Source organism: Leucobacter komagatae (assembly GCF_000834055.1).
Lineage (GTDB): Bacteria > Actinomycetota > Actinomycetes > Actinomycetales > Microbacteriaceae > Leucobacter > Leucobacter komagatae_A.
The window spans coordinates 1-56298 of sequence record NZ_JXSQ01000009.1; the positions used below are offsets into that span (position 1 = coordinate 1).

The window sequence follows — 56298 nt, forward strand, 5'->3', positions numbered from 1 at the left end:
GTGGAACGTCCGCTCGGTGGGCGTCGAAGTGGATCGGGAGGTGCGCGGAGATCGCCGTTCCCTCCCCGGGCGAACTCTCGACGTCCAGGCCACCGCCGAGCTCGCGGAGGCGATCGCGCATGAAGCGCAGGCCGTAACTCGATGAGGCTGGTTGCCTGTTCCGCTCCCACGAGGAAGCGTCGAAGCCGGTGCCGTCGTCGATGATGTCAAGACGCACCGAGTCGCCCGCATCGATCAGGCTGAGCACGACCCGGGTCGCGGCCGCGTGGAGCCGCACGTTCGCGAGCGCGGACTGGGCGGATCGCAGCAACCCAACCTCGATCTCGGTTGGCAGCAGCGGGATGCTCTCGTCGACGTGGAGTTCGACCTGCAGCCCGGTCTCCTCGCCAGCGCGGTCGAGCATGCGCTGTAGCGCCGCGGCGAGCGCCCCGTGTTCGAGTTCCGCGGGAACGAGCTCGGCGACGATCCGCCGCACGTCAGCGAGGCTGTCGCCAGCGAGCGACTCGATCTGGGTGAGGGTGAGCTCGGCCGCTGGATCAGCAGTGCGGCTGCCGCCAGCGTGGGCGAGGAGGCGGATCGACGACAGCGCCTGCGCGATCGTGTCGTGGATGTCGCGCGAGATGCGGGTGCGCTCGGCGATAGCGCCAGCCTCCCGCTGCGCGGCGGCGAGCTCGTCTTGCAGCTCGGCAAGTTCGGCGTGCGCCTGGGTGAGCGAGGCGACGAGCCGCTCGCGTTTGTCGGCCTCGCGAAGCAGCTGGAGGTAGCCGCGGGAGATCCCGTACGCGAAGACCCCGCCGATGAGCGGGCCGAACACGTTCGCGTAGCTCGTGCCGCCGTGGTGCAGGATGGGCGCGACAACGACGACCGCGAACACGGCACCCGAGAACACGAGACCCCACCCGAGCGGCAACAGGTGACCCGCGAGCAGCCAGAGCAGAAACGCGAGCCAGACGAACTCGGGCGAGACGGCGACGGCGGCGATCCACACCGCGGCGAAGCCGACAAGCCACCAGGTGACGCTGCTTGCTTGGGCGCTCGCCGCGGTCGTAGCGCGGGCGCTCGCCGCAGCGGCCCGGCGGGGGATGAGCGCCCCTGCCGTGTGCCAGGCGAGGATCGCTACGCCGGCGATGATTGCAGCGGGGGCCGCGACGCCGTCGCCGAGCGCGCGGATGACGCCGATCACCGTGAGCGCGACCGCGATGAGGTGCTGGCCGATCGCCATCGCGCGAACTGTCGGCTCCGAGGGGCGCGCGGCGGAGACGTCAGCGCGCGCCAGCGGCGCATCTACGAGGCTCATGGGTTAATTCTCTCTCTTCGCTGGCACTCGGGTGAGCTTTCCCGGCAACCAGATGCCGTCGCCGACCAAGCTGAAGATCGCGGGGACGATCACGGTGCGCACGACGAGCGTGTCAACGAGCACGCCGATGCCGACGATGAGGCCAAGCTGGCCGAGCGTCACGAGCGGCAATACCCCGAGGGCCGCGAACACGGCGGCGAGCACGATGCCCGCGCTCGTGATGACGCTGCCTGTGTGCGCGACGGCCTCGACCATTCCGGCGCGGGTGCCGAGCTTCCGAGCCTCAGACCGCGCCCGGTGCACGAGGAAGATCGTGTAGTCGATGCCGAGGGCGACGAGGAACAGGAAGGCGAGCAGCGGCACCTGCAGGTCGAGCGCGTGCTGGCCAAACAGCACCCGGCTGAGCCAGGCGCCGGCGCCGATCGCCGCGACCGCGCTCGCGAGGTTCACGAGCAGCAGCAGCGCCGGCGCGACGAGGGAGCGGAGCAGGAGCATGAGCACGAGGAAGCTGATTGCGAGCACGAGCGGCGCAATGAGCAAGAGATCCTGCTGGTTGCCGTCGCGCGCGTCGAGGTCAGTCGCTGTCGCGCCGCCGACGTGGGCTTTGTCGAGCTCCGGGCCACCCGGCACGGCGTGCACTGCGTCCCGTAGCGCGGAAATCTGCTCAAGGCTCGCTGTGGTGCTCGGCGCGTATTCGCTCGTCACCATGATCTTCGTGAGCGTGCCGTCTGCGGTCTCGCCGACGGGGTGGGCGCGCACGACGCCCTCGACGTCTTTCGCTGCAGCGACGACGTCGCCCGCGCTCCCGCTCGCCGACACGATGAAGATCGGTTGGGCCTCGCCGGGCGGGAAGTGCTCCGAGAGCACCTCGAGGCCGGCGGCAGACTCGGACTCGCCGCGGAACTTCTCGACCTGGTCGAGCCCGACGGAGGTGCCGATGAGACCCGTCGCCATCACGGCGAGCAGCGCGAGGCCGGCCGTGAGGCTGACTGCGGGGCGGTGCGAGACGCGGGTGGCGATCGACCGCCAGACGCCGCCGGTGCTGGTGCTGGTGCTGGTGCTGGCCTCGGTCGTGCCGCTGCCAGCGCCTGCCGGGCGGGGAATGAACGGCCAGAACACGCCGCGGCCGCACACGGCGAGGAACGGCGGCAGCGCGAACAGCACGGCGGCGAGCGCGATGACGAGCCCGATCGCCGAGGAGACGCCGAGGCCGTGCGTGCCGGGGATCGCAGCGAGCGCGAGCGTGAGCAGGGCAGCGACGACGGTGACGTTCGACGCGAGGATCGCGGGGAGCGTCTTGCGCCAGGCGGTGCTGAGCGCGGCCCGGTGATCCTCGGTGCGGAGGAGCTCTTCGCGGTAGCGGGAGATGAGCAGCAGCGCGTAGTTCGTGCCCGCGCCGAAGACGAGCACGCTGATGATGCCAGCGTCGAACTGGAGGTCCCATGCCGCACCGGCCGCCGCGGTCACACGCCCAGCGAGGCCGTCGGCGAGGGCGACGACGATGAGCGGAACGATCCACAGCACGGGGGAGCGATACGTGACGATGAGCAGCACCGCAACGATGAGGATCGTCACAAGCAGCAGCGTGAAGTCGGCGCCCTCGAAGGCCCCTGCGATGTCGGCGCCGAACGCGGGCCCGCCCGTCACCTGGAGGGAGAGGCCGGCGGGTGCGTGCCCGGCGATGTCTGCGCGGAGCCCCTTCACGATTTCTGCGGTGTCGGTGTTCGTGTCACCGACCTTGATCGGGGTGACGAGCAGCGCTGCCCTCCCGTCGTCGCTGACCATCGGGCCGCTCGAATCGGTGTCCGCGTGCGCGTCGAGCACGGGGAGCAGCTGCTCGAGCGCCGCGGTGTCGTTCGTGGTGAGTTCGCCGCCGTCGTCGCGGGAGGCAACGACGAGCACGGACTGGCGGTCGGCGTTCGGGAACTGCGCGAGGAGCTCGCTCGTGAGGGCCGACTCCGATGTCGCAGGCGCCTGGGCGTTGCGCGCAGGCGCCTGCGCTGACCCGAAAACGCCGAACAGCGCGACGAGCGCGATGAGTACGACGCCGAGGGAGATCCAGGCGCCGCGGCGGGACGTGAGCGCGTCGGAAAGATGTCTGCGTGAGGAGGAATCGGCCATGACATCAACTTCACCAGCGCGCGCCAGTTGCGGCATCGGGGGCGATGCTGAACTTCTCGTCATCCAAAAGGATGACGAGAAGTTGCGGGGGAATCGACCTGGCCGGGGGACCGGCACCACGGCAAACGCCAAGGTTTCGCGGGTACGTTCTGCCGCATGCGCATTTCGGTGCTGTTCGGTGGCGAGACGGAGGAGCGCGACGTCTCGGTAGCGAGCGCCGCCCAAATCATTCCCGCACTGCGGTCGCGCGGGCACCGGGTGCTCGCGGTCGACACCGTCTTCGGTGCCGTGCGCGAGGCCGATGAGCCTGAGATTCTCTCGGTCGGCGTTGGGCACGCGCCCCCTTCACCAGCGAGGCTCGCCCCGGCAAGGCGGGCGGGGGCCGCACTGCGGATCCCGCAGGCGGTGCGACAGAGCGACCTCGTGTTTCTCGCGCTGCACGGCGGGTCGGGGGAAGACGGCAGGCTGCAGGCGCTGCTCGACCTCGCAGGCGTCCCCTACACGGGCTCCGGGCCGCTCGGCAGCGGACTCGCAATGGACAAGGATGTGAGTAAGGCGCTGCTGCGGGCCGGAGGCCTTGCGACGCCTGACTGGCTCATCGCTCCCGTCGCGCCAGGGATCGTCGAAGCGCAGCTCGGCTTTCCCGTGGTCGTGAAGCCGACCGCGCAGGGGTCAACTGTCGGGTTATCGCTCGTGCGCAACGCCACAGAGCTGCCGGCGGCGGTCGAACGCGCGGCCGAACACGGCAGCGTGATGATCGAGCGCTTCGTTGCTGGCCGTGAGCTCACGGTCGGGGTGTTGGCCGGGGAGCCGCTCGCTGTTGGTGAGATTCACCTCGGCGAGCTCGGCGTGTTTGGCTACGCAGAGAAGTACCAGGCGGGCGCGGTGACCGAGGAATTCCCCGCTGCGCTGCCAAGGTCCGTGAGCGCGGGCGTGCGGTCCGCTGCCGCCGCTGCCCACCGGATCCACCGGCTCGACGGCTACAGTCGGTCGGACTTTCGGCTCGACGCGGCCGGCCAGGCGTGGATCATCGAAACGAACAGCCTGCCTGGCATGACGGCAACGAGCCTGCTGCCGCAGTCGGCTGCCGCTGCCGGGATCGACTATGCGGAGCTGTGTGAACGGATCTGCCAGGAGGCGCTCAAGCGACAGGGCTGAGAGCAGCGCGGCTGAGCGCAGCAGGGCTGAGCGCGGCGCGCGGGGTCGGAACTGCTGCGGAGACAGGTCTGCCCCGAATGTACACAACTGGAATCGCCTAACCGTACACTCGGGGCAGAACGCGCGTGGGGAGGCCCGCGCCAGGCTCGCCGCCCGCTAGATGGCGAGCGCCAGGTCGTCGAGGTCGTGCACCGAGCGGCCCTCAGCGAGCGCGATCTCGTATGCGGCGACGCGCTTCTCGTCGATCTGCGTGTTCGTCGTGCCGCGCTTCCAATAGCCGAAGACGGCGACGTCGTCCTTCGCGAGGCCGTTGTCGTTGCGGAAGAACGAGCGGATCGCCCGCATCTCGTCGCGCTCGCCGGCACCCCAGACGACCACGGAGGCTGGCTCCTGCAGTGTCGCGAGCTGCTCGGTGAAGCCCGTGCCAGGCGCGATGCGGGTGAGCGTGAGGCCAGGAAGCACGGGCAGCTCGGCGAACGCGCCCTCGTCGTTTGTCGCGACCCAGCCGCGGCCCGCGAGCTGCGGGTCGGCCTGCTCGAGGATCGCGTAGAGCGCGGGGAGCGACGTCGCATCCGCGAAGATCACCGCGTCGCGCCCGCCAGTCTCGGGGATATCGAAGTGGGGTCTTGGCCCGCCGAACTTGACGGTGTCACCGACCTGCAGCGTGTCGATCCACTGCATCATCGGGCTCGTCTCGCCGTGCTTGACCACGTCGACCTCGATCGTCTCGGCGGCCGCATCCGCTGAGCGCACCGTGTAGACGCGGGTCGAGGTGTCGAAGCGCTCGTCGAGGTAGAAGCGGATCGCGACGTTCGGCACCAGCCAGTTCGGCTCCGTAGCGAGATCCGGGATCCGCAGCACGACGCGGGCGAGCTGCGGGGTCACGTCGCGGAAGGAGACGACGGTCGCGCGGCCGAGCTGGAGCCCGCGGTTGTGGTCGTCGGACTGCGTCGCCTTCGGGGTGCCCTGCTGAATCGGCTCCGGGGCCTGTTCGCCGGTGGTGTTCGTCATGCTGACTCCTGTTCTGCCACGAGCTGTGACTCGCTGGCGGTTGGGGTGAGGGGTGGATCGGGGAGCGCGCTCGGCTGCGCGCTCGGTCGCGCGCTCGGCCGCGTGTCGCGCGGCACGATGAGGGGGCGGCCGGTCTCGGGATCGGGGAGCACGAGCGCCTCGAGGTCGAAGACCTCGCGAAGCAGCTCGACGGTGATGAGCGTCTCGGGCGGACCCTGCGCGACGATCGCACCGTCGCGCATCGCGACGATGTGGGTCGCGTAGCGGGCCGCGAGGTTGAGATCGTGGAGCACCGCGACGAGTGTCCTGCCGCCGTTGTGGAGCCGCGAGCACAGGTCGAGCACGTCGATCTGGTGGGAAATATCGAGGTAGGTTGTCGGCTCGTCGAGGAGCAAGATCGGGGTCTCTTGGGCGAGCGCCATGGCGATCCACGCGCGCTGCCGCTGCCCGCCGCTGAGTTCCTCGACGAGGCGCTCGCGGTGCGCGGTCATCTCGACCTCGGCGAGCGCCGAGACGACCGCGGCCTCGTCGGCCGCGCTCCACTGCTGCAGCAGGCTCTGATACGGATTCCGCCCGCGCGCGACGAGATCAGCGACGGAGATCGCCGTCGGCGTCGCCGGTGCCTGCGCGAGCGTGCTGATGCGCCGCGCGACCTGTTTGGTGCGGATACCAGCAAGATCCTTACCGTCGAGCGTGACAGCGCCCGTGCTCGGCTTGAGCATCCGCGAGAGCGCACGCAGCAGCGTCGACTTGCCGCAGCCGTTCGGGCCGATGATGACGGTGAAGCCGCCTGCCGGAACGGCGAGATCAAGGCCCTCGACGATGGTGCGCGCACCGTAGCCGAGTGACAGCGACTGCGCGGCGAGGCCTGCGCTGGCGGCGTTCGATGCTGCGGGTGTGCCGAGAAGCTGTGGTGCCCGTGGCCGTGGTGTTCGTGGCTGTGGTGTTTGCGATAGCGGCATGTGTGTTCCGTTCAGATGCGGCGGGCGAGAAGCCAGAGCAGGTAGACGCCGCCGAGCAGGCTTGTGACGAGGCCGACGGGGGTGCGCATGCCAACGTCGAGGTTCTGGGCGAGGAGGTCGGCGCCCGCGAGCAGCACGGCACCGACGATTGCGGACAGGCCGACGAGCACTCCTGGCACTGGCGCGAGGTGGCGGGCGATGTGGCCCGAGGCGAACGCGATGAACGCGATGGGGCCGGCGACCGCGGTCGCGGCGGCCGCCGCCGTCACACCGACGAGCATCGCGATGAAGCGGGTGCGTTCGACGCGCACGCCGACGCTGTATGCGGCATCGTCTCCCATCTCCATGAGCGCGAGCTTGCGGCCAAGGACGAGCATTAGCGGGGTGACGATGACGAGGGCTGCGAGCGTGAGCCACGCGTGCGTCCAGCCGCGGCCGAGCAGCGATCCCGACCCCCAGAGCTGAGCGACCATCGCGTCGTTGATGTCGGCGCGCGTGATGAGGAGCGCCGAAAACGCGCTCACCACTGCGCCGACCCCGATGCCGACGAGCACGAGCCTGAGCCCGCCAGTGACGCCGTCGCGCCGGGCGAGGAAGTACACGGCGAGGGCTGTGACCATTCCGCCGATGATTGCGGCGAGGGCCGTCGCGAGCATGCCGCCGCCGAACACGATGATCTGGAACACCGCCGCCGTCGCGGCGCCCGAGGTGAAGCCGATGATGTCGGGGGAGCCGAGCGGGTTTCGCGAGATCGACTGGAAGACGGCGCCACTCATGCCGAGGAGCGCGCCAACGAACGCTGCGGTGAGGGCGCGCGGCAGCCGCCTGCCGAGCACGCTGCGCTCGAGCGACGGCTTCGCGTCGCCGGCGAACACGGCCGCGAGGTCGCCGAAGCCGAGGCTGACGGTGCCAACCATGAGCGACGCGACGATCGCGGCGGCGAGCACGAGGAGCGCGATCGCGCCGACAACGATGAGCCGTGGGCGAATGCGGATCGAGGTGCCAGCGATGCGCAGCACCGGCGTCGAGATCGCGGTCACAGTGCGGCAACCTTTCGTGAGCGGACAAGGGCGACGAAGAGTGGCCCACCGAAGAGCGCCGCGGCGACGCCGGTCTGAAGCTCCGCCGGTGCGACGGCGATGCGGCCGAGGGTATCGGCGACGACGAGCAGCGTCGCGCCGAGCAGCACGGACGCTGGGATGAGGCGGCGGTGCTCATTGCCGGTGAAGAAACGGGCGATGTGCGCGGCGCCCAGGCCGATAAACCCGATGGGTCCGGCCGCCGCGGTCGCGGCTCCGGCGAGCAGCACGACGGCGAACGCGACGCCGATGCGCGCGGCAGTCGTGTTCGTGCCGAGCCCGGTTGCCACGTCGTCGCCGAGCGTGATCGCGTTGAGCGGGGCGACGAGGGCGAGGCTCGCGAGAATGCCGACGGCGATGAACGGCAGCACCGTGAGGATCACATCGAAGTCCCGGCCCTGGAGCGAGCCGATCGCCCAGAACCTGAAGGCGTTGAAGGCCGGCTCGTTGCTCAGCAGCACCATCTGTGTGAGCGCGCCGATGACGATGCTCACGGCCGTGCCGGCGAGCGCGATCCGCACCGGCGTGCCAGCGTTGCCGCGCGCGCTCCCGAGTAGGTAGACGAGGGCGGCGGCGGCACCCGCACCGACGAAGGCGAACCAGATGTACCCGCTGACGCTCTGCACGCCGAGGAACGCGATCGCGATGACGACGGCGAGCGAGGCGCCAGCGTTGACGCCGAGGATGCCAGGGTCGGCGAGCGGGTTGCGGGTGACCGACTGCATGAGCGTGCCAGCGAGGCCGAGGGCCGCGCCGACGACGACGCCGAGGAGAATTCGCGGTACGCGCGACAGCACGACGACGAGGTGGGCGTTGTTCATCGGGTCGTAGGCGAAGACCGCCTCGACGACGGTGGCCGGGTGGATCGGGTTCGAGCCCAAACCGATGCCGATCACGGCGGTGACCGCGAGCAGCGTCGCTGACCCCACCATGAGCAGGGCGGTGCGGCGCGCGGCGGAGCGCCGGGGGCGTGGTGCCCCGGCGCTCCGCGTGACCGCGGAGTGAGCGGTGTCAGCCGTGTCGGCGGTATCAAGCACTCGTTAGCCCGAGAAGGTGTCCACGAGCAGCTCGACGGTCAGCTTTGCGCTGTAGTAGTCGAGGCGGAAGGACTGCGGTCCCATGGTGAACACCCGATCGCTCGTGATGGCGGGGAGATTTGCGAGCAGCGGATCCTTCGAGAACTCGGCAACCGGGTCGCCGCCGAGCATCGCGACAATCATGATCGTCTCGGCGTCGGCGAGCCCGTCCGGCGCGTTCTCGCTCGTGAGGATGCCGACGCGGCCGCCCTGGCCCTCGGTGAGAAACTCGTCCTTCGGCGGCTGGTAGTCGAAGCCGAGCGAGCTGAGCAGCATCGCCTGCGGGCTGTCGGGTGCGAACGGCCACGACCCCTCCGCGCCCATGTAGATGAGGGCGGTCGTCGGCTGCGGCGGCAGCGTGAGCTTCTTCGCCTCGCCGGCGACCCACGCGTCGTAGTCGGCGAGCACCTCGGTGGCGGTATCCTCCAGGCCCGTGATCTCGGCGAGTTGGGTGGTGAGCTCCTGCCAGGTTGCGTCACCGTAGTCGAGGAGCACCGTTGGGGCGATCTCAGAGAGCTGCTCGTATGCGTCCAACGCGTTGTCGCCGCCGTTCGCTGAGCCGATGATGAGGTCGGGCTCGAACTGGTCGACGGCGTCGATGTCGAGCTCGAGATCCTTGTAGGCAACCTCGACGCCGCGTTCGACCGCGACGTCGGCCCACTGCGTGAAGAAGCCGTTTTCGTCGGAGAGCGGTGTGACGGGGGCCGCGCCCGTCGCGACGAGCGGCGCCTCGATGGAGAGCAGCCCGCCGGTGACGGAGGGCGCGACCGACACGATCCGCAGCGGCTGCTCGTCGATCGTTGTGGATCCGGCGGCGTGCTCGATCGTGCGCGGCCAGTCGCCGCCCGATTCGCTCGCGGTGTCTGCGGCCGCTTGCTCTGGGGCGGTCGAACTGCAACCGGCGAGCAGCAGTGCTGCCGCGGCTGCGGCGGCGACGAGAGTGGGCAGGCGTCTAGCCATGCGGAGGACCTCCGGGGTGTCTAAAGTTGAGTGACGGCACAGCGGTGCGCGCTATCCTCAAAGTTAGCCAAGCCTTACTTTCATCTGTTGATTGGAAACGACACCGTGTTACCAGCCGTCACGCTGCCGCCCGTTCGCCTCTCCGAGGCCATGCTCTACGCCGTGCTCAGGGGATCGGCCGCCGTGACAGTTGGCGGATCGGCGCACACCGTCAGCGCAGGATCGGGGCTGTGGGTGCCGGCAGGCGAGCTCGTCGGGGTGACGCCGGCCAGCGGCGCGATCGTGCTGCCCGTTCCCGCAGGTGGCTCAGGCCAGACCCTACCTGCCCTCGTGCGCGTCCCCGAGCACGGGAACGCGGGGCTGCTGCACGCCTTCGCGCACGCGCTCGGACACCTCGACGGGATCCGCAGCCCGACGCAGCTCGAGGTACGGGGCGCGAGCCCCGAGCCGTTGCCCGCTCCGCCACCGCCCCGCGATGAAGCGCTCCGCGCCATCGTGGAGCTGCTCGCGAGCGCCCCAGGGCTCGGCCTCGCGGCGGCCGTTGAGGCCGCGGCGCCCGGGTGGAGCCCGCGCACGGTGCAGCGCCGGTTCCAAGCGGAGACCGGGTGGACGCTCACCGCCTGGGCGCGGCGGCAACGGATCCGCATCGGCGCGGAGCTCATCTCCGACGGCCGCGACCTCGAGTGGGTCGCAAACCGCGTCGGCTACGAGAGCCTCGCGGCCTTCACCCGCGCGTTTGCGGAGGCCACCGGGCTGACACCAGGGCAGGGGCGCGCAGGTTCGAGCGCCGCCTGCATGTACGAGACCCTGGCAGAACTCGGGCGGCAGCCGGGCCAGGCTGACGGGGCGCGACGCACCTGGACCCGGGTGAACGGCGCGCACGTCGCCGTGTGGTCGGCGATCGGCTGCGCCGAGCTCGTCGTCGGAGGCCGCACGCTTGCGCTGGGCGCGGGCGAGGCCGTCGTGATCCCAGCTGGGACGCCGAACGAGTTCCGCATTCCCGTTGGCACGCTGCTCATGCCGCTCGGCTACCGCTCGGCCATGACCGGTCCCGTCGGCGCGCCGCTCAGGCCCGCCCGCATCGGCGGCGTCGAGCAGCCGGGCATGCTCGAGGCGATCCTCGCGACCTACACGCGCATTGGGGTCGTCGACGTGGATCCCGATCGCGGATTCGCCGCGGTGCTCGCGGGCTCGGAGCGCGCGGCCGTCACCCCCGAAAGCGAGCTCCTCGGCCGCGCGGCGAACCGCTTCGCGCGCGAGCCCGAGCTCGGCCTGCCAGCCGCGGCCGCACGCCTCGGCACGAGCGAGCGTGAGCTCTGCGCCGCCGTCGCCTCGCAGACGGGGGAGCAGTTCGCGGCCTGGCTCAGGCTGCTGCGCATGACGCGGGCCCGTAACCAGCTCGGCGACGGCGAGACGCCCACCGAAATCTCGCGCGAGCTCGGCTACGCGCACCTACCCGCGTTCTCGCGCGCCTTCCGCGCGGTGCACGGGGCCGGCCCGACCGTGCTCGGGGTGCCAAACCTGCGACCCACCCGCGCGGCGTGGGGGCGCGAGATGCGGGTGCCGGCCTCCGCGCTCTGAGCGCTCGGGCGGTTCACTTCAATCGCAGCAGCGTCTCCGTGTCAGTAACTTCGATGACGTAGTCACTGTTTTCAGGCCAGCCAGGGGATCGGTCGGTGACCGACGTATGCGGCGCCATATCCGCGCTGCACATCCGCTCCGAGTCTGGGATGTCGCTCGGCTTGGTGCCGAGGACGATGGTGGAAGGGGGCGGCCCTCGTAGCTCCGTGATCACTGCGGGGCAGGAAGAGCTGCCCCATGTTGTCACCTCGATCCTCCCGTCCGCCAGCCAGGACACCCCGAGCTCGCCCGGAAGCAGTCCGCCCTCTCGCAGCAGCGGGACGGGCTCTGCTTGGGGTGGATCCGTGGTGTCCTCGAGTGCGGGTGGTGGGCCGGCTCCGGTGAGGGAGCTGCAGCCGGAGACGGCAGCCGAGAGGAGCGCTGCCGCAGTGCACGCGACCAGCGCGTAGCGAGAGTGCACCATGCGTTTCATGAGAGCTGATCCCCGTACGTGACCGGTGTGTCAAGGTTGGACCGCCAGGGTAGCCCGCGTTACTGAGTGTGCCGTGAGACACGGGTGGGTATCGAGGGCGGGCCTGTCGAGAACAGGCCCGCCCTCGCCGCTAGGCCTCCGGCTTCTCTGGCGCCGGCTTCTGCGCGTGGGGGAGCGTGCCGTAGATCTTGCCGAGCACGAGCCGCTCGCACAGCGTCCACGTTGTCGTCGTGGCGAGGTAGAGGGCCGCTGCGAGCGGCACGATCGCCGCGATGAATACTGTGATGAACGGCACGAAGCTCATCATCTTCGTCATTCCCGAGAGGTCGGGCATGCCCTCCGGAAGGTTGGCGGGCTTGGGCGCGGGTGCCTGTGTCGGCGGGGTGAGGAGCCTGCGGGAGACCTGGGTGACGACCCCGATGAGCACCATGATCGCGACGCCAACGAGGGCGTGGGTGAGCGAGATGGTGCCGCCGAACAGCTGCGGGGCGAGCCCTGCATCGAGGGGGATCCCGAGGAACGACTTCGTGAGTAGCTCGTTCGGGTGGCCGTCGACGTCGGGCAGGATGAACAGGCCGTACACGGCCATGAGCACCGGCATCTGTGCGAGCACAGGCAGGCAGCCGGCGAACGGCGATGCCTTCTCAGTCTGGTAGAGCTCCATCGTCTTGCGCTGGAGCACCTCGGGGTTCTTGTACTTCCGCTGCAGCTCGGCGAGCTTCGGCGCGATCCGCTGCCGCGCGAGCGTCGCCTTCACCTGCGAGCGGCCGACGGGAATGAGGAGCAGTCGCACGGCGAGCGTGAGCAAAATGATCGCGACGGCCGCGCTCTGCGCGCCGGCGACGGGTTCGATGAGATCGCTGAGCGTCGTCACGAGCCAGTAGGCCCCGCGGATGAGCAGTTTGATGGGGAGGAACTCGTAGATGTTCATCGCGCACCTCCCTGTGCGTCTGCTGCTGCTGGCGTCGCTGACGACCCGAAGGCCGACTCCCGCCTGGAATGGGTGTGCATGATTCGTCTCGTTTCGTTCGCTGGTTCGGCGGCGTTGGTGCCTCGGGCGAACGAATTTCCGCGCGCTCGTGTGAGCTGGCCTGCGCGCGTAGGCGCCGGCGGGAATGCGCGGTCGGTCGCTCAGCCGAGGGCTGAGCGAGCGTGGCTGGGTGCGCGCGGCAGCGCGGCACCGGCGGTGCCGGGATCCTGCGGGAGGCTGAACGAGCGGAAGATGGCCGAACGCTGTCGGCGGAAACACTGGGGGAGGGCGAGCACAAAGACTCGTCTGCGCGCGCACACGAAGGCCGTGAGGGCGGGAGCGAGCGCAAGCACCCCGACGGCGCCGAGAAGGATCGCCTGAACGGGCGACTGCGGCTGCGAGGTGCCGAATACGACGAGGAGCGTGAGCAGCACGAACTGGGTCATCATCCAGAGCGATAGCAGCATGCGCAGCACCTCCGATCAGTTCGATCCGCGCGATCCGTGTGTTCCGGATCTAAGCCTACCCGCCAGGGGTGGCAGATGGCGCGCAGGCTGCCAACACAGGGCGGCCGGCCCACGCTCGTGAACCGGCCGCCCCGCGCTCTCACGCGGCTGAACTAGCTGCCGAGGTCGCCGCTCTGGCGGCGGCGGCCGTAGAGCAGGAGGCCCGCGGCGACGAGGAGGATCGATCCACCGGCGACCGCGATCGGCCAGCCGAAGTCGAGGCCCGAGTCGGCGAGCGGGCCGCCTTCCCCAGGCTTCACAACGGGTGGCGCGGTGGTGTGCTTCGTGTAGTGGTAGCGCACGGTCGATACGCCCGAAGTGAATTCGCCCGTGGTCGCGCCGTCGACCCGCACGAAGTCATAGCCATCGAAGGCGAGCTTCTCGGTCGTGTAGGGGTCTCCGATCTTGCCCTTCAGCGAGATCGGAGCGCGGAGCTGAGCCCCGTGCTCGTCGACGTACTCGACCTTCACCGTGCCCGTCTCGACGGGCGCTGCCTGCTTCTTGTAGTAGTAGCGCACCGTCGTCGGTTCCGCGGTGATCGTGCCGCTCGTCGATCCCTCAACCCGCACGTAGTCGTAGCCGTCGAAGGTGAGCTGTTGCGTCGTATAGTCGGTGCCAACGTCGCCCGTCGTGACCACGGGGTCGCGGAGCGGATCACCGTTCTCGTCGAGGTACTCAGCGGTGACCGTGCCGGTCTCGACTGCTGGCGCCTCCCAGATCGCGTAGAGCCGCAGGTTGCCAGCGGGAATCGTGATCGTGCCTGCCGGGTAGCTGTCCCCGCTGCCGTCGGCCTTCGTGTTCCATTCGACGAACGTCTTCCCCGTTGGTGGCGTCGTTGGTACTGGCTCGGTTGTCGTCTCCGATCCGACGGTACCGACGGTCCACACCATGGCGGCGTCAGGGCGCTGCACGATCCGCTCGCCGTCGAAGGGCGACGCGGTGTAGTCGGCCCAGTCGCCGCCGTTGGGGTCGTAACGAACGAATGCCTGCTGCAGTGCGCCTGCGTCGGCTGGGTCGTCCACCGGGAACTTGCGCTGGTCGGTCGTGACCGTCGACGTGCCGTCGCCAACGTTGTCGGCGAGGCCGGTGAGGAAGCCGTCGTCGGCCGGGTGGAACAGGAAGGTGCCAGGGGTCTGAGCTGTTCCCGTGCGCGAGTCTCCTGCGACCACGCCGCTGCCGTTCGCCGCTGGCACCGCATCGTCGGCACCGAGAATCGCCGCGCGGTTGATCACGCTGGGGTCGATCGCTGTTCCGTTGTCGACGCCGACGTTGGTCGCGTGCACGTCGTAGGTGAACGGCATGAAGTCCCCTTCGTCGCCGTCCGCCGGGAGCTGCGCGCGGTCGGCGAACAGCGGCAAGAGGTCCGCGCGCGTGAGGGCGGGGGCGCCAGGCGAATCGTCGATGGCCGACACCGTGTCCTCTTCGGCAGGGAGCGTCTCGATGCCACCGCGCGCGGAGACCTGCCTGTAGGCGCTCGACGGTGCGGGCGAGCCGTCATCAAGCCCGACGTCGTTGCCGACGAACAGGTTGTGCGAGAGCGTGAGCGGCTGTGCTTGGAGGAAGGCCGTGTCGCCGGTCGCCGAAACGGCCCCGCCTCGCTGGTGGCCGAAGAGCGAAGTGCCCTTGTGGGCAAAGTTGTTCACGAAGGTGTTGTGTTCAAGCGTGAGCGGTGTACCAAACGCCTCGATCGCTCCTCCGCCGCTCGTGTCGTCGTACGTTGCCTGCTTCCCCTCGGCACGGTTCGCGTAGAACGTGCTGTTCTGGATCGTGGCCTCTGAGCCGTTGCCCGACTGGATGAGCAGCGCGCCGCCCTCGTCCCCGGCCACGTTGTTGCTGAACGTGGTCCCCGTGATGAGGGTCTTGCCTGACTGCTGGCCCTCGATGGGCATCTCATTGACCGCGATCGCGCCACCGTCGTTCAGCGTGCTGTTGTTCGCCGCGATGGGTACCCGGTTTTCGGAAAACACGCTGTCGTGAACGGTGAGGGATCCCTCCATCTGGTGGAAGGCGATCGCGCCGCCGCGAGTGAGGGAGACGTTCCCGGTAAAGACGGAGCGTTCGATCGTGAGGTTCGTCTTCCGCTGCGGGCGGAGGGCGCCACCGGAGAAGCCCGACTGTGTGCCCCAGTTCTTGTGCATCGTCGTATCGGTGATCGTGGCGTTGATGCCGTTGGGCAGCTCGATGGCTGCGCCGGCCGCGGAACGGTTACCCATGAAGCTCGAGTTGCTGACGGTAAGCGTTGCGACACCACCGAGCGCGAGCCCGGAGGAACCGTCGATTCCGGCGAACGTGGACTTGCTCACGTCGACCGAGGTGACCTCGCGAATGCCAACGCCGCCGCCGGGGGTTCCCCCGGCCTGGCCTGCCGGGTCGTCGGAGTTGTGGCCCTTGAACGTGAGCCCCGTGACAGTGACGGTTTGCGACTTGTTGCCGACGAGGTCGATGTGTCGCCCGTCTGCGCCGGCCTCCTTGGTGACGGTTGTGCCCTCGCCCGTGCCTGCGAGGGTGAGGTCGACCCCGGCCGGGATCGTGATGGTCGGAGACGCTCCGACGGGCGCGAAGTCCGCCGCGAACGTGATCGTCGAGGGACCGGCCGCAAGGGCCTCGACGGCTGTCTTGAGCTCGCCAACGGAAGAGACCGTGGAATCCGCGGCAAGAGCGGGGCTGCTCGTGCCGAGCATTCCGGCGATCAGTGCCGCGGCGATCCCGCCTGCAAACAGTGTTCTTGAGGGTTTACGCTCCACGGTGACTCCAATGCCCCTACTCACTCGATGAGCGTCACTGCCTTTTACCCCAACGCAGGTGACGCGCACACTTCATGTGGCCGAGCGCGCGTGAGAGATTGCCCTCGGACTATGCCAACTATCTGACGAAATCAGCTATCAGTCAAGCTTGTGCATCGGAATGAGTTTCACTGGGTTAGCTATGTGCTTGAGATCGAGGGGGAATTAGACGATGCTGCGGAGGGCCCGCTTCACGATACGTGCGGTTTCAGGTGTCGGGCTCTCGCCGATCCACCGCGCGCACAGTTGCCGCGCCCACTCCGGCGCTGACTTCGACGCGTCGTTGATCCAGTTCGCGACGGAATCCTGCACGTAGCGCGAGGAGTCGGAGCGGAGCGGCTCGAGCAGTGACTCACCGAGGTGAGGATTGCTCTTGAACTCAGCGATGTGGGAGGCCCAGACACCGCGCGGCCTGAGCGACTCGCTCGCGAAGCGGCGCACGTTCGCCGAGGGGTCAGCAGTCCACGGGGCGAGCAACGTGATTGCGCCTGGAAGGTCCGCAACGAGGCGCGGCCGCGCCGCCATCCAGACCCACTCGCGCACCGTGAATCGCTCGTCGTCGGCGAGCGGTTTGAGCGCGTTGAGCAGTTCCGCCGCGGCCTGCGAGGTGTTCGCCGCGGCCGCGAAGCACCACCAGCCGCGAACGGTGTCTGACGGGTGGCACGCGAGGGTCACAAGCTCCTCGGGGGAGAGACGCCGCGAGAGGGCTGCGCCGATAGCCGCCATGCGCTTCAGGATCCCCAGCTCCTGCGCGCTCGCGACCGCCGCAGTCAGCTCAGGCGATGCCGACGGCACGGCAGCCACGAGGAGCACCCGGTGATCGATCGCGAGCGCCTCGGCGAGGGTTTTCGCCTGCGCGGTTCCCGCGTTGAGCGCCGCAAGGTGATCGCGCGCGATGTCGCTCATCCGGCTCGCGCCAGGAGCCGGTTTGGCGCTAGCCATGCGCTTGCCCGCTGTCTTGGAGGTTGCGCTGGATCACCGCGAGGGCATCAGCCGCCTCACCCGCTGCGGCGGGGGAGAGCCCGCTCGCTAGCTGCCTCAGCCACGAGCCGTAGACGGGACCGATGCGGACGAGCGCATCGTGACCTGCCGGAGTGAGGGTGATCGCGCTGGATCTCCGGTCGCCCGGTATCGTCCGCCGTGCAACGAGCGCCTGACGTTCGAGGCCGTCGAGGAGCCCGGTCACTGCGGCGCGGGAAACACTGAGCTGATCGGCGATTGCCGCGGGCGTCGCACCGGGCTCGCTCGCGACGACGAGGAGTACGCTGAGCCGCCCCTCGGTGAGGTCGAACTCATTGAGCTCTGCCGCGCACGCACGGTCAATGAGCGCGGCGGTGCGCAGCAGCGCCATGACGAGGGCGGGGCCGGCCTCGGGGATTGCGTCGGGCGGCGTCTGCTCAGGGTCGCCGGAAAGCCCAGCGTGAGCGAGCAGCAGCGCGTGCTTGTGGTCCATTAACGATTTCATTAATGGCCATACTATTCACCGGTTAACTACATCTCGCTGTGAGTTGCTTGCGCGCGGCGCGCGACGAACTCGAGCACCATCGAGGCGACCGGCTCAGGGCTCTTGATGATCGCCTCGTGGCCGCGATCGGGGATCTCCTGGTACTCGGAGTCGGGGAGCGCGTCAGCGACCTCCTGAACCCAGTCGCGGGGGCACACGTGATCCGTCTCGCCGCGCAACACGAGCGTCGGCGTCGTGACGTCCGGGCACACGTCCTCGATCCGGTGATCAAGCATGAGGCGCAGCTTGTTCGCGAACCACAGGGGGCTCGTCTTCGTGTACTCGAGGACACCCTCGAACAGGACCTTCGGCGACTCGCCGTAGAGATCCTGCACCATGCGGGCAGCCTGCTTGGTTGCACTGCGCTCGTGCCGGTTAATCGTCGGCGCAATGAGCACGAGCGTGTCGATGAGCTCCGGATGCAGCTTCGCGAGCTCCGCAACGATCTGCGTGCCCATGGAATGCCCAACGAGCGTGACCTGCCCGGTCGCATCCTCGGTGATGAACGCTCGGATGAGCTCTGCGCTCTCCTCGATCGTCGCAGCCGTCCCCGGTTCGGGTGAGTCACCGAAGCCCGGCAGGTCTGGCACGAGCACCCGGCCACGCAGCGAGAGCACCTGCGCGACCTCCTCGAAAACGATCCGCCCCATGCCAATGCCGTGGATGAGTACAAAGGTGCGGTCAGCTGGGCCAGCGAACTCCGAGTACGTCATCGTGTAGTCGCCGCGCTCGTACGTGCGATCTGCGTGTTCCATGCTCATACGCTACCGTCGAACCGGTCGCCCGCGTCGGATCCGCGCCCCCGAGCCTCGTCGCCCCGGGTTCCTTCCCCCAGCGCCACTCCCACGTCTTAGCGTCAGTTTGCGCCACGTTGTGGGCCGAAAGTGACCGATTCGCGGCGCAAAGTGACCCCAACTCGCTAGATCCTGCCTACCTGTCTCCCTTCCTGGCTTCTCGCCTGCGGGCGCGCGGGGCCCTTGCGAGCTCATGTCAGCTGGTGTGGAGTAGGGGACATGAACAACGAGCAGCACACTCCGCACTCGCCCTCGGCTGCAACCCAGGCCCCGAACGTCGGGGCAGAAGCGAGCCCCGGGTTTCGTGCCCCGGCTGAGCCCCCGAGGCTGAGCGCCGGCACCGGTAATCCCGCCCAGCACGCGGCATGGCGCGAGGTCGACGGCTACTTCAACGACGCGTTCCTTTCGGAGGACGCCGCACTCGTCGAGGCTCGGCGATCCGGAACGAACACGACAATGCCGGGCGCGGAAATCGCGCGCAACCAGGGCGCCTTCCTCAGCATGCTCACGCAGATTTCAGGGGCCCGACGAGTGCTCGAGTTCGGCACACTTGCCGGCTATTCGACCATTTGCTTTGCACGCGCGGTCGGCGAGCGCGGTGCCGTGACAACGCTCGAACTCTCGCCGGAGAACGCCGAGGTAGCACGCGCCAACTTCGTGCGCGCCGGAGTTGAGGCGCGGGTGCGGGTACTTCTTGGGCCTGCCGCCGAATCCGCGCAGCACCTCATTGACCAGGCGGTCGAGCCCTTCGACCTCGTCTTTATTGACGCGGACAAGCCGAACAACCCCAAGTACCTGGCGGCAGCGCTCGAGCTCACGCGGCCTGGGGCTGTCATCGTGATTGACAACGTCGTCCGCGGCGGAGCCGTAATCGAGCCAGGCAGCGTCGATCCGGCAGTGCTGGGCGTGCGGCAGGTCGTGAGCGATATCGCCGACGATGATCGGCTCGAGGCGGTCGCGCTGCAGGCCGTTGGGGAGAAAGGCTGGGACGGGCTTGTCGTAGCGCGCCGGCGCTGACGCGACACCCGGTTCTTCGTCGCCCCGGGTCGGCGCCGGGGCCGGGGCCGGGGCCGCGAGTCGGCTGCAACCCTGTCGCAGGCGACGGTGGTCCCCGTAGGGTGGGGGTATGGGGGATTACGTACCACAGGGGCTTTTCTGGTTTTCGCTCGCGCTCATTAACGCCGGACTCGCGGAGCAGAAGAACCGCTCCCGATTCTCGTGGTTTCTCCTGAGCCTCGTGTTGGGGCCGTTCGCGACGTTCTACGTTGTCGCAACCGCGGCCCCCGCGGCACCCGCCGGGTCGCCTGCTCCCACAGCTTCTGCTGCGGCCGCGGTGCCGGGGGCAGGAAACGCTGCAGGCTCCGGCGGCGAGGTCAACTAGCTGCCGCTACTTGGGGGCCTGCCCTTCGAACTGTCCGAGCGCGCCGCTTTGGTCATCAGGCTCCGGGGTGGGGGATGCGCGCGCCCCGCAAATTCTGCTGAGAGCAGAGGTGCAGCTCGGGCGGCTTACTGCGGGGTTACGATCAGGTATGGCTGAGCAAACACACGGTGACGCGCGCCCGGGCCCTCTGAGATCTCCGAGTTCTACGGGATCTCCGAGTTCCAGGCACTCCCCGGGTTCCGCAGTTCCCGAGGCCTCGAGTGACGCCTCGCCCGTGGGCGACGGTGAGACCGGGCAGCAGGGCTCGCGACGTCCGCTTCCACTATGGCGGCACATGCTCGGAGCGGAACTCCGTCGGCTCCGACACAAGCGGGGCGACACTCTCGGAGAAATCGCGTCGCGCGCAGGCCTCTCCCCGCAGTACCTCTCCGAGATGGAGCGAGGCGTGAAGGATCCCTCGAGCGAGATGGTCGAAGCCGTCGCGGGGGCGCTCGGCGTCACGCTCGTGGACCTCGCGCGCGCGGTCGCAGATGAACTCAGCGGCGCGCAAGCGCGGGACGTGCGCGCTTCGACCATACGATCCAGCGCCGCCGCTCATCCTCGCGCTGTTGGTACTGACGCTGTTGGTGCTCGCGCTATTGGTGCTCGCGCTATGGGATCGCCGGCCGTCGTGCTTCTTGCGGCACGCCCCCAGGCGACGCTCGCGCTCGCCGCCTAGGTGCCGCGAAGCCGCCAACCGCGAATGCTCGAAGTCGCCGAGCAGCTGCGAATCCGCCAACCGCCAACCGCCGAGCCGCCAAGCGGCGCTACTTCGCGACTATGACGTGGTCGAGCAGCCCATAGTCGCGCGCCTCGCTCGCCGTGAAAACCCGGTCGTGGTCGGTGTCCTTCCTGAGCCGCTCCACCGTCTGCCCGGTGTGGCGCGACAACACCTCCTCCAAGTCGGAGCGGATCCGCACGGCCTCGTCTGCCTCCAGAATGAGGTCCGGGATAGTGCCACGCCTGCCCTCGTTGCTCGGCTGGTGCAGGATCACCCTGGTGTGCGGGAGCGCCATGCGTTTGCCGGCGGCACCCGCCGCGAGCAGGGCAGCGCCAACTCCGACGGCCTGCCCAACGCAGGTCGTGGCGATGTGCGCACGCACGTACTGCATCGTGTCGTAGATCGCGAGCATCGCGCTGGGGTCGCCGCCCTCGCAGTTGATGTACACATTGATATCGGCGTCAGCGCTCGTCGAGTCGAGGTAGAGCAGCTGCGCGATGATCGCGTTCGCGACGCCAGCGTCGATGGGCGTGCCGAGGTAGATGATCCGCTCGCTGAGCAGGTGCGAGTAGACGTCCATGATCCTGTCGCCTCGCGGGCTCTGGGACACGACGCTCGGGATGGTGTAGCTCTGGCTCACAGCGTTTCCCCTTGCTGCGGGGTCGCGACGAACCCGCCGGCAGACACACTCGTCGGTAAAATCGTCGCGAACGAGTCGACGACGGAGTCGGCGAAGCCATACGCGATGGCCTCTTTGGCCGCGTACCAGTGATCGTGCAGCGAGTCTTCGAAGATCTTGGCTACGGGCTGCCCTGTGTCCTCGCTCGTGAGGCCGAGAACGGTGTCGCGGGTGTGCCTGAGATCTGCGGCCTGCAGCTCAACGTCGCCGGTTGATCCGCCGATTCCCGCCGACCCCTGGTGCATCAGCACGCGGGTGTGGGGGAGGACGTGGCGCTTGCCGGGCGTGCCAGCAGTGAGGAGGAACTGGCCGGCGCTGTACGCGATCCCGAGCGCGAGCGTCGCAACGTCGTTGGGTACGAGGCGGATCAGATCGCGGATCGCGAGCATAGCCGGCACCGATCCACCGGGCGAGTGGATCCACAGCGAGATATCGGCCTCGCTGTCGGCCGCGGCAAGCGCGAAGATCTGGGCTGCGAGCAGCAGGCCGTTGTCGTCGTCGAGAGCGCCGTCGAGCACGAGGATTCGTCGCTCGAACAGCTCCCGCCTGAAGGGTTCCGTGAATACGGGTGGACGTGTTTGTTCGGTCATGCACTCAGCTTGCCGCGGTGTAGTCGCGCAGTGGGGCGATGCTGCTCAGGGCAGCGCTGCCCTGGGCAGCAGTGGTGCGAGGAGCGGTGGTGCGGGGCGCAGCGGAGACGTCGGCGGCAGGCGAATACTAATTGACGAGTGTGGCGTAGCTGTGTAGCTTGGTGGGGTGTGCCGCTCACGGTGAGGGTGAACTGCGTACGCGCCGACTTGCAGGCGCCGCGCTGCGGGGCCGAGTAGTGCTCCTCGAGTCGCACTCAGTGTCGAGGCGAAAGGTCTGAGGTTCGTATGTCGCAGGCACATGACAACATCCCCGGCGATGGGGCTGACAGCACGCGTGCTTGGCAGGGGACGCCAGCTGGTGGTCGCGGATCGCTCGCTGCAGGCACGGCGTTGATCGCGTCATACACACGCCCGCACCTGCCACGGGTCTTCCTTGCGCTGCTCCTTGGCCTCATCGGCACTGCGACGCTGCTCGCGACCCCACTTGTCACCAAGTGGGTGCTCGACTCGCTCGAGTCGGGGCTGCACCTCGCCCGCCCGATCGCGTTGCTCCTCGGACTCCTCGTCGTCGGCACCGTTGCGAGCCTGCTCCAGGTCGCAATGCTCGGCAAGGTCGCAGAGCGCATCGTGTTTACCGCCCGAGAGACGCTGATTCAACGTTTCTTCCGTGCGAAATTGGAACAGATCCAGGCGTTTCGCACCGGTGAGCTCGTCACCAGGGTAACCAGCGATACCGTGTTGCTGCGCGAAGCGGCAACGACGAGCCTCGTTGGTCTGGTGAATGGTACGGTCGCGCTCGCAGGGACGGTCGTGCTCATGGCAGTGCTCGACTGGGCGCTGCTGGGGACAACGCTCGTCGCCATCGGTGTCGTCGGGGCGTTGTTCGCCGTGTTCATCCCGCAGGTGGGACGGGCCGACCGGCGCACCCAGGCAGCGATCGGGGATATCGGTGGCACGCTCGAAACCGGGGTGCGTGCCCTCCGCACCGTGAAGGCGAGTCGTGCCGAGGACCGGGAAATTGGGAGGGTTGTCGCGCGCGCCAGAGCAGCCGAACGCCACTCGGTGCGATCGGTGTGGTACTCCGCGCTGAGCTGGTCAATCGCAGACGGTGGGATGCAGCTCGCAATCATCGCGGTCCTCGGGCTTGGCGCCGGGCGCGTTGCCGGCGGCACCCTCGCGGTCTCCACGCTCGTCGCGTTCTTGCTCTACGCCTTCAACATCGTCACGCCGATCTCCGAGCTCGCCTCCGCCATCGCGACGCTGCAATCCGGGCTCGCCGCCGCGTGGCGGATTCGGGAAACCGAGCACCTCACGCTCGAGGACACGCACGCACGCCCACATGTTTCCCCGGCAACGCCCGCCCCTCAGGATGCCCCTGTGCTCGCGTTGCGGGGCGTGACGGCGCACTATCGCGACGCCGAGGAAGCCGCAGTAGCCGACCTTACTCTCGAGATCCCGCGCACCGGTCATGTCGCTCTCGTCGGCCCCTCCGGGGCGGGAAAGACGACCGTGTTTTCGCTGCTCCTGCGCTTCATCGAACCGGCCAGCGGCCAACTCGAACTCCACGGCACTCCGTTCGCTGAGGTGTCGATCGACGACGTTCGCTCGCGCATCGCATACGTTGAGCAGGATGCGCCGATAGTGCCTGGCACCTTTCGCGAGAACGTCCTGTTCAGAATTACCGACGACGACGCAAGTGGGGAGCAAGATGCGCCGCGGACCGGCCGAGGGGTTGCGTCGCTCTCAGGCAAGACAAGGAACGACGCGGAGGCGTGGCAGGCGCTCGCTGCGGTGCTACTCGAAGACAAGGTGCGCGCGCTCGAAGGCGGCCTCGACGCAGCGGTGACCGACACGAACCTGTCCGGGGGTGAACGCCAACGGCTGGCGGTGGCCCGAGCCCTCGTGCGCAGCCCAGACGTGCTTCTCCTCGACGAAGCTACCGCTCAGCTCGACGGTGTCACCGAAGCGGCGATCCAGCGCGCAATAGGCGCGGCTGCCCGCGTCGGTGCGGTCGTGACGATTGCGCACCGGCTGTCCACCGTGCTCGAGGCGGATCGCATATTCCTGCTCGACGGCGGTCGGCTCCGCGCGAGCGGAACCCACGAGGAACTCCTCGAACACGACGGGCTATACCGCGAGTTCGTCGCGGCGTTACGCATCGGGGCGAGTCGGGGAGAGCGCGGTCCGACCGTGTGAAGGTTCTGGAGGCCAGGGGAGGTTCGCGCCGCTGAATGCGGCTCGCAGAGCAGAACGGCCGATCCGGGCTGACCGGTCACCGCTAACCCCATGCATGGGTCGCTTGAGGCGGCCTATGAGGCTGCGGCCGCCGCACCGGTGCCATCGGCGGCGCCGTGGCCGTCAACGACACCGAAGAACTGAGTTCCGACCCCGTAGACGAACTCTCGATCCGCGCCGGGCGCTTCGGCGGGTAGCTCGTGAGCATCGTGTTCATCACACGCGAGGAAGGTGAACTCTGGCCACCACTTCTTCGGGCGCGCGTTCTCCTCACGGCCGCACACGACACACGTCAGCGTTGCCCACACGGGCTTCTTGCCTGTTCGATTGGAGCGGGACTGCAGCAACCACGCTGGCGGTGCTGCTTCGATCTTGTCGAGCTCGGCATTGCTGATCTGTGAGGGGATACCGTGGCGCTTCGCCATTTCGAGTGGAATATCGAGGCGGATCGCGGCTTCAAAGCGGGTGGGCATCACCCCAGCGTACGCGGTATTGCCCGTCTCGCGTTGCGCGATGGGCCCGGGCGGTGCTGCTGGAAGGGGCTGATGGAAGCTGCTGATGGCGGCGCACGTGCCGGGGCGCGCTAGCTTTCTCCGGGAGAGGCGAGGTCCACCTCGAAGCTCCTGGCCCGGCCCGTGAGCACCGCCGAGCACAGCTCAGCGTCCCACGCTGCGGTGATCTCCCCGGTGAGCGACGCCAGCACCGCGCGAATATCGTCTGCGCCCTCCTCGTGGAGGGCTTCGGCGACGATGAGCACGTTGTGTGAGTCCTGCCGCATCGCCGACGCGGCGCTCTGTCGATTTGTCCATCTTCTGGAGTGCGCTCGGTTCGCGTTGTCAGCGAAGATGATCTCGCCGGGCGCAGGGTGTTCGGCCTCGCCGGAGAACGACTCGTACGCTTCCGTCCCGGCAGCGTGGCGCACCTCGAGATCCCCCGTGACACGGTCGAGATCGAAGACCGCGATCGGCACGGCGAGGCTCGCTGAGACGTGGTTGCACAGGTCGACAAGCGGGTGGATCGTCGGCAACGATCCACCGCCGCTTATTCGCCGCAACAGCGATTCTGCCGCGCACCGGTACTTCGTTGGTTTATATCCCATCGCAGCGAACGCGCGTCGCCACGACCGGATCGCGGGAATCTCGCTGATCGCCCGCTCATCGAGGAGCTCGACCGCTTGCCGCAGGTAGGAGAGCGTACGAGACCCCAGGTCTGGGACGGCCGTGATTCCCGATGCGCCAATCACGCCAGCAGCGAGAGTCGGATGGTCAACCCAGACGGCCGACGAATGCTGAAATCTCATGGGTGGTTCGCCCTCCGCGCGGGAACTGTCAGGTGCATCCCAGCATGGCCGGGTGCCGGATCGATTGACAGCGCCAAATACTGCGGGGAACCTTGTACCAAATGTCTGGCTCGAATTTCCTCTCCCTCGACCCGACCGAGGCAGCAAGCCGGGGCCGCACGACGTGGCTCGCCGCCCGGCTGCGCTCGGCAATCGTCGAGGGCGAGCTGCAGGTGGGATCCCGCCTGCCAGCCACTCGTGCGCTCGCAGACGAGCTCGCCGTCGCGCGCGGAACCGTTGTTGAGGCGTACCGCCGGCTGACCGAGGAGGGCCTGCTTGTCAGCAACCGCGGAGGGGGAACAACGGTCGCCAGGGTCCCAGCGGTCCCGGCAGGCGTCACTGCGACCGGGGCGGCCGACGCGGCAACACCGAGAATGCTGGACATCTCGGCCGGCGTGCCAGACGTGAGCGCATTTCCCCGCGCAGCATGGCTGCGGGTGGAGCGGCGCGTGCTCGCCCACGCGACTGAACACGACCTCGGCTACTCAGACCCGCAGGGAGTGCTGCCGTTTCGACGAGCCCTCGCCGGGTGGTTGGCCAGAAGCCGCGGCATCGCGGTGCCACCGGAGCGGATCATCATCACTGCGGGCGTCACAGGGGCGCTCAGCACGGTATCCAACGTGCTGCGTGCGCGGGGAATCACTGAGTGCGCGGTTGAGGATCCGGGCGCGGACGGCAACAGGCGCATTCTCGAGTTCTGGCTCGATCGGCTCCACCCCATTCCCGTTGACGCCGATGGGCTTGACGTGTCGGCGCTCGCCGCCACTGGGGTCAGGGTCGTGCTCGTCACGCCAGCGCATCACTTCCCGAGTGGCGTCGTGCTCTCGCCGACGCGGCGCAGGGAACTCATTGCGTGGGCCGAACGGACGGGTGGGCTCGTCATTGAAGATGACTACGACTCCGAGTACCGCTACGACCGGGCGCCGGTGCGAGCCATGCACGCCACGGCGCCCGAGCAGATCCTCCACATCTCCAGCCTGTCGAAGGTGTTGGCGCCGGCGCTGCGAATCGGGTGGATGATTGCCCCGGAGGCGCTCCACGAGCAACTCGTCCGCACGCGGTGGGCAACTGACCTGGGCTCGCCTGTGCTCCCGCAACTCGTCCTCGCCGAACTCATCGAGTCAGGTGCGCTCGAGCGGCACCTGCGAGTGCTTCGCACGCGGCACCGGCAGCGCCGGGACGCGGCCGTCGAAGCGGTGCGCCGGTACCTTCCAGGCTGTGAGGTCGGGGGGATCGCGGCCGGCCTCCACCTCGTCGTCACGCTCCCCGCTCATATTGATGAGACACGGCTGGTGGCGCGCGCACGAGAGGCGGGTATCGCCGTCCAAGGGATGTCGTCACACCGCCTCACCCCAGGCGCCTCAGGCCTGGTGATTGGCTACGGGCCACACCCAACGCAGCGACTCGCAGACGCGATCAGGGTCCTCGGCGCTCTCGCAGGGTTCTCGTCTGGAGGGAGCGCTTGAGCGGGACTCACTGACGCGTGATCGCGAGGATCCCCGCAAGCGCCACGAACGTAACAGCGAATGCGCGCTGGAGCCAGCGCATCGACACAGGCTTTTCAAGCAGGCGAACACGCAACCACGCGGCGCACGCACCGTAGAGCGCGAAGATCGCGAGCGTGATGCCCATGAAGAGCAGCCCGAGCACCGCCATGTTGGCGACGGGATGGCCGTCAGCTGGGACGGTGAACAATGGCAGGAACACGAAAAAGAACAGCGTGAGTTTTGGGTTCAAGAGGTTCACAAGCACTGCGCTTCCGATGACCCGCCACACCGCCGAGCCGGTGCCCGGTGAGGGGTCACCGCTCCCTGGGTCAAACACTCCCGTCTGCTGCCAAGTGCCCCACGCCATGTAGAGCAGGTAGGCGACTCCAAGCCACTTTATGAGCGCGAAGGCCGCCGGGAAGGTGACGAAGACCGCGGCGACTCCCGAGAGCGCGAGAGCGATGTGGGGGACTATGCCGAGCGTGCACCCGAGCGCCGCGATCAGGCCCGCCCTGACGCCTCGTGCGAGTCCCGCCGCGATGGTGAACAGGGCGCCGGTTCCCGGAGTTGCCGTTACGACGATAGAGGTCAGCCAGAAATCGAGACTCATGCACTCACAGTGCCGAAGTCATGGTCCTTTCCAAAGGCCCAAACTCGTCTCTTTTAGGTAAGCCAAGTTGCCCACGGTCATGGTGCCACGGTGGCTGACGTCGGGTCGTAACAGGGGGGAAGGAGCACGCGGTCGGGTGCAACGCGGAGTGGTGTGCGGTGAATTCCTTTCGATGCGCCCGCGGAGGCACCTACTTGCGGTTTCCCGAAGCCCACTGTACGTTTGGACACACTCACTGAACACTCTGTCCAGTGAAACGAACAGTGGTGTTCGACAAATTGGCCGAACTGGCCAGCGAACCCGCTCCGGAGTAGGAACAGGTTTCGTATGACTGAAGAGCTCGAACTCGGCCGTCGTGTCGCTCAATTCCGAGAGCTGCGTGGTCTGAGCCTCAGAGCGCTCGCCGCAGAAGCCGGCGTGAGCTCAAGCTTCCTCAGCCAGCTCGAGAACGGGCATTCCAATGCCTCGGTGGCCTCGCTCCGTAAGATCGCCGGAGCTCTCGGTGTTACCCCAGCGGCGCTGCTAGACGCCTCAACCGGGCACACCCGTGGTGTCTTGCGCGGCTCAGAGCGGCCAACGTTACCGCTCGACGGCGCGGAGAAGTTTGTAATCTCACAGGAGCCGCTGCGCAACCTCGAAATCTACGCAGGAACGTTTGCGCCTGGCGGAAGCACGGGGCCAGATGCCTACTCGCATGGCAATGCCCAAGAATTCTTCATTGTTGTCGCAGGTTCCATCACGCTCGAACTCGGCTCGGAGCGATACGTCATGTACAAGGACGACTCCATCGAGTTCTTGAGTTCGGTGCCGCACCGCATTGTCAATCAGTCCGGAGCCCCAGCCGAAGTGCTCTGGATTAACAGCCCCCCTACCGGAGCCGAGGAAGTGCATGCGCCTCTGCCCACGGAAAGCCCAAAATAGGAGCCTTTCTGGGCGAAGAACCCGCCAAGCCCCGGTTTCTCAGCAGACCTTTTTCATCCCACCCACGCAAGGAGATCAACAATGATCAAGAATCAGCGAACCGTGCTCACCACCGTCGGTGGGCTCGCACTCGCAGCGACCCTCGTTGGCTGTTCAGGCGGCGGAGCACCGGTCGAGGTCGACCTCGGCTCCGGCCCGGCCGTCGCTGGCACCGTGAAGGAGGGCGCGCTCGAAGGCGTTACGCTTACCCTCGCCTCGTGGGGCGGCCTGTTCCAGGAGGGCCAGGTTGAGGCGGCATCGGTGCCGTTCGCCAAGGAATCGGGCGCGACTATGCTCGACGACGGTCCGACAGAGTACTCAAAGGTGAAGGCACAGGTCGAGAGCAAACAGGTCACCTGGGACATCGTTGACAGCGACATCATTTGGGCCGACATGCAGTGCGGCGATGATGGGCTGCTCATGGATCTCGATACCACCATCGTCGACACCTCAAACATCCCCGAGGGCCTTGTTGGCGACTGCTACGTGCCCGCGATGCAGTATGGCTACGTCATTATGTATAACAAAGACGCGTATACAACGGCACCCACGGGCTGGGCTGACTTCTTCGACACCGACAAGTTCCCCGGAAAGCGCAGCATCGCTGGCTTCGAGGACATCGGCCCGGGCGTCTACGAAGGGGCACTGCTTGCGGAAGGCGTCGCACCCGACGAGCTGTACCCGCTTGACATGGATCGCGTTTACAAGAAGCTCGACGGGCTTCGCGACCACCTCATCTACTGGAAGACCGGCGCAGAGTCGCAGCAGATGATCGAATCCGGCGACGCAGACATGGCGCTGGTGTGGTCGGGACGCGGCTTTGGTGCAGTTGAAAACGGCGCGAACTATGCCCCAATCTGGGACCAGTCCCTCGTGGTTGCTGACGCGCTGAGCGTTCCAAAGAACGCGAAAAACCCTGACGCAGCGTTTGCGTACATCAACTACTATCTCGGCGCGGAACAGCAGGCGAAGCTCAGCGAGATCACCTCGTACTCGCCGGTGCACAAAGATTCCAAGCCGAATCTCACCGAGCTCGGTCAGGACTACCTCATCACGAACCCGGAGATCGCCGACGTCATGGTGCCGACCGATGCGGCGTGGTGGTCAGCGAACTACGACACCGAACTCAACCGCTGGCTCGATTGGATCCAGGGCTAATCCATGACTGAAACCGCTCTGATCGGAGGGGCGCGACAGCCGAAGTCGCCGCGCGCTTCCTCCGGTCGGGCGTGGCTGCTCCTGCTGCCCGCCTACGCCCTCCTAATCGGGGTATTTGCTTACCCCGTGCTGGACAGCGTCTGGCGGAGCGTAAGCGACCCCACGCTCGGCTTCGACAACTACGCTTGGGCGCTCGGCAACGAGAATAACCTCGGGGTCATCCTCCGCACGTTCAGCAACGGGCTCATCGCCACGGTGATCTGCCTTGCCCTCTCTTACCCGTACGCCTACCTCATGACGATCGTAAGCGCGAAGGCACGCATGGCGCTCGTGGTCATCGCGCTGATCCCCTTCTGGACCTCGCTTATGATTCGCACGTTCGCGTGGATCGTGCTGCTGCAGGACAACGGAGTCGTCAACAACCTCCTTGGTGTCATCGGCATCGGCCCGCTCGAACTTTTGCGAACGAACACAGGCGTGATCATCGGATTGAGCCAGGTGCTTATGCCGTTCATGGTGTTGCCGCTCTATGCGGTGATGAGCGGCATAGACCTGCGGCTCGTTACTGCCGCTCGCTCCCTGGGGGCTCGCCCCTCGGTTGCCTTCATGAAGGTCTTCGTGCCGTTGAGCATGCCTGGCGTGGTCGCGGGCTCGCTCCTCGTCTTCATTCAGGCGCTCGGGTTCTACGTCACACCCGCCCTGCTCGGTTCCCCATCCGACAGTATGCTCGCCCAGTCAATCTACGCCCAGGTCTCAGGCCTGCTTGCGTGGGGCCGAGGGGGAGCTCTCGGGGTGATCCTGCTCGTGATCACTGTCGTGTTGCTCGGCATTATTGGCCTCATCGCCAAGCTGAGTAGCCGCAAGGGCATCAAAGTGAAGGTGCTGTAATGCTGAAAACACATCCAGTCACCCGCGTGATCCTCTGGATCGTCGCGATGATCGTCGCAGTGTGGCTTGTCGCCCCCAGCCTCATCGTTATCCCGCTCAGCTTCACCGACAAGGCATCGCTCGTCTTCCCGCCGACCGGCTGGTCGCTGCGGTGGTACGAATCGTTCTTTACGAATCCGCAGTGGACCGCGGCACTCGGCAATTCCCTGCTCATCGGACTCCTTGTCGCGGCGCTCGCCACCCTGCTCGGCCTCTTGGCTGCGCTTGGGCTGCGGCAAATGGCGAATAAGAAGCTCATTGCTGGCCTCACGTTCGGGTTGCTCGCGCCGATGGTGGTGCCCGGAATCGTCGTGGCTATCGGCCTGTACGCTGTCTTCCTCAAGCTCGGCCTCGTTGGTACGCTGCTCGGATTCGTGCTCGCGCACACCGTGCTCGCGCTCCCGTTCACCGTGGTTGCGATAACCGCGGGCTTTGCGGGCTTCGACTCGCGCCTCGAGCAGGCCTCGATGAGCCTCGGCGCCGACCGAGTCACCACGTTCCTGAAGGTGACCCTGCCGAACATCGTTCCAGGAATGGTGTCGGGCGCGCTGTTCGCGTTCGTTACCTCCTTCGACGAAGTGATGCTCTCCCTATTCATCAAGAGCCCATACCTGAACACGCTGCCCGTGATGATGTACGCCAGTGTCACCCGAGACACGGACCCGACGCTCGCTGCCGCGGCCACCGTGATTCTCCTCATTGTTACCGCCCTCGTCATCCTGGGGCTCACCCTCTCCGGAAGGAAAAAGCGTGTCCGAGCAAAGTAACCGCGGTGCGGAGATCCGCCTCGACGGAGTCTCCAAGCACTACCCGAAATCGATCGCGCTAGACAAGGTCAGCCTGACGGTCCAGCCGGGGGAGTTCATGACCTTCCTCGGCCCCTCAGGCTCGGGCAAGACGACCACACTCAACCTCATCGCTGGCTTCACTGATCCCACGACAGGCAGCGTGCGCATTGATGGCAAACAGATGGACGATGTCCCCGTGCACAAACGCGACCTCGGCATCGTATTCCAGCACTACGCCCTGTTCCCGCACATGAGTGTCTTCGATAATGTGGCGTTTCCGCTGCAGCGTCGGAAGACACCGAAGAGTCAAGCGGCGCAGATGGTGCACGAGGCTCTCGAGACCGCTGGTCTCTCGGGCTTCGCGGATCGCTTCCCTGGCGAGCTGTCTGGTGGTCAGCAGCAACGCGTCGCGCTCGCGAGAGCCCTCGTTTTCCAGCCGAAGGTGCTGCTTCTCGATGAGCCGCTTGGCGCGCTCGATAAGAACCTGCGCGAGCGGCTGCAGCTCGAGCTGCGCCGGATCCACCGCGACGTCGGGCGCACCTTTGTGTTCGTCACACACGATCAGGAGGAGGCGCTCACGCTTTCAGACCGGATCGCAGTGTTCAACGAGGGGCGGATCGAGCAGGTCGGCACCGCGAAAGAACTCTACGAGAACCCGGCATCGAAGTTCGTGGCAGGCTTCATCGGAGAATCCACGATGGTGCCGAGCGAGACCGGTCGCGAGGTGACCGTCGTCCGGCCGGAGAACGGCGAGCTGTTTCCAGTCGGTGCTGACCTGCCGCTCGGCTACCGCGCGGTTCCGGTCACCGTCCGCCAGTCCGTCTACCTTGGCTCGGGCTGGAAGCACGAAATCGTGCTCGATAGCCAGGGGTCCGACGACGCAGCTGGCGTGATCCGCGGGGTAGAGCAGCTCGACTGGCTCGGCTCCGGCAACACACCAGCACAGCTCGCATGGCGCCCTGAACGCGTCACCGAGCTCGCCGCCTAGCGCCGCTCGCGTAGCGGTCGCACAACGTCATCGGGCATCACACCGCCCGGAACTACCCACCGGCGTTCGCGCCAGGAAAGAAGCATCATGATCAACGGCAACGTATCCCACTGGTGGCAACAGATCGGCGTTCCCAAGGCACGCCCTGAGCTTCCAGGATCGATCACCGCAGACGTCGCCATCGTCGGCGGCGGCTACACAGGCCTGTGGACGGCCTACTACCTGAAACAGCAGAAGCCTGAGCTGAAAATCGTCGTCATCGAGCAGCGCCATATCGGGTACGGTGCGTCGGGACGCAATGGCGGGTGGCTGACGAACGCGATCACGGGTGGCCGCGAGCAGTATGTGAAGACCCACGGCCGCGATGCGGCGGAACGCTTCCAGGTCGCCATGAATGAGACCGTCGACGAAGTGATACGTATCGCGGAAACCGAGGGCATTGAAGCCGACATCAAGAAGGGCGGCGAGTTCAACGTCGCCTACACACCTGCGCAAGAGGCGCGGATACGTGAGTTCGCCGCGGCTGAGCAGCACTGGCAGTCGGCGGATCTCGAGCTCCTCGAAGCCAAAGAAGCGATGGCGAAAATCAACGTCACGGGTACCCGGGCAGCAGTGTGGCACCCGCACGCGGCCCGGATTCAGCCAGCGAAGCTTGCGGCGGGTCTCGCAGAAGCTGTCGAGCGGCTTGGCGTCGAGATCTACGAGAACACGCGCGCTGTCGAGATCACCCCGCATACGGTGCGCACTACACATGGCACCGTGACTGCCGACTTTGTGGTGCGTGCGACCGAAGGCTTCACTGCAGGGTTGAAAGGCCTGAAGCGGCTGTGGCTGCCGATGAACTCATCGCTCATCGCGACCGAGCCGCTCGACCAGTCGGTCTGGGACGAGCTCAACTGGAACAAGGGGGAGGTGCTCGGTGACTTCGCGCACGTCTATATGTACGCGCAGCGCACCGCCGACGACCGCATCGCCATTGGTGGACGCGGTGTCCCGTACAAGTGGGCATCCGGTGTCGATCTCGACGGCGAGACTCCGCCAGTGACGGCGAAGACGCTCGCTGACATCATGCATCGTTTCTTCCCAGCGACCCGCGACGCGAAGGTCGATCACCTGTGGTCGGGTGTGCTCGGCGTGCCCCGTGACTGGGCAGCTACCGTTGGATTGGACCGTGAGACAGGTCTTGCCTGGGGTGGCGGATACGTCGGTACCGGCGTCACGACGACGAATCTCGCCGGACGCACGCTCGCCGACCTGATTCTCGGAAATGACTCGGATATCACCCATCTGCCATGGGTCGGGCACCAAGTGCGCAAATGGGAACCTGAGCCGCTGCGCTGGATCGCGACGAAGGGACTCTACACGGCATACGGCATCGCCGACCGGAGCGAGCTCAACGGACGCGCGAAGACGTCGCCGATCGCAAAGATCGCCGACGTCGTCACTGGGCGCGGCTAGCGCAACAGTGCTGCGCGCCGCCGCATGAAAACAAGAGACGCACTCACGAGAAAGCACAAGAAACGTTATGAGTAACAGCCAGACAGTAGTACTCCACGATGCTGCAAACGCGAGCCTCGGGTCCTTCGAACCGAAGCCGACCGCCGTCACCGAGGGGCTCCAGGAAGCAACACTTGAGATCTGGGAGGGCGGGAAAACCTCGACGGGACTCTGGGCGTCAGAAGTCGGTACCTTTACCGCAGAGCGGATCGGCTATTCCGAGATCTGCTACTTCATTGAAGGTTCAGTGACGGTTGAGGTTGAGGGTGAAGAGCCCGTGAAATACGGTGCTGGGGACGTCATGGTGATGCCGTCAGGTTGGAAGGGAATCTGGCACGTTCACTCACCCGTGCGTAAACACTTCACCGTCATTGAGGATTAGGCGTGCCGCATCTGCGCTGTGAAGAGTGCCCGCGGGGCAGCTTCGAGGGCGGCAGCGGGGACATGAGCGCACTTGGGGCCGGGAACCCCTGCGGGCTCGCTACCCAGCGAGCAGGCTCGGCTTCAGCGGCTCGCAGTCACAGCTCGGGGGCTCGTCGGCTGAACCTGGGCCGGCGAGTGCTGCGGCGCGTTCGCGAAGCAGCGGGAGTGCTTCGCTGAGGCTGTGTCCGAGCAGGTAGAGCGAGTTCATACCGCGAGACTCCCACACGGTGACCTCGCCGTGCTCGTCGCGTGATGAGGTGTCCCAGAGCAGCGCATCGCCGTTTTCGCTCCAACCGAAGACCGTAAGTGTCTCCGCGACCTGCCAGCTGCCGTCGGGTTCGATCATCCAGTCGAACTCCTCTGCCCTGCCGTCCACGTAGCTCGCGCGAAAACGCTCGGTGAGATGGCGGGAGCGCCCGCGCAATCCATCGGCGTACCCGGGAAGCACTGGCGGATAGATCAGCCAGATACCGAACGAACGCGCCCAGCCTGCCGCAGTGATGAACTCGCGGTACGACGGCGGGAATTCGTCACCGTCGAGCGCCGCGAGATCAACGTGGTCGTGCGTCGGGGTGCCGCTCACCGTGATCGGCGTCATGTCTTGTTCATCCCTGGGTCGGGGCGGCCAGATATCCCAGACTTAGCGTGTGCTTGGGAATCGCGAGCGCAGGGTCTCGATGCCCTGCTGCGCGCTGCGGCGTACCTCGAGCACGGGGTCCTTCGTAAAGGTACGAATGCCCTCAATGTCTTCGGGTGATCCGACGGCACCGAGCGCTCGCGCTGCGGCAGCACGAACGCGGGGCGTTCCGTCACCGATCAACGCAAGCAGCTCCTCCGCAGCTGGCAGTCCGCGGAGTGCAATAACTCGGCATCCCATTTCGCGGACGCGCCAGGCAGGGTTGCGGAGCGCGTCGAGCACGGGCGAAATGGCTGCGTCTGACCAGACGTGCTGCAACGCGCGAAGGCCCCAAAGCTCGGGCCAGTAAAGCACGGGTGCGCCGTTCAAGATTCCCTGTGCGTGCTCGCCGCCAACGTAGAGGAGGAAATCCTCGCCCTCGTATTTCCCGTCCATCAACGAGATCGATCGGGCAATCACTTCTGCCTCGCCGTAGTGCTCAACTGCCTGAGCGATCCGCTGCGCAACTGGCAGGTCAAGTGTGGTTTGGGGAAATGATGGACCTTGCTGAGAGTTTTCTGGCACGAGTCCAATCATAGGCACCCTGCAGCGATAGTTGCGGTGAACGCGCACAGGGGGCGCGGCGGCTGGCTTGCTACTGAGCGAACGGGGGAGCGACGGCTTCGCAGGACACTGGCTCGCCTGGCGCGCCTGTCTGGGTGGCGATTTCACGTTCGCCGTCGAGCAGGATCTTGCAGGTGAGACGATCCCCCTCTGCCGGAGTGGCGGAAATGCTCGTCGTGTCGCCAACGATCACGAGTGACTCCGTTGACCACAACGCGTGGCCGCCCTCGGCGCTCTTGGCCAGCACCTCGCTCTCCGATACGGTGCTGCGCTCGTCTGTGCGCGACGCCTGGTCCAGATACGAGACATCAGTCAGCGTGACTGGCGACTCAGAGTCGACGCTCAGCTCATAGGTGACCTTCCACGCGTCGGCAGTTGAATTCTTGATGTTTTCCAATGCGCTGCAGCCAGTGAGGGATCCACCGATGAAGATGGCGGCGCCAACGAAGGCGGCGGAGCGAAGGATGGTTCGTTTCGTGAAGTGCATGGTTCCAACTCTTCCAGCAGGATGAGCCGCTGCCATCGGCCCGCGGTACCAGGAGTGTGATGCTGTGGTTCCGCACTCATTGGTACCGGGGTGCCGTGCTGCGGGGTGCCGCGCTGCTGGGTGCCGCGCTGAGGCGAGCACCCGTCGGATACGCAGCGGCAGCGGCAGCGGCGAGCGTTCGCGTACGCCCTCTGTCGTGAACGCACGCTGGTCCACCTTTGGCGGCTACGCCCGGGTTTCGTTCACGGTTGCTTGCCGCCGCGCAGCGACTGCGAGGAACACTACCCACGCCAGGGCAGGCCAAATGACGAGCCGCTCAACGATTCCACCGAAGCCGTACACCCAGTCAGACGTGCTGAAGATGACGCCGAGGGCGAGGGCGACGATGCCCAACGTTGCTCCAGTGATGCGCACGCGGCCGGTGAACTGGAACGCGCCAACCAAGATCGCGAGGGGCCCACCGAAGAAGAGCGGCATCGACACGACCTGGTGAAGCACAGGCGAAGTGTCGAGCGAAATGAAACCCGTCGTGATGCTGCCGGCGCCCGCAAGGATCCAAAGAATCCCCGCAAAGCCAGCGAAGCCTCGCGAGCGTCGGAGGAGGAGCACGAGGAGGATCAGGCAAAGCCCGGAAAACACCATCGCACCGTTCATCACCCCTGCCAGTGGAGAACAGGCTTCGACGCCCTTGCGGGGGTCGAACTCGCTGGTGCATCCGCCTACGCCCAGCTCGCTGATCGTGTTCGTTACCCAGTTGTACTTGGGGCGAAAGGCGATTGAAGTGATGATTTCCGCGACGATGGTCGCCAGCTGGAGGACGGCGAGGGGTACTGCCAGGCGTCGAACGGCCCAGCCGCGAGGGTGCGCGGCTGTCTCGTTGGATCCTGAGATTTGAGGGGCAGTAAGCACGGAGCTTTCCTTTCGCCGAGGCGCGGGTGTTCTGGCCGCGCGGAGAGGCGCAGCGGTTCTCTTCGTATAGAGAGACAGAACGGGTGAGAGAGCTTTCGCTCTCTCACCCGTCGTGTGGTGCGCGAGGGGGGACTTGAACCCCCACGTCCGAAGACACTGGAACCTAAATCCAGCGCGTCTGCCAATTCCGCCACTCGCGCCTGCGCCGCGAACGGCACCGATCCAGACTACCGGGTCACGGCGGTCGTTGCGGACACGGCGAGTGAGCGAGGTAGCTCTGCGACGGGTACGACCCGCATTCTCTCCCCGTAAATGTCGGTGGTGTGTGTCTTAATTAACACATGGAATCTAACGGGCGCTTCGGGCAGACGCAGCTGACGGTAATCGATGCCGCGGTGAGTCGCATCGAGCGCCGTGAAGCGCGAAAGCGTGAGCTCGAAGCGGAGCAGCTTCTTGACTTCGCAGCAGCGATGGAAGCGGCAGTTGGGCGGGGGATCGGCGCCGGTGACGAGCGCGAACTGGCATACCGATCGTTGCGCCTAGAGCTCGCTACGGCGCTGCGTGAGAGCGAACGCACCGTGGATCGTTTGCTGACGACCGCATACCTGGCTCAGCAAGATTTCCCCGCTACGCTCGCAGCGCTCAAGCGTGGAGAGATCGCGCTGAGCCATCTGCGCGTCGTGACCGACGAAGGGGCACCGCTAGAGACCGGGCAGCCAGCGATCGATAATCCCCGCAGGGCGGCTTACGAAAGAGAAGTGCTCGTTATCGCGCGCGAGGAGACCCCGGCTCGTCTGCGCCCGATTGCTCGGCGACTTGCAGCGGCGCACGCGGAGAGTACCGTCGCACAGCGGCACGAGCAGGCGATGAAGCGGCGGGGTGTCCGCGTTGTTGATTGCGACAACGGAATGGCAGACCTGGTCGCGTCGCTGTCTGCTGAAGACGCCTACGCGATTCGTGACAGAATCGCTCAGCTGGCGAAGCGGGCAGTGGAGGGCGGGCGCCTTGACACGCGTGTCGGGGCTCCGGAGAGGTTGGCCCCATCGGATGCTGGCCGCGCTGATACCGCTAACGGTGAAGCCGTCAACAGAGATGCCGTCAACGGAGATGTCGTCTCTCAGCAGCAGCAGCAGGCGAAGCGATCGAGAGACGAGCTTCGCGCGGATATATTCAGGGATCTGCTGCTCTGTCGAGAGAGTGAGGAGACAGCTGAGCGGGAGCAGGTCAAGGCTCACATCCAGGTAGTTATTCCAGCGCATGGGGCTGCGGAGCTCATGGGATACGGGCCAATTGACTCGCTCACCGCCTCGCGGCTCGCCGGCGGTGCCGACGCGTGGGAGCGGATCAGGGTGAACGACGACGGCGGCATCGTCTCAGTTGACCGCTACCGCCCCTCGCAGCACATGAAGCGCTTGCTCGCTGCTCGCGACCTCCACTGCCGGGCGCCAGGCTGCCGCGTCCCTGCGAGTCGCTGTGACATCGACCACACAATCGACGCGGCGCACGGCGGGCCGACATCCACCGCAAACCTTGCTCATCTGTGCCGTGGTCATCACACACTGAAGCATCACAGTGATTGGACAGTTTCTCAGCAGGGCAACGGCGAAATGCGATGGACAAGCCCTACGGGACGCGAATACCTCGATAGGCCGGCGAGCAGGGTGCGCTTCCGAAGACCCGAAGCCGAAGAAGCATCACGGCCGTCTCGAACCTAGAACGAACGGGGCAGACAGCGCGCGCCGCTCTGCCCAACGCGCTACTCGTGTGTCGCCAGGGCTGCTCAGCCCGTAGCGAGGAGAGCAGGCTACCGCCCGCTTCCGCCCGCTACCGCCCGCTTCCGTCAACAATCTCGGCCCCCTCAGGGAGCGCTGAACCTGCTGGCATCCGCACGGTCACATACCCGTCCGAGATGACGGGTGCGCCCGCCGCGGCGCGGGTCGCTACTTCGCCCCCTGCTGAAACGCCGGTGGTAGCACCGTGATCTCCGGCGAGGCTCGCCTCGATAGCTCCCGCAGTGACCTCATCGCGTCGCACTGCTGGGTGGTGCTGCGACATACGGTCGATCCAGGCGAGTGCCAGCGCCGAAACGATGAACGCGAGGTGGATCATGACCTCCCAGAACACGCCGTCGTTCGAGTAGATCACCTGTCCGTCGGTGCCGCGCACAATTCCGTCGTCCATGCGGCCAACCTCGATGAAGGTCTTGAGTAGGTGGATCGACGAGATCGAGATGATCGAGACCGCGAGCTTCACCTTGAGGAGGTTCGTGTTCACGTGCGACAGCCACTCTGGCTCGTCGTGGTGGCCCTCAACCCTGATCTTCGATACGAATGTTTCGTAGCCGCCAATGATGACCATGATGAGGAGGTTCGCGATCATCACGATGTCGATGAGCGCCAGCACACTGAGCATGACGTCGGTCTCGGTGATCTTTCCCGAGATGATCACGTTTTCAAACAGGTGCCAAAGCTCAACGAAGAACAGTACGACGTACACGCCCTGGGCGATGATGAGGCCGAGGTACAGGGGAGCCTGCAGCCAGCGGCTTGCGAAAATAAACGCAGCGAGCGTCCGTGAGGCAGCGCCGGGACCCCGGTCAGTGCTGCGCTGTATCGGTGGCGTCAAGCGTTCGTCCACGTGTGTTCTCCCAAAGTGATGCTGCAAGCTAAAACGAAGAACCATATGTTATCCCAGTGAGACAGCTAAATACTGGGGAAGTGTGGCGCAGGTTTCGTCCGAGTCGCGGGGTCGAAACCCTTCGGTAACTTCACAGGGATATACTGGCGTCTGCGAAGGGGAGTATTCCACCTCGCTCGTGTCGTCAATACGCTGTGCGCAGATCGCGCGGCCGGTGCGAGCGCGGCGCCACCTGTGAGGGTGGCACCGGGGAGAGACTTTCGGAGTTTTGCGCACCCCGCGCTATCCCGAAGGAGAATTTCTCTACCGTGACAACTGCCCTACCGCTCTGGTTCGAGGTCGGATCAATGATCCTCCTCACCGTCATCCTTATCGTTGACCTGCTACTCATCATCAAGCGCCCACACGTGCCCTCGATGCGTGAGGCCAGCCTTTGGGTCGGCTTCTATGTGCTCCTCGCGCTCATCTTTGCCGGGGCTATCTATCTGCTCGGCGACGCACAGCACGCAACTGAATTCGTTGCGGGCTGGCTTACCGAGTACAGCCTGTCGATCGACAACCTATTCGTATTTGTGCTCATCCTCGGCGCATTCAAGGTGCCGAGCGCCTACCAACAGCGCGCGCTCATGATCGGCATCGTGCTCGCGCTCATCTTCCGAGGCATTTTCATTCTCGTCGGCGCAGCGATCATCGAGCGTTTCATCGCCGTATTCTTCATCTTTGGTGCATGGCTCATCTGGACTGCTTGGCAGCAGGTCAAGCCGGGCGGGCATGAGGACCAGGGCGACAGCTGGATCATCCGTCAGGTCAAGAAGGTCATGCCGTTCTCCGACGAGTACGACGGTGGGAAGCTCCGCACGACCGTTGACGGCAAGCGCATGTTTACGCCGTTCCTGCTCGTGCTTATTGCGCTCGGCGCGACCGACCTGCTGTTCGCACTCGATTCGATCCCCGCGATCTTCGGGATCACCCAGAGCCCGTTCATCGTGTTCACCGCAAACGTGTTCGCGCTGATGGGGCTCAGGCAGCTGTACTTCCTGCTCGGTGGCCTCCTCGAGAAGCTCCCGTACCTCAAGTACGGCATCGCCGCGATCCTTGCATTCATCGGTGTGAAGCTCATCCTCCACGCGCTCCACGAGAACGAGCTGTCGTTCATCAACGGTGGACAGCCGGTCCCTGTGCCCGAGATCACAACCGGAATGTCGCTGCTGTTCATCGTCGCCGCGATGGCCATCGCCACCGTTGCGAGTATCTGGAAGGCCAAGCAGGTAGCCCGCGCAACAGGCGAAACGCTGCACCTCGGTGCGGCTGAACCGCACGGCGAAAGCGAGCATCCTGCTGGAGATACATCGAGCGGGAATTGATCGAACGGGTGCGGTGTTAGACTCTTCAACATGCGTCAGCGGCACCTTCTTCTTCGTGGCCGCGACGGGATCTAGCCTACGGCCGCCCGTCGCGGGGTTCTTGCACGGCCGATCCACTCGCGTGTGTAGCACTATGGCTCGTTCACGCGAAGCAAGAGAATGAAGAGAACAATGACTGAGACGAAGCCCCGTACCCTGGCTGAGAAACTCTGGGACGACCACGTAGTCGTCAAAGGTAATGAGGGAGATCCCGACCTCATTTACATCGATCTGCACCTCATTCACGAGGTCACCAGCCCGCAGGCCTTCGATGGCCTGCGGGTTGCGGATCGGCCCCTGCGGCGTGTCGATCTGATGATCGCCACCGAGGATCACAACACTCCGACGCTGAACATCACGCGCGAGATCGAGGATCCAACGAGCCGCATTCAGATCGAGACGCTCCGCAAGAACGTCGAGGAGTTCGGCGTTCGCTCACACCCCCTCGGGGACAAAGAGCAGGGGATCGTGCACGTCGTCGGCCCGCAGCTGGGCCTGACGATGCCCGGCATCACGGTTGTTTGCGGCGACAGCCACACCTCGACACACGGCGCGTTCGGTGCCCTCGCCTTCGGCATTGGCACGAGCGAGGTTGAGCATGTCATGGCGACCCAGACTCTCTCGCTCAAGCCGTTCAAGACGATGGCGATCAACGTCGACGGCGAGCTCCGCCCCGGCGTCACCGCGAAAGACATCATCCTTGCGGTGATCGCCAAGATCGGAACCGGCGGGGGACAGGGCTACGTCCTCGAATACCGCGGGTCCGCTATTCGGAACCTCCCGATGGACGGTCGCATGACGATCTGCAACATGTCGATCGAGGCTGGCGCCCGCGCAGGCATGATCGCGCCTGACGAGACGACGTTCGAGTACGTTCAGGGTCGCGAGGCAGCCCCGACCGGCGCCGACTGGGACGAAGCCGTCGCGTATTGGAAGACGCTTCCCACAGACGAGGGCGCCGTGTTCGACGCCGAGGTGAACATCGACGCGAGCGAGCTCGAGCCTTTCGTTACCTGGGGCACGAACCCCGGACAGGGCGTTCACCTCAGTGACACTGTGCCGAACCCGTCAGATATTACTGACCCGAATGAGCGCGCAGCTGCAGAGCGTGCCCTCGAATACATGGACCTCGAAGCTGGAACTCCGATGAAGGAGATCCAGGTAGACGCCGTATTCATGGGTTCCTGCACGAATGCTCGGCTCGACGACCTCCGCGAATTCGCGAGCATCATCAAGGGCAAGAAGAAGGCGGACGGTGTTCGCCTCATGGTTGTCCCAGGCTCCGCGCGCGTTCGCCTCGAGGCTGAAGCCGAGGGCATCGACAAGATCGTCGAAGAGTTCGGTGGGGAATGGCGCTTCGCCGGTTGCTCGATGTGCCTCGGAATGAACCCCGATCAGCTCGCCCCCGGCGAGCGGTGCGCATCGACATCGAATCGTAACTTCGAGGGAAGGCAAGGCAAGGGTGGGCGCACCCACCTGGTCTCGCCGCTCGTTGCAGCGGCTACCGCGATCCGCGGCACGCTGTCGAGCCCCTGGGACTTGCAGGCTGACGCGACGACGAAGGTGGAGGCATAACCATGGAGAAGTTCATCACGCTCGATGCGACGGCCACGCCGCTGCGTCGTTCAAACGTTGACACCGACCAGATCATCCCAGCGGTGTTCCTCAAGCGCGTCACTAAGACAGGTTTCGAAGACGCGCTGTTCTACCACTGGCGTCAGGATCCCGACTTTGTGCTGAACAAGCCGGAGTTCGCGGGATCAGAGATCCTCATCGCGGGCCCAGACTTCGGTACGGGATCCTCGCGAGAGCACGCCGTGTGGGCGCTGCGTGATTACGGCTTCAAGGTCGTGATCTCGGCGCGTTTCGCCGACATCTTCCGGGGCAACTCTGGCAAGCAAGGGCTGCTCGCGGCTCAGGTGTCAGAGGCCGACGTTGAGCGCCTGTGGGCGGTCATCGAAGCTGACCCGAAGACCACCGTGACTGTGAACCTCGAGGACCGCACGGTCTCTGCGGGCGACCTTACAGTTTCATTTGACATTGACGACTACACTCGGTGGCGGCTCATGGAGGGTCTTGACGACATCTCCTTGACGCTGCGCAACGAGTCTGCGATTACCGAGTTTGAGGCACGTCGTCCGGGCTGGATGCCCAGGACCCTGTCTTCGAAAACCGCCTAGGAGGCAACCACGTGAGCAACGCAGAGCAGACGGACGCCCTGGAGATCCCGGTCGGCGTATCGAAGCCGAATGAGGAGGAGGCGGCACCCCGCACCCTCGAATACGACGCCGCGAATCAGGGCGCCAAGGTAGGCCTGAGCGCCGATGAGATCATCATCAAGGGCGGCAAGCCGCTCGAGGGGCGCATCGAGGTGCGCGGGGCGAAGAACCTAGTCACCAAGGCCATGGTTGCGACCCTGCTCGGCAAGACTCCGAGCGTGCTCCGCAACGTGCCGAACATCTCGGATGTCCGCGTCGTCGCCGGCCTGCTCGCGCTGCACGGCGTGCTCATCACGAAGGGCGAGGATGCCGACGAGTGGCATTTCGATCCCTCGAACGTCGAAGTTGCCCACAAGGCCGACATTGACGCGCACGCCGGATCTTCGCGTATCCCGATCCTGTTCTGCGGCCCGCTGCTGCACCGGCTTGGCGAGGCGTTCATCCCTGATCTCGGTGGCTGCCGGATCGGCGACCGCCCCATCGACTTCCACCTTGACGCGCTGCGCGAGTTTGGTGCCGTCGTAGAGAAGCTGCCGAGCGGCATCAGCCTCACCGCGCCGAACGGTCTCAAGGGCGCAAACATCGAGCTGCCCTACCCCTCGGTCGGCGCGACGGAGCAGGTACTGCTCACTGCCGTACTTGCGGAGGGGCAGACCGAGCTGCGCAACGCCGCTATCGAGCCCGAGATCATCGACCTCATCTGCATCCTGCAGAAGATGGGCGCGATCATCTCGATGGAGCCAAACCGCGTCATCTTCATCGAGGGTGTCGAGGAGCTCCGCGGCTACGAGCACAAGGCGATCTTCGATCGCAACGAGGCTGCGAGCTGGGCCGCTGCGGCGCTTGCGAGCAAGGGCGATATCTTCGTTGGCGGTGTCCGCCAGGAAGAGATGATGACCTTCCTCAACGCCTACCGCAAGGTCGGTGGCGACTTCTCCGTGCACGACGATGGGATGCGCTTCTGGCACCCGGGCGGTGCACTCAAGCCTGTGTCCATCGAGACAGACGTCCACCCGGGCTTTATGACCGACTGGCAGCAGCCCCTCATCGTCGCGCTTACGCAGGCGGAGGGCGTCTCCACCATTCACGAGACCGTCTATGAGGATCGCTTTGGGTTCACCGACGCGCTGAACACGATGGGCGCGAACATCGTGGTGCACCCGCAGGGCCTCCACGATTCCACGCGTCGGGTGAAGCGTCGCGAATTCGAGCAGGCGGCCGTGATCACGGGGCCAACACCGCTCACTGCGGCGGATGTTGTTGTCCCAGACCTGCGCGGTGGCTTCAGCCACCTCATCGCGGCGATGATCGCCGACGGTGAGTCGAAGGTGTCGAACATTGGCATCATTGCGCGCGGCTACGAGAACTTCATCGAGAAGCTTCGGCTGGTCGGTGCAGACTTCGTGTTCGAGGGCTAGGCCTTTCTTTTCGACGAGTCCCGCGCCGCACGGCTGCCTATGCAGTTGTGGGCGCGGGATTCCGGGATAATCGAACTATGACGAAAACGGTGAAGCTGCGAAGCCTCTCGGGCCCCGAGAAGCGCAAGCCCTCGATGTTCTGGGTGCTCGCGTCATTGACGCTCCCTGCGTGGTCGCTTATGGTGCGCTATCGATTCACCCCGAATTCCAAGCTCCCGAAGACCGGTCCGTTCATCCTCGCGCCGAATCACTTCAGTGAGATCGACCCCATCGCGATGGGCGCCGCGGTTTGGCACCTTGGCAGAGTTCCCCGCTTCCTCGCGAAGGAGAGTCTGTTCAAGATTCCCGTCTTCGGCTGGATGCTTCGCAAGAGCGGTCAGATCCCCGTTGAGCGTGCCGGTGCGGTCATGCGATCCACCGGGCTCGACAACCCACTGAGCTCGGCGAGCAAACTCATCGAGAGCCAGGGTGGCGTGATCGTCTACCCAGAGGGCACCCTCACCCGCGACCCTGACCTCTGGCCGATGCGCGGCAAGAGCGGCGCAGTGCGGCTCGCGCTTGAGAGCGGGATCCCACTGATCCCTGCAGCGCACTGGGGAACACAGGAACTGATGCCGCGCTACGGCAAGTCGATCCGCCCCTTCCCGCGCAAAACGATCGAGGTTGCCATCGGCGATCCGATGGACATGAGCGAGTTTCGCGACCGGCACATCGACCAGCGGCTCATCAACGAAGCGACGACGAAGCTTATGAATGAAATCACCAAGCTCCTTGAGGGGCTCCGCGGCGAAAAGGCACCGCCTGAGCGCTGGGACCCGTCCAAGCATCAGCAGAACGAAACGGGCCGTTTTTGAACGCCGTGGGCGGCGGAACCGCCGCCGCTGCGCGCCGAGGCGGAGCGCAGCCCCGTGGCGTGCGCCCGGGCGCTAAAGTCGCGGTGATCGGAGCAGGCAGCTGGGGGACCACGTTTGCGAAGGTGCTGTGCGACGCCGGGGCTGACGTCACCGTTTGGGCGCGGCGCGCAGAGGTCTCCGACGAGATCCAGGTCGCGAAGCGTAACAGCCAGTATCTGCCAGGCATCAACCTGCCGAAGACACTGAAGGCGACCGCGAACCTCGCGGAAGCGCTCAGCGGGGCGAGACTCGTGTTCCTTGCAGTGCCAAGCCAGTCACTGCGCCAGAACCTCCTCGAGATTGAGCCATTCCTCGACCCGGCGAGCGTGCTAGTCAGCCTGGTGAAGGGTGTGGAGCGCACCACGACGATGCGCATGAGCGAGGTCATCCATGACACGCTCGACCTCGAGCCCGAACGCATCGCCGTGGTTTCGGGCCCAAACATCGCACTTGAGATCGCGAAAGAGCAGCCGACCGGCGCCGTAGCATCCTGCGCATCCCTGGAGATCGCGCAGGAAGTGGCGAAGGCCTGCTCTGCGCCCTACTTCCGAACCTACGTGAATACCGACGTCGTTGGGACCGAGCTTGGCGGTGTGCTGAAGAACCTCATCGCGCTCGCGATCGGCATTGTCGATGGCGTCGGCTACGGCGAAAACACGAAGGCCTCGATCATCACCCGCGGGCTCGCGGAGATGACGGAATTCGCCGTCGGCCAGGGCGGAGACCCGATCACGCTCTCCGGACTCGCTGGCCTCGGCGATCTCATTGCGACGTGCCAATCACCGCTTTCGCGAAACAACACCGCCGGTCGGCTCATCGGTCAGGGATACTCCATGGAGGAGATCCGCGAACAGATGCAGCAGACAGCGGAGGGCATCACTTCGGTCGCACCGATCCTTGAGATCGCGAAGGCGCAGAACATCGTCATGCCCATCGTTCAGCAGGTGTCCATGGTACTCGACGGTGAAATGGAGCCGAAGAACCTCGGCCCCCACCTCGCGACAGAGGACGGCATCCCGCAGCGCGAACTCGTGCTTGGCGGAGAATCAACATCGGTGTGGCGGCGCCTTTTCCGGCGCCGGAAGGAGCGTTCCTAGTGATCGAAGTTCATGCTGAAAAGCGGACGATTGCGTTACTTTTCGGCGGACGCTCAAGTGAGCACGGAATCAGCTGCGTCACCGCTGCCGGGATCCTCCGCGCGATCGACCGCGAGCAGTTCGACGTCGTCCTCGTTGGCATCACCAAGCGTGGCGCGATGGTCCTCATGCAGGAGGACGACCTCGCCGACTTCCGCCTCGACGCCGCCGCGCTCCCTGAGGTGCGCGACAACGGCACCCGCGTCGTCTGGCCAGCGTCCCTCGACACTCGCTCGCTCACGCTGATCTCGAGCGACGGCTCGCTGAGCTCGCTCGGCCACGTCGACGCGGTGATGCCGATGCTGCACGGCCCGTACGGTGAGGACGGTACCGTCCAGGGCATGCTCGACCTCATCGATATGCCTTATGTCGGCTCGGGCGTGCTCGGCTCTGCACTGTGCATGGACAAGCACCTCGTGAAGGTCGTGCTGCAGAGCGATGGGGATCCCCGTCGCGCCGTGGCGCACAGTCACCCGTGGCGAGCTGGATCGTGACCCGTCGATCATCGACGGCCTCGATGCGGGCCTCACGTATCCACTCTTCGTGAAGCCCGCCCGTGCGGGATCCTCCGTGGGTGTTAGCCGCGTGACCGAGGCGTCCGAGATCCCCGCCGCACTCGAGGTCGCGTTCGCGGAGGATCGCACGGTGCTCATCGAATCCGGCATCACTGGCCGAGAGGTCGAGATCGCCGTACTCGAGGGGCGCGACGGCCAGCCGACGCGCACGTCCAGCGTGATCGGCGAGATCGTCGTCACCGGGCGGCCCTTCTACGACTTCGAGTCAAAGTACCTCGGCGCGGGCGGGGTCGAGCTCGTGCTGCCTGCGAAGGTGACCCCAGAGGAATTCGAGGCGATCCGCGATGCCGCAGTGCGCGCGTTCGAGGGCACACAGGCGCGCACCCTCTCACGCATCGACTTCTTCCTCACCGAGAACGGGCCCGTGCTCAACGAGCTCAACACGCTGCCAGGCTTTACCCCCGCGTCGATGTACCCGATGCTGTGGGAGGCCTCCGGCATGAGCTACACCGAGCTCATCACCGAACTCATCGAGCTCGCGCTCGAAAAGCGCCCGTCGTACTAGAGCGGATCGCCGCGCTGTACCGCCCCGAAGGGAGCGGTGGCGCGCGTGGTTGGCAGCTGCGAGTGCGGCACATGGCCGGCGGCTCTCACGGAACGAAGCGCGAGCGGACCGCGTTCGCAGCCCGCCTGGCTGCGTTTGTGGTGTGAATGCGGTGGCTTATGTTGACCTTGCTGGGTCGATAAGCCGATTCCAGGAGTCCAGTTCCACACTCAACCAGGCCTGCACGATGGTGTGCCGGCACTTCTGGGTCCGCAGTGGTCGCTGCACGCACGGGTAGTGCGGCGTCGAGACGGGCCGGCTGGAACTGCTCCACTGGTCAGGGCCGATCGCATCGGTTGACGACGGGCGACCGCTCTTCGAGAACGTGCGAATCAGGCGGCTGAAGGCGCGTCGCTCGAATCTGGGATTCAGTGTGTTTCGAAACGTAGTGATCGATGGAATCGATATCGACACTCACTCGTCGTTCCTCGACGCGAACGAGTACTACGGGGTGACGAATCGGGTCACTGGGACACGATTCTCGCGGCCGATGGCAATGCGGAGGATTACGAAGATCAAGTAGCGCTGATCCACCTCCTGCGCGAGAAAGGCATCGCAGAGTGACACGTCGGCATGGCTGACCGACCTGGCCCGGTGAAGTGCGCGGGCCGGGGAAGATTTACTCGCCTTCCGGCGGGGCCTCATCGGTATTCGGCGCGACATCGGTCTGAGGCACCTCTCCGAACTGCGAGTCATCGATGCTGTCGGTGATCGAAGTGCACTTGCGTTCCTGCGGCAGTTTCTTCACCGATCCGCTCAGCTCCGTGATCACGTTCGTGCCGCTCACTCCGTCTTCGAAGTTCACGATGACCTCAAGCCCGGGGCTGCGGCCGTAAGCCTCGAACCGGAAAAGCGGGGCGCGCGAATCATCAATGATCCAGTCAACCCCGTTCACCGTGACACAGCTATCGGTCGTCGGGCCGCTCGGCTCGATGCCGCAATAGAGCAGCACGCTGGCTGGGTCGCCCCAAGCTCCGGTCGACTGCGCGTTTGTGAAGCGCCTATCGAGCCCATCGACGGTGGCTGGGAGCCGCACAATCACATCTGCGCAGGCCGCATTGTTCGCGTCTGTGGCAGGCTCCATTGGCACGTCAGACGAACACCCGGTGAGGACCATCGCGATGGCCCCGGTCGCGAGGACAAGGGCGCCTGAACGGAGTGCACGAGCTTTCACGCACTAAGCCTATCCGTTGCGCTGCCTGGCAGTCGGGGAGGTGCCTGAGTGGCGCGGCGCGATGCTAGGTACGCGCGCGGGTAGATTCACGCGCCAGCGTTGGGTCCGCGGTACCGTAGTGAGGTGAACAGCGTTGGAGAACTTGGCGAATCAGGCGTGCTTGCACGTATCTTGGCTCAGCTCAGCGCGGCTGAGGCCGCGACGATAGGGCCGGGTGACGATTGCGCCGTGCTCGAACACGCAGGCGAGATCGCCATCACGACGGACACCATGATCGAGGGCCCAGACTTTCGGCTCGCGTGGCACGAGGGCTTTGATCTCGGCTGGAAGCTCGCTGCGACAAATCTCTCAGACGTCGCCGCAATGGGAGCCCGCCCGACGGCGTTGACGGTTGCGCTCGCCTGCCCGAAAAGCACGCAGGTGGCATTGCTCGAGGAGATTGCGCGTGGCCTCGACGCTGCGTGCCGGGAACTCGCTCCCGGCTGCGGTGTCGTTGGGGGAGACCTCGGGCAGGCCCCGGTGCTCACGGCCGCCGTTACAGCGCTAGGCGACTTCTCTGGGCGGGCGCCCGTGACGCGGTCGGGCGCAGCGCCTGGCGATACCGTCGCATACTCGGGATCGCTGGGTCTCGCGGGGATGGGCCTCGCCCTCCTGTTTGCGCACTGCGCCGACGCAGACGGCATCGCCCATTCGACAGGTCTCGCCGAGCTGCGCCGCTCGCACCCGAGTGAGCTCGCCGCGCAGTTCGCGCCGAGCGCTCCGATCCACAACGGCGTTGCGGCGAGCATCGCAGGGGCGAGCGCGATGATGGATGTCTCTGACGGGCTCGCGCTCGACGCTCAACGTCTCGCTGTGGCGTCCGGAGTGCGGGTCGAACTGCGCCCAGAGCTGCTCGAAGCGGGGTTTGGTGAGCAACTGGGGGTGACCGTCCCGCTGCGCGCCATGCTCGAGGGCGGCGAAGATCACGGGCTGCTCGCCTGCTTCCCTGCCGGTGCAGTGCTGCCGGCCGGCTTTGTCGCGATCGGCGAGGTGTGCGAGCGGGAGAGCGTTGTGGCCGACGGGCCGTCGGTCACAGTTGGGGGAGCGACCTATGCGCCGCACGGGTGGGATCCCTACAATAAGCTCACGACGCTGAGCGGGTTTGAAGCGACGCGCGCCCGAGGAGAGAGGCATAACGCATGACCAATATCACTGTCACCGGAGCGGCCGAGGCGAGAGTTTCCGCCGATCAGGCCGACGTGTTCGCTTCGGTATCGCGTCACGATGCGTCGCGTGAGACCGCCTTGCAGGGCGCAAACGAGGCGCACGGAAAGCTTGTCGAGAAGGCAAAATCCCTCGTAGCAGAGGGGATCGCGAGCCACTACGTTGCCGAACCGGTAGCCACGTACTCGAATTCATGGCGCGATGAACGAGGGAACAACGTCGTTGAACACCAGGCGCACGCAAGCATTCGGATCGTGATCACCGCGCTCGATCATGCCGGGCAGGTCGCGGCCGAGCTGACGGAAAGCGGCGCTGATGTTCGCGTGCAGTGGGAGCTTGGGGCTGCGCTGCGGGACGAGTGGACACGCAAGCTGCGCAGCGAGGCCGTTGCCGACGCGCGCGCGGCCGCTGAGGACTTCGCGGCCGCGATTGCCGCGGCCGATCTCACCCTGCTGTCGTTGCGCGATGGCCGCACCGGCGGCGGCCCGTCACCGGTCGGGGACGTACGCATGGCTATGGCAGCCGCTGCTGCGCCCGAGGTCACCGTGGGACAGATCGCTGTCGGCGTGCAGGTCGAAGCAACCTTTACCGCTGAGTAGCAGGAGGCGCAGCGATCCGCATCGCCGTCCAGAGCTCCGCCCGAGTGTCGGGTGAATCAATATCGCGCTGGAGCAGACTCGCGGCGGTGCGGATCCGCGCCCGCAACGTATGCCGGTGTATCCCGAGTTCTTCGGCTGCGGGGGAGAGCTGACCGTTGTGCCTGAGCCACGCTTCGAGGCTGTGCTCGATCTCGTCGCTGTGGCGCTGATCGTGTGAGCGCACGGGGGAGAGGAAGCCTGATGCGCGGCGACGCGCGTCCTGGCTCTCCCCGATGAGGGTCAGGAGGCCGGCGTGCATCGCTGGCCGGTACTCGACGATTTTCCCCGTGAGCATTCCTGCCGCGGAGGGGCGCGGTTCCCCTGCGTTCCCCTGAGATGCTTCGCCCGCGCCGGCTATTGCTGCAGCTCGCGCGTGCTCGAGGGCGCGGTCGGCCTGAGCGACGAGTTCCCCGAGGTCGTCCAGCGACCCGCGCTCCGAGAGCCCTCCTGGCAGGCCGCGGGTGAGCTTCCGCGCTGCCGATATTTTTGCCGCCTCTGCGACGAGCAACACCCGCCCGTCAACGACGCCGGCCGCCGTGCCCTCCCCGAGTGCCCCCAGCCCGTGATCGTGTTGCGTCGGAGGGAACGCAAACACGGAAACCTGCCCGCGCGGAAGCCGGGGAAAGAGCGTGCCGGCCACGTCTTCCGCGAGGGCGCGATTGCCTGAGATGAGTAGCTTGAGCACCGCGGTGGCTAGCGCCCCTTCGGAACGCGCGAAGCTCGACGATTTCGGCGAGCGGGATCGGGTGAGGCGATCGATGGTCTGCGCGTCAACGGCAGCATCGATGAGGCGAGCTGCGGCGCGGGTAATCGCGATGAACGGTGTGTCGTAGGGTACCCGGATGAGTGGCAGACCCAGTCGTTCGCACGCCTCAACGAGCGTTGGGGGGATCCTGTCCCACCGAATGCCGACGCCAACGCCGAGCGCGGTTGTCCCTGCGGCGACGAGGCGAGAGACGTACGCCTCTGCTGTGCGAATGCCGAGCGTGCCCTTGAACTGCTCGCCCGTGGTGAGCAGCACCGTGCGGGGGGTGAGGAACGGTGCGGGATCCGCGAGGTCGCTCGAGTGGACCCACTGCACGGTGCGGGAGCCCGTCTCGTCATCGCCGCCCGCAACGACGACGAGGCCGAGCTCGTAGTCCCGCAAGAGGGTGTCGAGGTCGATCCAAGAGTGGATTGCCGGTTCGGCGAAATATGGCATCATCAATCGCCATTATGGCATCTCCGGCTGAGGGTCTGCGCTCGTATCCTGGGAGGTATCAAGCGCACCGTCGGCAATCGGCTGTGCGGCAACACCACACCTCGTAAGGAGACATCCATGACTCTCACCGGCGGCCCTTCACTTCCGCAGGAGCGCAAGCTCGTCACCAGCATCCCCGGCCCGAAGTCGCAGGAGATGCTCGCACGCAAGAACGCAGCGGTTCCCGCCGGCGTCGGCGTTGCGCTCCCCGTCTCCATCGTCGCAGCAGGCGGCGGCGTCATGGTTGACATCGACGGCAACTCGCTCATCGACCTTGGTTCAGGCATCGCAGTGACCGGCGTCGGCAACTCGGCACCCGCCGTAGTCGAGGCAGTCACCGCGCAGGTCCAGCAGTTCACCCACACCTGCTTCACCGTCACCCCTTACGAGGGCTACATCGCCGTCGCCGAGAAGCTCAACGCGATCACCCCGGGCGACCACGAGAAGCGCACCGCGCTGTTCAACTCGGGCGCAGAGGCAGTAGAGAACGCGATCAAGATCGCTCGCCACTTCACCAAGAAGAACGGCGTCGTTGTCTTCGATCACGCGTACCACGGCCGCACGAACCTCACGATGGGTATGACGGCGAAGAACATGCCGTACAAGGACGGATTCGGCCCGTTCGCCCCTGAGGTGCACCGCGTAGCGACCTCGTACCCGTACCGCGACGGCCTCACCGGCGCAGAGGCAGCGCAGGTTGCCATCACGCAGATCGAAAAGCAGGTCGGCGCGAACAACCTCGCAGCAATGATCATCGAGCCCATCCAGGGCGAGGGCGGATTCATTGCTCCGGCTGAGGGCTTCCTCCCCGCGCTGCAGGAGTGGGCAACCGCCAACGGCGTTGTCTTCATCCTCGACGAGGTGCAGACCGGCTTCGCTCGCACCGGAGACCTCTTCGCTGCGAACCACGAAGGCGTCGTTCCTGATCTCGTGACGACCGCTAAGGGCATCGCGGGCGGCCTTCCGCTGTCAGCAGTCACCGGCCGCGCCGAGATCATGGATTCGGCGCACGCAGGCGGCCTCGGCGGCACCTACGCAGGCAGCCCGATCGCGTGTGCAGCTGCCCTCGCAACGATCGACACCTACGAGGCAGAGAACCTTGCCGAGCGCGCAAGCGAGATCGGCGCGATCATCAGCGAGTTCTTCACCGAGCTGCAGAAGACCGACGACCGCATCGGAGATATCCGTGGCCGCGGCGCAATGATGGCAGTCGAGTTCGTCGAGTCGGGCACCAAGACCCCGGCTGCCGCGCTCACCGGCGCGATCGCGAAGCACGCAGGGAACGAGGGCGTCATTCTCCTCACCTGCGGCACCTACGGCAACGTCGTACGTTTCCTGCCGCCGCTGTCGATCTCGGACGACCTGCTGCGCGAGGCGCTCCAGATCGTTGCCGACGCACTCGCAGCGAACTAACTCCCGGTAACCCGCAGCAACACCAGGCTGAAAGGACACCCAATCATGGCTCTCAAGCCCAACGAACAGGAACTCCTCGACCGCGTCCCATCAGGGCTCGCGATTGGTGGCAAGTGGGAGGACTCCACCTCCGGCGCGACCTTCGACGTTCGCGATCCAGCAACGGGCGAGGTCATCAAGACCATCGCTGATGCAACGGTAGAAGACGCGGTGCGCGCACTCGACTCGGCAGTTGCCGTGCAGGACGAGTGGGCAGCAACGTCGACGCGTGAGCGCTCGAGCATTCTCCGCCGCGCATTCGATCTCCTCATGGAGCGCAAGGAAGAGTTCGCGCTGCTCATGGCTATGGAGATGGGCAAGCCCATCGCTGAAGCCCGCGGCGAAGTGAACTACGGCGGCGAGTTCCTCCGCTGGTTCTCGGAAGAAGCTGTGCGCGTGCGCGGCGACTACCGTCCGAACCCAGAGGGAACAGGCAACATGGTTGTCTCGCACATCCCCGTCGGGCCGTGCTACTTCATCACGCCGTGGAACTTCCCCCTCGCAATGGCGACCCGCAAGATCGCTCCGGCCCTCGCAGCGGGTTGCACCGTCGTTATCAAGCCGGCAGCGCTCACGCCCCTCACGACTATGTTCTTCGCGCAGCTGCTCGAGGATGCAGGCCTCCCGGCCGGCGTCGTGAACGTGGTGCAGACGTCGAAGTCGAGTGCGCAGTCGAGCGCGCTACTCTCCGACACCCGCCTGCGCAAGCTCTCGTTCACCGGCTCAACCCCGGTCGGCGTGACGCTGCTTCAGGCCGCCGCACAGAACGTGCTTCGCACCTCGATGGAGCTCGGCGGCAACGCCCCGTTCGTCGTGTTCGAAGACGCTGACCTTGACAAGGCAGTGGAGGGCGTACTGCTCGCGAAGTTCCGCAACATCGGCCAGGCATGCACCGCTGCGAACCGCATCATCGTGCACGAGTCCGTCGCTGACGAGTTCGCTCGTCGTGTCGGCGAGAAGGTCTCGGCAATGTCGATCGGCCGCGGCGCGGACGAGGGCAACGACATCGGCGCGCTTGTCGAGGAGAAGGCAGTCGCAAACACGGCTCGTCTCGTCGCAGACGCAGTGGAAACCGGCGGGACCATCGTCACCGGTGGCGAAGCGATCGATGGCCCAGGCTACTTCTTCCAGCCGACGGTTATTGACAAGCTCAGCCCGCAGTCGGCGATCATGCGCGAGGAAATCTTCGGTCCGGTCCTCGGCATCATCCGCTTCTCCACCGAGGAGGAAGCAATCGAGCTCGCGAACGCGACCGAGTACGGCCTCGTCAGCTACGTCTTCACCGAGAACATCGCTCGGGGACACCGCATGATCGAGAAGCTCGAAACCGGCATGATGGGCCTGAACACCGGCATCGTCTCGAACGCTGCAGCACCGTTTGGCGGGCTGAAGCAGTCGGGCATCGGCCGCGAGGGTGGCTTCGAGGGCATCCACGAGTTCCTCTCAACGAAGTACACGCTCATCCCGCGCTAGTTCACAGCGCTGAGCGGTAATACGAGTGCGGCCCGGGTCAATGACCCGGGCCGCACTTGTGCGTTGCGGCCCGGGGCTGATGTGGGCGGGGCGCGTGAGCAGGGGGAGAGGATCCGCGATTCCTCTGCAAACGGCGGAAGTGAGGCCGTTTCCCTCGGATTTCGCACTAAGGAACGCCGTTAACCGAGATATCGCAGCGCGCCCGGGCCGAGATGCTGGCCGGGCACGCGGATCGATGCCTACGGAGTTGCTGGCTCCGACCACCACAGGACAGTTTCACCGTAGGCGCGATCTCGAATGGGTACGAGGCCGTGAGGGAGCGTCGGTTCGGGGGAGCGGCTGCTCCGCTCAACGAGCACGATTGCGTCGGGCTTGAGGAGCGGGGCGAGCGAGGTGAGGTTCGCGGTGAGCTCCGCCTCGCTGAGATCGTACGGCGGGTCGAGGAGCGCGACGTCCCACGTCTTGCGAGCGGCTGCGCCCGCATCGGGGCCAAGCTTCGACAGCTCGCGGTCGAGGAACGTCTGCACAGCGTGACGTTCGATTTTCACCGTCGGCGAAGGTGCTGGGGATGCATCGCGCGCAGCCTTTCCTGCTCCCCAGGCTTGAAGTACGGTGGTCGCGTTTCGCGAAGCGACTCCCGCAGCCTGAGGGTGTTTCTCAACGAGCGTCACCGCCGCCGCACCCCTGCTCGCTGCCTCAAGCCCGAGCGCCCCAGAGCCGGCGTAGAGGTCGAGCACGTGTGCCCCGTCGATAACTCCCCACGACTCCAGCGCAGAGAAGATGGCCTCGCGGACGCGGTCGCTTGTTGGTCGAGTGCCAGCCTTGGGTACTTCGAGCCTGAGTGATCCCGCCCGGCCCGCGATAATCCGTGTCACGGGTCAACCCGCCGAAACGAAGCGGTCGCGCAGCACCTCGAGGCGATGCGCGTCGAGGCCGAGACCACGCGTGAAGTACTCCTCGATGGTGCCGTAGCTTGCACGCATCGCGTCGAACGCAGCTTCAAGCATCTCGGGCTGCACAGTGAGTACGGGGCGGAGCACATCGGGATCGATCCCGTGTGCCTCGGCGCGTGCGAGCATCGGTTCGATCATTGGCAGGATGTCGGTGTTCGTGAGCAAGTAGTCCGCAACAATGGTCGCCTCATCTGCGCCGAGCAGCGCAAGGAAGGACGCAGCGGCCCACCCCGTGCGATCCTTACCCGCTGAGCAGTGAAAGAGCGTTGGAGCGTAGTCGCCCTCCTCGGTGAGCGCACTGTAGAACTCCCGGTATGCAAGCAGGGCAGAGTCGGCTGTGACAAAGTGCCGGTAGGAGTCCTGCAGCAGCGCGATGCCGCGGCCGCCGCCGATAGTTTCAGTGATCCCGCGCACGACCTCCGCGGCCTTCTCTGGCGAGAGTTCGCGCTGGCCTCGGTCACCGGGCATACCGATGTGCGCAAGGCTTGCAGCGATGCTGTTCGGCTGGTCGCCGAGCACATCAAAACTCACGCCCACGATTGCATCTGGGAGCACATCCGGTGCGCTCTTTCGTTCACCCGCGGTGCGGAGGTCAGCGACGCGCCGGA

Annotated in this window: 54 protein-coding genes, 1 tRNA gene and 1 pseudogene (1 of these 56 only partly in view); 27 read left to right on the forward strand and 29 right to left on the reverse strand. The window is 65.9% G+C overall.

All coding sequences use genetic code 11. From position 1 onward, the window contains the following. Together SD72_RS08115 and SD72_RS08120 are read right to left on the reverse strand one after the other, a co-directional pair. On the reverse strand, positions 1–1297 hold a 1297-nt coding region (locus SD72_RS08115), incomplete at its 3' end, for a sensor histidine kinase (RefSeq protein ID WP_042543959.1). 3 nt (positions 1298–1300) lie between these two features. Next, positions 1301–3418 carry an MMPL family transporter gene (locus SD72_RS08120; protein ID WP_042544037.1) on the reverse strand — a complete coding sequence of 706 codons (2118 nt, stop codon included), beginning with the start codon at positions 3416–3418 and terminating at the stop codon, positions 1301–1303. 156 nt (positions 3419–3574) lie between these two features. On the opposite strand from SD72_RS08120, the gene SD72_RS08125 reads away from it, so the two are divergent. Further along, positions 3575–4576, forward strand: coding sequence for a D-alanine--D-alanine ligase family protein (locus tag SD72_RS08125; RefSeq protein ID WP_042543960.1), 1002 nt, complete (start codon positions 3575–3577; stop codon positions 4574–4576). Between the two features lie 156 nt (positions 4577–4732). On the opposite strand, the gene SD72_RS08130 is transcribed toward SD72_RS08125, so the two are convergent. Genes SD72_RS08130 through fepB form a run of 5 tightly spaced genes read right to left on the reverse strand, consistent with a single transcriptional unit; the run spans position 4733 to position 9664 of the window. Then, positions 4733–5587: a siderophore-interacting protein gene (locus SD72_RS08130; RefSeq protein ID WP_084766977.1), complete on the reverse strand. Its 855-nt coding sequence runs from the start codon at positions 5585–5587 to the stop codon at positions 4733–4735. Beyond that, positions 5584–6549 carry an ABC transporter ATP-binding protein gene (locus SD72_RS08135; RefSeq protein WP_084766981.1) on the reverse strand — a complete coding sequence of 322 codons (966 nt, stop codon included), beginning with the start codon at positions 6547–6549 and terminating at the stop codon, positions 5584–5586. Before SD72_RS08135 ends, SD72_RS08130 begins: the two co-directional genes overlap by 4 nt. Positions 6550–6560: 11 nt before the next feature. After that, positions 6561–7589: a FecCD family ABC transporter permease gene (locus tag SD72_RS08140; RefSeq protein ID WP_232299697.1), complete on the reverse strand. Its 1029-nt coding sequence runs from the start codon at positions 7587–7589 to the stop codon at positions 6561–6563. Further along, positions 7586–8665, reverse strand: a complete 1080-nt coding sequence (locus SD72_RS08145; protein WP_042543961.1) for a FecCD family ABC transporter permease — start codon at positions 8663–8665, stop codon at positions 7586–7588. Before SD72_RS08145 ends, SD72_RS08140 begins: the two co-directional genes overlap by 4 nt. A gap of 3 nt (positions 8666–8668) precedes the next feature. Then, positions 8669–9664 carry a Fe2+-enterobactin ABC transporter substrate-binding protein gene (gene fepB / locus SD72_RS08150; RefSeq protein WP_042543962.1) on the reverse strand — a complete coding sequence of 332 codons (996 nt, stop codon included), beginning with the start codon at positions 9662–9664 and terminating at the stop codon, positions 8669–8671. A gap of 87 nt (positions 9665–9751) precedes the next feature. Between fepB and SD72_RS08155 the strand changes: the two genes are divergently transcribed. Further along, positions 9752–11245, forward strand: a complete 1494-nt coding sequence (locus SD72_RS08155; RefSeq protein ID WP_198141913.1) for a helix-turn-helix domain-containing protein — start codon at positions 9752–9754, stop codon at positions 11243–11245. Between the two features lie 13 nt (positions 11246–11258). Here SD72_RS08155 and SD72_RS08160 read toward each other — a convergent pair whose 3' ends face one another. The 7 genes from SD72_RS08160 to SD72_RS08190 all read right to left on the reverse strand — a co-directional run bounded on the left by SD72_RS08160 (position 11259) and on the right by SD72_RS08190 (position 18235). Then, complete coding sequence (locus SD72_RS08160; protein WP_042543964.1) at positions 11259–11708, reverse strand: hypothetical protein; 450 nt, start codon at positions 11706–11708, stop codon at positions 11259–11261. Positions 11709–11847: 139 nt separating this feature from the next. Continuing rightward, entirely contained in the window at positions 11848–12648 is an 801-nt protein-coding gene (locus SD72_RS08165; protein ID WP_042543965.1) for a YidC/Oxa1 family membrane protein insertase, read from the reverse strand. A gap of 200 nt (positions 12649–12848) precedes the next feature. Beyond that, on the reverse strand, positions 12849–13154 hold the full coding sequence (locus SD72_RS08170; protein WP_157000510.1) for a hypothetical protein: 306 nt from the start codon (positions 13152–13154) through the stop codon (positions 12849–12851). A 152-nt stretch (positions 13155–13306) separates the two neighbouring features. Beyond that, on the reverse strand, positions 13307–15961 hold the full coding sequence (locus SD72_RS08175; RefSeq protein ID WP_157000511.1) for a MucBP domain-containing protein: 2655 nt from the start codon (positions 15959–15961) through the stop codon (positions 13307–13309). Positions 15962–16141: 180 nt separating this feature from the next. Beyond that, positions 16142–16918 (reverse strand): DNA alkylation repair protein, encoded by a 777-nt coding sequence (locus SD72_RS08180; protein WP_198141914.1) that lies wholly within the window; start codon positions 16916–16918, stop codon positions 16142–16144. After that, positions 16911–17429, reverse strand: coding sequence for a MarR family winged helix-turn-helix transcriptional regulator (locus tag SD72_RS08185; protein ID WP_052492556.1), 519 nt, complete (start codon positions 17427–17429; stop codon positions 16911–16913). The genes SD72_RS08180 and SD72_RS08185 overlap by 8 nt, the downstream gene beginning before the upstream one ends. Positions 17430–17467: 38 nt before the next feature. Continuing rightward, a complete protein-coding gene (locus SD72_RS08190; RefSeq protein WP_042543968.1) occupies positions 17468–18235 on the reverse strand; it encodes an alpha/beta fold hydrolase in 768 nt (255 codons plus the stop codon). 258 nt (positions 18236–18493) lie between these two features. On the opposite strand from SD72_RS08190, the gene SD72_RS08195 reads away from it, so the two are divergent. From SD72_RS08195 to SD72_RS17390, 3 genes are all read left to right on the forward strand, one after another. Further along, the gene (locus SD72_RS08195; RefSeq protein ID WP_084766985.1) at positions 18494–19291 is read left to right on the forward strand and encodes an O-methyltransferase; all 798 of its coding nucleotides are present in this window, start codon (positions 18494–18496) and stop codon (positions 19289–19291) included. Between the two features lie 109 nt (positions 19292–19400). Further along, the gene (locus SD72_RS08200; RefSeq protein WP_042543969.1) at positions 19401–19655 is read left to right on the forward strand and encodes a hypothetical protein; all 255 of its coding nucleotides are present in this window, start codon (positions 19401–19403) and stop codon (positions 19653–19655) included. Between the two features lie 334 nt (positions 19656–19989). Continuing rightward, complete coding sequence (locus SD72_RS17390; protein ID WP_198141915.1) at positions 19990–20373, forward strand: helix-turn-helix domain-containing protein; 384 nt, start codon at positions 19990–19992, stop codon at positions 20371–20373. A gap of 88 nt (positions 20374–20461) precedes the next feature. Here the strand turns inward: SD72_RS17390 and SD72_RS08210 are convergent, their stop codons facing one another. Next, complete coding sequence (locus SD72_RS08210) at positions 20462–20995, reverse strand: ClpP family protease (RefSeq protein ID WP_042544045.1); 534 nt, start codon at positions 20993–20995, stop codon at positions 20462–20464. A 56-nt stretch (positions 20996–21051) separates the two neighbouring features. Beyond that, positions 21052–21684: a ClpP family protease gene (locus SD72_RS08215; RefSeq protein ID WP_042543970.1), complete on the reverse strand. Its 633-nt coding sequence runs from the start codon at positions 21682–21684 to the stop codon at positions 21052–21054. A gap of 285 nt (positions 21685–21969) precedes the next feature. On the opposite strand from SD72_RS08215, the gene SD72_RS08220 reads away from it, so the two are divergent. Beyond that, positions 21970–23880, forward strand: a complete 1911-nt coding sequence (locus tag SD72_RS08220) for an ABC transporter ATP-binding protein (protein WP_084766988.1) — start codon at positions 21970–21972, stop codon at positions 23878–23880. Positions 23881–23993: 113 nt separating this feature from the next. Here the strand turns inward: SD72_RS08220 and SD72_RS08225 are convergent, their stop codons facing one another. Both SD72_RS08225 and SD72_RS08230 read right to left on the reverse strand, forming a co-directional pair. Next, positions 23994–24392 (reverse strand): hypothetical protein, encoded by a 399-nt coding sequence (locus tag SD72_RS08225; protein ID WP_042543971.1) that lies wholly within the window; start codon positions 24390–24392, stop codon positions 23994–23996. A gap of 110 nt (positions 24393–24502) precedes the next feature. After that, a complete protein-coding gene (locus SD72_RS08230) occupies positions 24503–25219 on the reverse strand; it encodes a B3/B4 domain-containing protein (RefSeq protein ID WP_042543972.1) in 717 nt (238 codons plus the stop codon). Positions 25220–25320: 101 nt separating this feature from the next. Between SD72_RS08230 and pdxR the strand changes: the two genes are divergently transcribed. Beyond that, positions 25321–26724 carry a MocR-like pyridoxine biosynthesis transcription factor PdxR gene (gene pdxR, locus SD72_RS08235; protein ID WP_042543973.1) on the forward strand — a complete coding sequence of 468 codons (1404 nt, stop codon included), beginning with the start codon at positions 25321–25323 and terminating at the stop codon, positions 26722–26724. A gap of 7 nt (positions 26725–26731) precedes the next feature. Here pdxR and SD72_RS08240 read toward each other — a convergent pair whose 3' ends face one another. After that, a complete protein-coding gene (locus tag SD72_RS08240; protein WP_042543974.1) occupies positions 26732–27355 on the reverse strand; it encodes a LysE family translocator in 624 nt (207 codons plus the stop codon). 327 nt (positions 27356–27682) lie between these two features. Here SD72_RS08240 and SD72_RS08245 point away from each other — a divergent pair, with 327 nt between their 5' ends. The 7 genes from SD72_RS08245 (at position 27683) to SD72_RS08275 (ending at position 34055) form a co-directional block, all read left to right on the forward strand. Continuing rightward, positions 27683–28276 carry a helix-turn-helix domain-containing protein gene (locus SD72_RS08245; protein WP_042543975.1) on the forward strand — a complete coding sequence of 198 codons (594 nt, stop codon included), beginning with the start codon at positions 27683–27685 and terminating at the stop codon, positions 28274–28276. An 81-nt stretch (positions 28277–28357) separates the two neighbouring features. Further along, on the forward strand, positions 28358–29473 hold the full coding sequence (locus SD72_RS08250; protein WP_042543976.1) for an ABC transporter substrate-binding protein: 1116 nt from the start codon (positions 28358–28360) through the stop codon (positions 29471–29473). Positions 29474–29476: 3 nt separating this feature from the next. Continuing rightward, a complete protein-coding gene (locus SD72_RS08255) occupies positions 29477–30361 on the forward strand; it encodes an ABC transporter permease (RefSeq protein WP_042543977.1) in 885 nt (294 codons plus the stop codon). Next, positions 30361–31167, forward strand: coding sequence for an ABC transporter permease (locus SD72_RS08260; protein ID WP_084766990.1), 807 nt, complete (start codon positions 30361–30363; stop codon positions 31165–31167). Before SD72_RS08255 ends, SD72_RS08260 begins: the two co-directional genes overlap by 1 nt. After that, positions 31151–32176 (forward strand): ABC transporter ATP-binding protein, encoded by a 1026-nt coding sequence (locus tag SD72_RS08265; RefSeq protein WP_042543978.1) that lies wholly within the window; start codon positions 31151–31153, stop codon positions 32174–32176. Before SD72_RS08260 ends, SD72_RS08265 begins: the two co-directional genes overlap by 17 nt. An 87-nt stretch (positions 32177–32263) precedes the next feature. After that, a complete protein-coding gene (locus SD72_RS08270; protein ID WP_042543979.1) occupies positions 32264–33634 on the forward strand; it encodes an NAD(P)/FAD-dependent oxidoreductase in 1371 nt (456 codons plus the stop codon). Between the two features lie 67 nt (positions 33635–33701). Beyond that, positions 33702–34055: a cupin domain-containing protein gene (locus tag SD72_RS08275; RefSeq protein ID WP_042543980.1), complete on the forward strand. Its 354-nt coding sequence runs from the start codon at positions 33702–33704 to the stop codon at positions 34053–34055. Positions 34056–34154: 99 nt separating this feature from the next. On the opposite strand, the gene SD72_RS08280 is transcribed toward SD72_RS08275, so the two are convergent. The 5 genes from SD72_RS08280 to SD72_RS08300 form a co-directional block, all read right to left on the reverse strand. After that, a complete protein-coding gene (locus tag SD72_RS08280) occupies positions 34155–34694 on the reverse strand; it encodes a hypothetical protein (protein ID WP_042543981.1) in 540 nt (179 codons plus the stop codon). Positions 34695–34736: 42 nt separating this feature from the next. Continuing rightward, complete coding sequence (locus SD72_RS08285) at positions 34737–35297, reverse strand: HEAT repeat domain-containing protein (protein WP_232299698.1); 561 nt, start codon at positions 35295–35297, stop codon at positions 34737–34739. Positions 35298–35367: 70 nt separating this feature from the next. Beyond that, entirely contained in the window at positions 35368–35823 is a 456-nt protein-coding gene (locus SD72_RS08290) for a hypothetical protein (RefSeq protein WP_052492557.1), read from the reverse strand. 225 nt (positions 35824–36048) lie between these two features. Beyond that, positions 36049–36732: a DUF998 domain-containing protein gene (locus tag SD72_RS08295; protein WP_042543983.1), complete on the reverse strand. Its 684-nt coding sequence runs from the start codon at positions 36730–36732 to the stop codon at positions 36049–36051. A 115-nt stretch (positions 36733–36847) separates the two neighbouring features. Beyond that, positions 36848–36932: transfer RNA gene (locus SD72_RS08300), tRNA-Leu, on the reverse strand. A gap of 141 nt (positions 36933–37073) precedes the next feature. Here SD72_RS08300 and SD72_RS08305 point away from each other — a divergent pair. After that, positions 37074–38447, forward strand: coding sequence for an HNH endonuclease signature motif containing protein (locus tag SD72_RS08305; RefSeq protein WP_052492558.1), 1374 nt, complete (start codon positions 37074–37076; stop codon positions 38445–38447). Between the two features lie 109 nt (positions 38448–38556). Here the strand turns inward: SD72_RS08305 and SD72_RS08310 are convergent, their stop codons facing one another. Then, complete coding sequence (locus SD72_RS08310; protein WP_232299699.1) at positions 38557–39369, reverse strand: TIGR00645 family protein; 813 nt, start codon at positions 39367–39369, stop codon at positions 38557–38559. A 308-nt stretch (positions 39370–39677) separates the two neighbouring features. Here SD72_RS08310 and SD72_RS08315 point away from each other — a divergent pair, with 308 nt between their 5' ends. The 8 genes and pseudogenes from SD72_RS08315 (at position 39678) to SD72_RS17730 (ending at position 48080) form a co-directional block, all read left to right on the forward strand. Next, entirely contained in the window at positions 39678–40733 is a 1056-nt protein-coding gene (locus tag SD72_RS08315) for a TerC family protein (RefSeq protein WP_042543984.1), read from the forward strand. 171 nt (positions 40734–40904) lie between these two features. Further along, the gene (gene leuC, locus SD72_RS08320; protein ID WP_042543985.1) at positions 40905–42347 is read left to right on the forward strand and encodes a 3-isopropylmalate dehydratase large subunit; all 1443 of its coding nucleotides are present in this window, start codon (positions 40905–40907) and stop codon (positions 42345–42347) included. 2 nt (positions 42348–42349) lie between these two features. Beyond that, entirely contained in the window at positions 42350–42952 is a 603-nt protein-coding gene (leuD, locus tag SD72_RS08325; protein WP_042543986.1) for a 3-isopropylmalate dehydratase small subunit, read from the forward strand. Positions 42953–43086: 134 nt separating this feature from the next. Then, positions 43087–44409: a UDP-N-acetylglucosamine 1-carboxyvinyltransferase gene (gene murA, locus SD72_RS08330; RefSeq protein ID WP_042544051.1), complete on the forward strand. Its 1323-nt coding sequence runs from the start codon at positions 43087–43089 to the stop codon at positions 44407–44409. A 77-nt stretch (positions 44410–44486) separates the two neighbouring features. Then, complete coding sequence (locus SD72_RS08335; RefSeq protein WP_042543987.1) at positions 44487–45263, forward strand: lysophospholipid acyltransferase family protein; 777 nt, start codon at positions 44487–44489, stop codon at positions 45261–45263. Between the two features lie 59 nt (positions 45264–45322). Beyond that, on the forward strand, positions 45323–46399 hold the full coding sequence (locus tag SD72_RS08340; RefSeq protein ID WP_157000520.1) for an NAD(P)H-dependent glycerol-3-phosphate dehydrogenase: 1077 nt from the start codon (positions 45323–45325) through the stop codon (positions 46397–46399). Between the two features lie 68 nt (positions 46400–46467). After that, positions 46468–47518: pseudogene (locus SD72_RS08345) on the forward strand (D-alanine--D-alanine ligase family protein). Between the two features lie 412 nt (positions 47519–47930). After that, the gene (locus tag SD72_RS17730; protein WP_157000513.1) at positions 47931–48080 is read left to right on the forward strand and encodes a hypothetical protein; all 150 of its coding nucleotides are present in this window, start codon (positions 47931–47933) and stop codon (positions 48078–48080) included. A gap of 96 nt (positions 48081–48176) precedes the next feature. Here SD72_RS17730 and SD72_RS08350 read toward each other — a convergent pair whose 3' ends face one another. Then, entirely contained in the window at positions 48177–48731 is a 555-nt protein-coding gene (locus tag SD72_RS08350) for a DUF3515 family protein (protein WP_232299700.1), read from the reverse strand. A gap of 123 nt (positions 48732–48854) precedes the next feature. On the opposite strand from SD72_RS08350, the gene thiL reads away from it, so the two are divergent. Continuing rightward, complete coding sequence (gene thiL, locus SD72_RS08355) at positions 48855–49913, forward strand: thiamine-phosphate kinase (protein ID WP_084766995.1); 1059 nt, start codon at positions 48855–48857, stop codon at positions 49911–49913. After that, entirely contained in the window at positions 49910–50533 is a 624-nt protein-coding gene (locus SD72_RS08360; protein ID WP_042543990.1) for an SIMPL domain-containing protein, read from the forward strand. Before thiL ends, SD72_RS08360 begins: the two co-directional genes overlap by 4 nt. Here SD72_RS08360 and SD72_RS08365 read toward each other — a convergent pair. Then, positions 50520–51776: a PucR family transcriptional regulator gene (locus SD72_RS08365; RefSeq protein WP_042543991.1), complete on the reverse strand. Its 1257-nt coding sequence runs from the start codon at positions 51774–51776 to the stop codon at positions 50520–50522. The two genes, SD72_RS08360 and SD72_RS08365, sit on opposite strands and share 14 nt — an antisense overlap. Before the next feature lie 114 nt (positions 51777–51890). Here SD72_RS08365 and gabT point away from each other — a divergent pair, with 114 nt between their 5' ends. Both gabT and SD72_RS08375 read left to right on the forward strand, forming a co-directional pair. Then, positions 51891–53225 carry a 4-aminobutyrate--2-oxoglutarate transaminase gene (gene gabT / locus SD72_RS08370; RefSeq protein WP_042543992.1) on the forward strand — a complete coding sequence of 445 codons (1335 nt, stop codon included), beginning with the start codon at positions 51891–51893 and terminating at the stop codon, positions 53223–53225. Positions 53226–53270: 45 nt separating this feature from the next. Beyond that, on the forward strand, positions 53271–54737 hold the full coding sequence (locus SD72_RS08375; RefSeq protein ID WP_042543993.1) for an NAD-dependent succinate-semialdehyde dehydrogenase: 1467 nt from the start codon (positions 53271–53273) through the stop codon (positions 54735–54737). A gap of 239 nt (positions 54738–54976) precedes the next feature. Here SD72_RS08375 and SD72_RS08380 read toward each other — a convergent pair whose 3' ends face one another. Both SD72_RS08380 and SD72_RS08385 read right to left on the reverse strand, forming a co-directional pair. After that, the gene (locus SD72_RS08380) at positions 54977–55612 is read right to left on the reverse strand and encodes an RsmD family RNA methyltransferase (RefSeq protein WP_042543994.1); all 636 of its coding nucleotides are present in this window, start codon (positions 55610–55612) and stop codon (positions 54977–54979) included. 3 nt (positions 55613–55615) lie between these two features. Then, positions 55616–56298: the 3' portion of a tyrosine-protein phosphatase gene (locus SD72_RS08385; RefSeq protein WP_042543995.1), read on the reverse strand. It continues 169 nt past the right edge of the window; only the last 683 of its 852 coding nucleotides appear in the window; the start codon falls outside the window, past its right edge — the gene reads right to left on this strand; it ends in the stop codon at positions 55616–55618.

Bases quoted from the DNA above. Each gene is read 5' to 3' on its own strand.
- SD72_RS08120 (WP_042544037.1), bottom strand. From the start codon at position 3,418: ATGGCCGATTCCTCCTCACGCAGACATCTTTCCGACGCGCTCACGTCC.
- SD72_RS08125 (WP_042543960.1), top strand. From the start codon at position 3,575: ATGCGCATTTCGGTGCTGTTCGGTGGCGAGACGGAGGAGCGCGACGTC.
- SD72_RS08130 (WP_084766977.1), bottom strand. From the start codon at position 5,587: ATGACGAACACCACCGGCGAACAGGCCCCGGAGCCGATTCAGCAGGGC.
- SD72_RS08135 (WP_084766981.1), bottom strand. From the start codon at position 6,549: ATGCCGCTATCGCAAACACCACAGCCACGAACACCACGGCCACGGGCA.
- fepB (WP_042543962.1), bottom strand. From the start codon at position 9,664: ATGGCTAGACGCCTGCCCACTCTCGTCGCCGCCGCAGCCGCGGCAGCA.
- SD72_RS08160 (WP_042543964.1), bottom strand. From the start codon at position 11,708: ATGGTGCACTCTCGCTACGCGCTGGTCGCGTGCACTGCGGCAGCGCTC.
- SD72_RS08165 (WP_042543965.1), bottom strand. From the start codon at position 12,648: ATGAACATCTACGAGTTCCTCCCCATCAAACTGCTCATCCGCGGGGCC.
- SD72_RS08170 (WP_157000510.1), bottom strand. From the start codon at position 13,154: ATGCTGCTATCGCTCTGGATGATGACCCAGTTCGTGCTGCTCACGCTC.
- SD72_RS08180 (WP_198141914.1), bottom strand. From the start codon at position 16,918: ATGGCTAGCGCCAAACCGGCTCCTGGCGCGAGCCGGATGAGCGACATC.
- SD72_RS08185 (WP_052492556.1), bottom strand. From the start codon at position 17,429: ATGGACCACAAGCACGCGCTGCTGCTCGCTCACGCTGGGCTTTCCGGC.
- SD72_RS08190 (WP_042543968.1), bottom strand. From the start codon at position 18,235: ATGGAACACGCAGATCGCACGTACGAGCGCGGCGACTACACGATGACG.
- SD72_RS08195 (WP_084766985.1), top strand. From the start codon at position 18,494: ATGAACAACGAGCAGCACACTCCGCACTCGCCCTCGGCTGCAACCCAG.
- SD72_RS08200 (WP_042543969.1), top strand. From the start codon at position 19,401: ATGGGGGATTACGTACCACAGGGGCTTTTCTGGTTTTCGCTCGCGCTC.
- SD72_RS17390 (WP_198141915.1), top strand. From the start codon at position 19,990: ATGCTCGGAGCGGAACTCCGTCGGCTCCGACACAAGCGGGGCGACACT.
- SD72_RS08210 (WP_042544045.1), bottom strand. From the start codon at position 20,995: ATGGACGTCTACTCGCACCTGCTCAGCGAGCGGATCATCTACCTCGGC.
- SD72_RS08215 (WP_042543970.1), bottom strand. From the start codon at position 21,684: ATGACCGAACAAACACGTCCACCCGTATTCACGGAACCCTTCAGGCGG.
- SD72_RS08220 (WP_084766988.1), top strand. From the start codon at position 21,970: ATGTCGCAGGCACATGACAACATCCCCGGCGATGGGGCTGACAGCACG.
- SD72_RS08225 (WP_042543971.1), bottom strand. From the start codon at position 24,392: ATGCCCACCCGCTTTGAAGCCGCGATCCGCCTCGATATTCCACTCGAA.
- SD72_RS08230 (WP_042543972.1), bottom strand. From the start codon at position 25,219: ATGAGATTTCAGCATTCGTCGGCCGTCTGGGTTGACCATCCGACTCTC.
- pdxR (WP_042543973.1), top strand. From the start codon at position 25,321: ATGTCTGGCTCGAATTTCCTCTCCCTCGACCCGACCGAGGCAGCAAGC.
- SD72_RS08240 (WP_042543974.1), bottom strand. From the start codon at position 27,355: ATGAGTCTCGATTTCTGGCTGACCTCTATCGTCGTAACGGCAACTCCG.
- SD72_RS08245 (WP_042543975.1), top strand. From the start codon at position 27,683: ATGACTGAAGAGCTCGAACTCGGCCGTCGTGTCGCTCAATTCCGAGAG.
- SD72_RS08250 (WP_042543976.1), top strand. From the start codon at position 28,358: ATGATCAAGAATCAGCGAACCGTGCTCACCACCGTCGGTGGGCTCGCA.
- SD72_RS08255 (WP_042543977.1), top strand. From the start codon at position 29,477: ATGACTGAAACCGCTCTGATCGGAGGGGCGCGACAGCCGAAGTCGCCG.
- SD72_RS08260 (WP_084766990.1), top strand. From the start codon at position 30,361: ATGCTGAAAACACATCCAGTCACCCGCGTGATCCTCTGGATCGTCGCG.
- SD72_RS08270 (WP_042543979.1), top strand. From the start codon at position 32,264: ATGATCAACGGCAACGTATCCCACTGGTGGCAACAGATCGGCGTTCCC.
- SD72_RS08275 (WP_042543980.1), top strand. From the start codon at position 33,702: ATGAGTAACAGCCAGACAGTAGTACTCCACGATGCTGCAAACGCGAGC.
- SD72_RS08280 (WP_042543981.1), bottom strand. From the start codon at position 34,694: ATGACGCCGATCACGGTGAGCGGCACCCCGACGCACGACCACGTTGAT.
- SD72_RS08290 (WP_052492557.1), bottom strand. From the start codon at position 35,823: ATGCACTTCACGAAACGAACCATCCTTCGCTCCGCCGCCTTCGTTGGC.
- SD72_RS08305 (WP_052492558.1), top strand. From the start codon at position 37,074: ATGGAATCTAACGGGCGCTTCGGGCAGACGCAGCTGACGGTAATCGAT.
- leuC (WP_042543985.1), top strand. From the start codon at position 40,905: ATGACTGAGACGAAGCCCCGTACCCTGGCTGAGAAACTCTGGGACGAC.
- leuD (WP_042543986.1), top strand. From the start codon at position 42,350: ATGGAGAAGTTCATCACGCTCGATGCGACGGCCACGCCGCTGCGTCGT.
- SD72_RS08335 (WP_042543987.1), top strand. From the start codon at position 44,487: ATGACGAAAACGGTGAAGCTGCGAAGCCTCTCGGGCCCCGAGAAGCGC.
- SD72_RS08360 (WP_042543990.1), top strand. From the start codon at position 49,910: ATGACCAATATCACTGTCACCGGAGCGGCCGAGGCGAGAGTTTCCGCC.
- SD72_RS08365 (WP_042543991.1), bottom strand. From the start codon at position 51,776: ATGATGCCATATTTCGCCGAACCGGCAATCCACTCTTGGATCGACCTC.
- gabT (WP_042543992.1), top strand. From the start codon at position 51,891: ATGACTCTCACCGGCGGCCCTTCACTTCCGCAGGAGCGCAAGCTCGTC.
- SD72_RS08375 (WP_042543993.1), top strand. From the start codon at position 53,271: ATGGCTCTCAAGCCCAACGAACAGGAACTCCTCGACCGCGTCCCATCA.